Consider the following 41694-nt stretch of genomic DNA (forward strand, 5'->3'; position numbering starts at 1 on the left):
TGTCCCCGCCCTTCAGGTAGCCGATGTGGAAGCCGCGCTGGTCGTGCGGTTGCTCGATCGTGCCGATGAACGAGAAGCCGTAGTTCCGGTCGTAGTACGCGCTGGTGGCCTCGCGGTCCTCGATCGTCACCGCGACATGGTCGAACCGCGGCCGTGCCGGTACGCCGAGCGCCCGCTCGCGCGCGACGCCGTCCGCGTCGAGGATCTCGGCGTACTGCAGGTCACCCTGGATCATCTCCAGCAGCGTGCCGTCCGGGTCGTAGAAGAAGCAGATCCGGACGTTGCCCTCGGCATCGAGCGGGTCGAGCTTGAACTCGACGCCGGCGTCCTTGAGTACGGCGGCCCGCTCGTCGATCCGGTCGACCTTGAACCCGATGTGCCGGAAACCCTTCTGCAGATCATCCGGCGACCAGGTGCTCTGCTCCCGGCCGTTGCCCACGGCCCGTAATTCGACCGTCGCGGTGACCGCGTCCAGCACGGCGTGCTCCGTCGTCACCTCGCCGACCACGGACACCTCGAGGAACCTGGTGTAGAACTCGACCGAGCGGGCGACATCGGTGCAGTTGACCACGACGTTCTTGATCGGCATACGACCTCTTTCGAAGGAGTCAGTTCTTGACCGCGCCGAGCATCATCCCGGCGACGAACTGCCGCTGCATCCGGACGTAGACGATCACGACCGGTACGACGGACAGCGTGAGGCCGGCGGTGAGGGCCGGCCAGTTCGTGGAGTACTGGCCCATCAGCGTGAACAACACCGGCTGCAGGGGGAGGGCGTCGGTGTTCCGCAGCACCGTGTTCGCGATCAGGAACTCGTTCCAGGTGGAGAGGAACTGGAAGATCACCACGGTCGCGATCCCGGGCCGGGTCAGCGGCAGGATCACCCGCCGGAAGATGGTCAGCTCGCTGCCGCCGTCCACCCGGGCCGCCTCGATCAGCTCGTCCGGCAGCGTCTGGAAGAACGCCCGCATCAGGAACATCGCGAACGGCGCCGACCCGGAGATGTACAGCACCAGCAACCCGGCCTGGCTGTCCAGCAGACCGAGCGATTTGAGCTCGAGGTAGAGCGGGATGATCAGCGCCGTCGACGGCATCATCAGCGTGGTCAGCAGCAGGACGAAGAGCGTGTTCCGGAACGGGAAGTCCAGCTTCGCGAAGGCGTAACCGCTGAGCGTGGCGAAGATCAGCACCCCGATCACGGTGACCGACGTGATCCAGACGCTGTTCCAGAAATGCAGCGGGAAGTCGATCGACGTCCACGCATTCTTGTAGGCGACGCCGGTGAACTTCCGCGGGATGATCGGCCCGTTGAAGATCGTGTTCTGCTCGCGCAACGACGTCAGCAGCATCCACACGAACGGGAACGCCATCAACAGGCAGAACGGCAGCAGGACGAACGTCGCGAACGACTTCCCGATCCACTTGTTCCTCATCGGTCCGCCCTCCGCGTCAGCCAGAGCTGAGCGATGACCGCGAGCGTGCAGAGCACCATCGTCACCACGCTGAACGCGCTCGCGTACCCGAGCTGCGGGATCGAGCCGGACGTCGACCCGAACGCCAGCGAATACAGATACGTGCCGAGTACTTCGCTGCCGTGGTTGGGCCCGCCGCCCGTCATCACGAAGATCACGTCGAACGCCTTGAACCCGTTGAGCAGACCGAGGCTGACGATCAGCCCGGTCACGATCCGCAGGCTCGGCACCGTGATGTGGCGGAACTGCTGCACGGTGTTCGCGCCGTCCATCGCGGCGGCCTCGTACAGGTTCGGGTCGATACTCTGCAGACCCGCGAAATAGATCAGCATGGTGAACCCGAGCCCGCCCCAGACCGTTACCACGACGATCGCCGGCAGCACGGTCTTGTGGTCGGCCAGCCACGGATGCTGCAGGCTGTCCAGACCGATTGCCCCGAGCAACCGGTTGAGCGTGCCGATGTTCGGGTCGTAGATCAGCTTCCACAGCACCGCCGACACGACGAACGACACGATGCCCGGGATGAACAGGATGGTCCGGACGACGACGCCGACCTTCGACCAGATCAGGTTCACCAGCACCGCGGTGACGAGGCCGAGGAACGTCAGGAGCGCGGTCGTCACCCCGGTCAGCACCAGCGTGACGATCAGCGCCCGGCGCGCCACCGGGTCGTGCAGCATCCGGCTGTAGTTGTCGAAGTGCACGAACCGCGGCGACCCGAACCCGCCCCACGAGGTCAGGCTCAGGTACGCCGTGTAGAGGATCGGCCAGAGGACGAAGGCCAGGAACAACGCGAACGTCGGCCCGATGAACACGTAGCCGGCGATCCGCTGCGACCGTCGCAACGGCGATCCGAACCGGTACGACGTTCGCCCGGCGGAGCGTCGTACGACGTCGTGCCGGGAGAGCGTTGTCGCCATCCGATCAGCCGCCCTTGGCGTTCTGGACCGCCTGCTGCATCGCCTTCGCGACCGCGGCCGGCTCGCCGGTGCCGTCGAAGATCTTCGCGAGCGGATCGCCCGCCGCGACCGAACCGGGCCCGAACGGGATGTGCGGGCACCCGTCGCCGTCGAGCAGCCAGGACGTCATCTGCTTCATGATCGGCAGCTCGATCCGGGCCGCGGCGCTCTTGGTGGCCGGCATCGAGTTCGAGTCGTTCATCGTGGGGGAGTACTGCTCCGCGGAGTACATGAACTTCAGGAACTCCAGCGCGGCGTCCTTGTTCTTGCTGTTCGCCGCGACCGCCCAGCCGGCACCGGCCTGGTTCGCGGTCCAGTGTCGTTTGCCCGGCGCGATCGCCGGGGTCTTCATCACCTTGTAGAGCTTGTTGAACGCGGGTGTTGCGTCCTTAGTCAGGCCCTGCGGGGTCCAGCTGCCGTTGAACAGCATCGCGGACTTGCCGGTGTAGAAGATCTGCGGCGCCTGATCGCCGCTGGTGCCCGTCGTACCGGGCTGGAAGACGCCGCCCTTGACGATCTTCTGCTGCAGCTCGATCGCCTGGATCACCTTCGGATCCTCGTACGTCGCGCCGTCCTTGAGCTGGTCGAGCTTCAGGTAGAACGTCGGGTCGTCGGCGACCTGCGTGATCAGCGGCAGGAAGAAGTCGAGCGAGCTCGTCGTCGGGTTGCAGCTCAGCGCCACCGGGAACTTGCCGGTCGCCTTGATCTTCTGCGACGCCGCGATCAGGTCGTCCCAGGTCTCGATGCCGTCCTCTTCGACACCGGCCTTCTTGAGCATGTCCGGGTTGTAGAAGATGCCGAACGTCTGCGCCATCCAGCCGACCGCGTACTGCTTGCCGTCCAGGGTGTACTCCTGGTTGGCCGAATCGAAGAAGTCCTTCAGGAAGTCGTCGCCGAGCTCCTGCTTGAGGTCCGCCGAGATCCCGCCGGTGCCGTAGGTCAGCGCCCGCGTGTGCGGCGCGAAGATCTCCGGTACGTCGCCGCCCGCGACCGCGGCCTGCAGGGCCGGCAGGTACTGGTCCGGGGTGCCGAAGATCCGGTTCTCGATCTTGATGTTGCTGTGCGCGGCCTCGAACGCGCTGATCAGCTTCGGGAACTGGTCCTCCTGGTCGTTGTACCACGACCACATCCGGACCACGGCCTTCCCGCCGCTGGTGGTGCCGCCACCGCTGTCACTGCCACCGCAGGCGGCCAGTGTGGATCCGAGCGCGGACCCGAGGCCGAGCGCACCCACCGCCCCTTTGAGAACTGTCCGCCGCCGCACGTGCTGTTCGCCCATCGGAGACTCCTCGTCGTTCGCCTACCAACTTCCTAACTGAAAGTAAGAAAGCGGTCAAGATCACAGCCACCTCGACTTTGTGCACGGGCCAACCGTTTCGGCGGACGGCCGATGGTTGGTGGGTGCTCAAAGTCGGGTGGGTGGGGCGCACATAGGGTTGGGCGCATGGTGATCCGGTTGAGCGAGCGGTGGCCGGAGGTGAGCTCCGACCGGCTGCTGTCGGAGTGCGTGCCGCCGCCGAGATTCGCCGACGTCCGCTTCGCCACCTACCGCCCCGACCCGGACGAGCCCTCGCAGGCCGAGGCATTGGTCGCGCTGACGGATCGCGCCGCCAAACTGTCCTCGCCTCGACAAAACCCGTCGGTCTGGGCAAGACTCCGCCGCAAGGCGCGCGTGGAGGGCAAACAAGGCATCTACCTGGACGGCGGATTCGGCGTCGGCAAGACCCACCTCCTGGCGTCGCTATGGCACGAGTCCGCCGGCCCGAAGATGTACTGCACCTTCGTGGAGCTCACCAACCTCGTCGGCGCCCTCGGTCTACGCACGGCGGTCGACAAACTCTCGTCGTACCGGCTGATCTGCATCGACGAGTTCGAGCTCGACGACCCCGGTGACACGATGCTGATCTCCCGCCTGATCGGTCAGCTGGTCGACGCCGGGGTCGAATTCGCCGCCACGTCCAACACGCTGCCCGACAAACTCGGCGAGGGCCGGTTCCAGGCAGTCGACTTCCTCCGCGAGATCCAGGCCCTGGCCGCTCACTTCGACGTACGCCGGATCGAGGGCCCTGACTATCGCCATCGCGGCCTGCCCGGCGCGCCCGATCCCTGGCCCGACGAGAAGGTGGAGCAGGAAGCCGAGCAACGTCCCAACGCCTCCTGCGACCATTTCGTCGACCTCCATCGCCACCTCGCCGAGTTGCACCCGAGCAAGTACGGCGCCCTCCTCGACGGCGTCGAGACGGTCGCGATCACCGACCTACGCCCGCTGACCGACGAGAACGTCGCCCTCCGTCTGGTCGTCCTCGCGGACCGGATGTACGACCGCAACCTCCCGCTGCTGGCCGGCGGCGTACCCCTGGACCAACTCTTCTCCCCGGAGATGCTCAAGGGCGGGTACCGCAAGAAGTACCTCCGCGCGCTCTCGCGACTCATCGCGCTGGCTCGCGCGGCGGAAAACCGCTGAACTCCGGGGCGGATGAGGCAGGATGTGGAGATGGCGAAGCAGAAGAAGGACGGCAAGGCTGCTGCTCGGGGACTGCGGGAACAGTTGCGGGCGCCGGCCGGACCGGTCGACCTGACGACGTACGACACGCGTGCGACGACGGGCTTCGACGGCTCCAAGGACGACGGCAAGGTGGCGCTGGAGGGGCTCGGCGCCGAGGCGTCGGAGTGGCAGGAGCGGCTGTTCGCCGAAGGGCACAAGGGCGGCAATCGCAGCGTGCTGCTGGTGCTGCAGGGCATGGACACTTCCGGCAAGGGTGGGGTGATCCGGCACGGCGCGGGGCTGATGGATCCGCAGGGGCTGAAGATCACGTCGTTCAAGGCGCCGACGCCGGCCGAGAAGCGGCGCGGGTTCCTGTGGCGGATCAAGCAGGCACTGCCCGGCGAGGGGATGATCGGGATCTTCGACCGGTCGCACTACGAGGACGTCCTGATCGCCCGGGTGCGCAACCTGGTCCCGCCGAACGTCTGGGAGCGGCGCTACGACCAGATCAACGACTTCGAGGCCGAGCTGGCCGCGAACGGTACGACGATCCTGAAGTGCTACCTGCACATCTCGCGGGAGCAACAGCGCGAGCGGCTCGAGGCACGGCTCGACGATCCGACCAAGCACTGGAAGTACAACCCCGGCGACGTCGACGAGCGCAAGCTCTGGCCTGACTACATGGACGCGTACCACGCGGCGATCGAGCGCTGCAACACGCCCGAAGCGCCGTGGTACGTCATCCCGAGCGACCGGAAGTGGTACCGCAACTGGGCCGTCACCACGATCCTCCTGGAGACGCTGCGGGAGCTGAACCCGCAGTGGCCGGTCGCGGACTTCGACATCGAGACGGAGAAGAAGCGCCTGGCAGCGACCTGACAGCCAGCTGTCCGTCAGCTATCCGTCAGCTGTCCGGGTCGATGTCGTGGCGACGGAGGAGGTCGCGGAGCTTGGCGACCTGCTCGTGCAGGCGCTCGTTCTCGTCGAGCAGCGCGTTGAGCTCGTGGATCAGGTGATGGCGTCGTCCGTACGTCGTCCACGAGGTGCCTTCGGCAAGCATGCCGGTGACGAGCGACTCGGAGCGCTCGCGCCAGTTCATCCGCTCCTCGAGCTTGCGGCGTACCTGATCGAGGTCGGCGGCAAGCTTCGTGATGATCTGGCCGCCGACGCCATCGCGATCATTCAGTACGCCGAGCAGCAGGTGCTCCGGCCGGACCTGCTCCGCTCCGCGCGCCTTCGACTCGCCCCACGCGTACTCGAACGTGCTCTTCGCGCGCGGGGTGAACGGGATCGACGTCTGACTCGCACCGCCGTTCCCGCGGCCGATGATCTCCACCACCAGCTCCTTCACGGCCGGCACGGTGATCCCGGCAGAGCTCAGCACCCGCGCTGCGATGCTCTGCCCCTCGGTGATCAGCCCGAGCAGCAGGTGCTCCGTGCCGACATACGCGTGGTCGAAACCGCGCGCCTCTTCCTGCGCGAGGACGATGACCCTCTTGGACGCGTCACTGAAATGCTCATACATCCGAACTCCCCTCCACCATTCCTGCTCGACATCGAACGTCAGCGTCTCCTCGCTGAGCAGCAGCTCGAGCCGCAGGTCGTCTTGCAGGTCCTCAGGCTTCACCGGCTGGTGTTCGAGCCGGCTCCGGATGAAGGCCCCCGTCTCGCGATAGCTCGCCTCACCGGCCGCGATCCGATCGAGCAGCTCGTCGACGTCGGCGACCGGCTCCAGCTGCAACTCGGCCCGGTTCAGCGAGACGAACTGCAGCACCACGGCGACGGCGACCACCCGGTTGCCCGCGTCGAAGGGCCGCGCCCGGACCAGGCCGGCGAGCATCACGCCCGCCGATTCGGCCAACCCGCTGGTCAGCCGGACGCTGTCGAGCACTCGCTCGACCGCGTTCAGATCAGTCCGCAGTACGGCGTCTGCCGAGCTGCAGCGCAGCACCCGGGCCGCGACCGCGAGCACGTCGTACGGGCCGAGGTAACGCATCAGTCGTCGCTCCGGAGCCGGCGCAGCGACTCCTCGTGCCGGCTGAGGTTCTCCTCGAGCAGGCGACTGAACTGGGTGTCCTGCCGGCGCTGATCGACCAGCGCCGCGATCGCCTCCCGCGCGACATCGGACACCGACCGTCCCTCCACCGAGGCCACGGTCTGCAGCCGCTCAGCCAGGTCGGGGTCGAGCCGCAGCAGGATGTTCTTGGTCGTGTCTTTCGCCATAGATATCAAGATATCACGCTATCGTCTATGGGCTGTGAAAGAGTTGGAGCCGTGCGAACCGATGTCGTGGTGGTGGGGCTGGGGGCGTTCGGGTCGGCGGCTTTGTGGCGGCTGGCGGCGCGTGGGGTGAATGTCGTCGGGATCGAGCGGCAGGCGATCGGGCATCCGTTCGGCTCGTCGCACGGGACGACGCGGTTGTTCCGGGTGGCGTGTATGGAGCACCCGGGGCTGTCAGAGATCGCGCGGAAGTCGCTGGCGCTGTGGACCGAGCTGGGGGAGCGGACCGGGGAGACCTATGTGCGGCAGACGGGGTCGCTCAATGTGGGTGGGCCGACGAGCCGGCCGGTGAAGGGGGCACAGGCGGCTGGGGCGGCGACGACCGATCTGACCCACGAGCAGGTGCGGGCGAAGTACCCGCAGTACAACCTGGAGCCGGGGGACGTCGCCGTGTGGGATCCGGGAGCGGGGATCTGTTACGCCGAGCGGACCGTGAAGGCGCAGGTCGCCGAGGCCGAGCGGCTGGGAGCGACGGCCTACCCGCACACGATGGTGACCTCGATCGAAGGCACGACCGTGCGCACGCCGACCATCGACATCGAGGCCGACCAGGTCGTGGTGTGCGGCGGTGCGTGGCTGCGGAACCTCGTGCCGGGGTTGCCGTTGACGCCACGGCGGACGCCGATGTTCTGGTTCCAGGCGATGGATCCGGACTCGGAGGCGTTCCAGCTGGCCAACTTCCCGTCGTTCATCTGGGAATTCGCGGACGGGCGCGGGCTGTGGGGACACGGGTCCGACGAAGGCTTCGGGGTCAAGATCGGGTTGGACGGCGGCCGGCACGTGAGCGGGTTCGACGCGGACGACCTGGACCGGTACATCCACCCGCTGGACGACATCGCCGAGCTCGCGGCCGCGGTCAGCCGGGCGTTCCCGGGGCTCGACCCGTCACCGGTCAAGGCGATCCCGTGCATGGTCACCGACTCGCCGGACGGACAGTTCCTCGCCGGGCGGTACGACGACCGGCTGCTGATCGCCGGCGGCGACAGCGGCCACGGCTTCAAGCACTGCGCGGGAATCGGCGAACTGTTGGCCCAGGCAACGACACGGGAGGCGCCCTACACGGACGCCTCCTTCGTCGACCCTCAGCGCTTCTAGGCGGTGCGAACGAGCTCCGGGCGAGCGATCACCGGGCGGGGAGCCGGCTCGAGCGTGAGCAGGTCGAGACCCGCAACGCCGTACCGGAGCAGGACCAGGCGGGCCACCTCGGCGCTCACGCCGAGCGGGGCCGATACCGCGACCGCGCCGGCCCGGCGAGCCGTGGATTCGGCGCGATCCGGGAGTACGCCGGGAGCGAGGAACAGCGACCCGACCGCGACGTGCCGACGGCCCTCGAGACGCCACTTGAGCACGGCCTCGGCGGGCGACGGCGACGCAGCGCAGACGAACGCGGCCGTCACCGGGAGCTTGTGCCGCTGGCCCCACAGGCGCGCGAGTCGCGTGACGCTCGCGTTCGCGTGCGAGTCGCTCGAACCGGCGCATGCCAGCACCAGCGCGTCCAGCTCGCGGACGCGCCCGTCCTTCAGCTCGGCCCGCATCCGGCGATCGAGGACGTCGAGCAACGAGTCGTCGTACCCGAGGACATCCGAGGCGATGATCCGCAGACTCGGGAATCGCGAACGCGCCTCGTCGACGACGGCCGGTACGTCGATCTTCGCGTGGTACGCCGATGACAGCAGCAGCGGCAGGACGACGATCTCCTCCACACCCTCGGCGGCGAGCTTGCCGATCACCTGGTACGGCGTGGGCGGGCAGTGGTCGAGGAAGGAGGCTTCGATCCGCAGGTCGTCACGCGTCTCGCGCAGGCACTTCACGAGCGAGTGGACGGTGGCGGCCGAGCGCGGGTCGCGGCTGCCGTGGGCGAGGATCACGAGCGCTGGAGCAGTCACAGCAGTTCCCCTTCTTCGTCGTCGATCATGCCGGCCGCGAGCGTCCACCCGTCGTGGGCGTCGATCAGCAGGAACGATCCGGTGATGGTGTTGCGGGAGTACGGGTCGGCGGCCAGCGGTGCGGCGATCTTCAGTTGCACCTTGCCGATGTCGTTCAGTGCGAGCTCGGTGGCGTCGATGACTCCGAGCGTGTCGAGGTCCAGCGCGCCGGTGATCTTGGTGACGATCGCCTGCGCGGTGGTGGTGGTGTGCTTGATCAGCACCCGGGCTCCGACCGTCAGCGGCCGGTCGGACAACCAGCTGACGGTGGCGGCCAGTTCCCGGCGGGTGCCGGGGGAGGCCTCGGCAGCCACGATCACCGAGCCGCGGGCGACATCGAGGTCGTCGGCCAGCCGGACCGTGACGGCCTCGCCGGCCACCGCGGACGGCCGCTCGACGACGGCCGTGCTGGTCGTCGTGACGACGGCGCGGTCGATACCGGCGACCGACGTACGCCGGCCGGCGGGCAGCACGATCACCTGGTCGCCGACCGAAACGGTGCCGGAGGCAACGGTTCCGGTGTAGCCGCGGTAGTCGCGGTACTCGTCGTCGGTCTGCGGCCGGATCACGTACTGCACCGGGAACCGCAGCGGTTGCTGGGAATTGTCGATCCGTCCGTCGGCGTTCTCCAGATACTCGAGCAGCGTCGGGCCGTCGTACCAGTCCGTCGCGCCGGACTTGTCGACCACGTTGTCACCGACGAGCGCGGAGACTGGGATCGCCTGGATGTCCGCGATGCCGAGCTGGTCGGCAACCTCGTTCACGTCCTTGGCGATCTTGGTGAACACGGCCTCGTCGTAGCCGACCAGGTCGATCTTGTTCACCGCGAGGACGACGTGCGGCACCCGGAGCAGACCGGCCACGGCCAGATGCCGCCGGGTCTGCTCGAGTACGCCGTGCCGCGCGTCCACGAGGATGATCACCACATCGGCGGTCGACGCTCCGGTCACGGTGTTCCGCGTGTACTGCACGTGCCCGGGGCAGTCGGCGAGGATGAAGGAGCGCTTGTCGGTCGCGAAGTACCGGTAGGCGACGTCGATCGTGATGCCCTGCTCGCGCTCGGCCCGCAGGCCGTCGGTGAGCAGCGCGAAGTCGAAGTCGCCGCCGCGTGCCTCGGAGACGGTCTTCACATGCGCGATCTGGTCGGCCAGGATCGCCTTGCAGTCGTGCAGCAGCCGCCCGACCAGCGTGGACTTGCCGTCGTCCACCGATCCGGCTGTTGCCAGCCGCAACAGGGTGCTCATCAGAAGTACCCCTCTCGCTTGCGGTCTTCCATCGCGGCCTCGCTGGCCCGGTCGTCGGCGCGGGTGGCGCCACGCTCGGTGATCTCGCTGGCCGCGACCTCGACCACGACCTCGGCCGCGCTCACGGCGGTGGAAGCCACCGCGCCGGTGCAGGACATGTCGCCGACGGTCCGGTACCGAACGGTGCGCCTGGCAACGGTCTCGCCGTCGCGTGGCTTCGAGTAGGGGCCGACGGCAAGCAGCATGCCGTCGCGCTCGAAGACGTCGCGCTCGTGCGCGTAGTAGATGCTCGGCAGCGGGATCTGCTCGCGCTCGATGTAGTTCCAGATGTCGAGCTCGGTCCAGTTCGACAGCGGGAACACCCGGACGTGCTCGCCCGGCCGGTGCTTGCCGTTGTACAGCGACCACAGCTCGGGCCGCTGGTTCCGCGGGTCCCACTGGCCGAACTCGTCGCGCAGGCTGTAGATCCGCTCCTTGGCCCGGGCCCGCTCCTCGTCCCGCCGGCCGCCGCCGAAGACGGCGTCGAACCGGTGCCTGTTGATTGCGTCGAGCAACGGAATCGTCTGGAGCTGGTTCCGGGTCCCGTCGGTGCGCTCGCGCAGCCGGCCGTCGGCGATGTACTCCTCGACGCTGGCCACCTCGAGCCGCAGGCCGAGCCGCTCGACGGTGGCGTCGCGGTAGGCGAGCACCTCCGGGAAGTTGTGCCCGGTGTCGACGTGCAGCAACGTGAACGGCACCCCGGCCGGCGAGAACGCCTTCCGGGCCAGGTGCAGCATCACGATCGAGTCCTTGCCGCCGGAGAACAGGATCACCGGCCGCTCGAACTCCGCCGCCACCTCGCGGAACACGAAGATCGACTCGCTCTCGAGAGCGTCCAACTCGGTAACAGTTGTGCTCATGTGTGCAACCCGCATTCCACCTTGCCGGTGCCCGCCCAGCGGCCGCTGCGCGGGTCCTCGCCCGGCGCGACGCGTTGCGTGCACGGCTCGCAGCCGATCGACGGGTAGCCGTCGTACTGCAGGAGATTCACGAGTACGCCGTTGTCCTGGATGTAGGCGTCCAGGTCGTCCTGCGTCCACGGCGCGATCGGGTTGAGCTTGACCATGTCGCGCTTGGCGTCGTACTCGACGACCGGGGTGTTCGCGCGGGTCGGCGCCTCCTCGCGGCGGATGCCGGTGACCCACGCCTTGTAGCCGGACAGGTAGCGGTTCAGCGGCTCGACCTTGCGCAACGCGCAGCACTTGTTCGGGTCGCGATCGTGCAGCTTCTCGCCGTACTCCGCGTCCTGCTCGGCCACGGTCTGCTTCGGGGTGGCGTTGATCAGGTTGATCGGCAACGTCGCCGCCACCGCGTCCCGGGTCCCGATCGTCTCGACGAAGTGGTAGCCGGTGTCGAGGAACAGTACGTCGACACCCGGCGCGGCCTGTGCCGCCAGGTGGGGGAGCGCGCCGTCGGCCATCGAGGCGGTCACGACGAGCTCGTCGCCGAACGTCTCGCGTGCCCACGCGAGCACCTCGACCGCCGACGCGTCTGCGAGCCGTTCGTTCGCCTCCTCGGCGATCGTCTTCAAGTCACTCATTCCACCGTCACCCGCAACCCGATCATCTTCAGCTGGAACACCCGTGCGCACGGCCGGCACTCCCACGCGCCATGGCCTTCTTCGGAGGGCCTGAGGTCCTCGTCCCCGCAGTACGGGCAGTAAAGAGGTGCCGCACGCTCGCTCATTGCAAAGCCTCCTCATCCGCACGGGTGACCCACTGGGCGAACCGCTCGCCCTCGTTGCGCTCCTTGAGGTAGTTCTGGGTAACACGCTCCACGTAGTCCGTGAGGCCGTCGGCGGTGACCTTGTGGCCGCGGAGCTTGCGGCCGAAGCCGGCGTCCAGCCCGAGACCGCCGCCGAGGTGCACCTGATACCCCGGCACCTGCTTGCCGTCGGCATCCATCACCAGCTGGCCCTTCAGCCCGATGTCGGCGACCTGGATGCGAGCACAGGAGTTCGGGCAGCCGTTCACGTTCACGGTGATCGGTACGTCGAGGTCCGGGATCCGCTCCTCGAGCTCGTCGATCAGCTGAGCCGCCTTCGCCTTGGTCTCGACGATCGCCAGCTTGCAGAACTCGATGCCGGTGCAGGCCATCGTGTTCCGCCGCCAGGCCGACGGCCTCGCCTTGAACCCGAGCGCGTCCAGGTCCGCGACCAGCGAGTCGACCTGCGACTCCTCGACGTCGAGCACGATCAGCTTCTGCTGCGCGGTGGTCCGGATCCGGTTCGACCCGTGTGCGGCGACCACATCGGCCACCTGCGCGAGCTTGGCGCCCGACACCCGGCCGACGACCGGCGCGACACCGACGAAGAACTTGCCGTCCTTCTGCTTGTGCACGCCGACGTGATCACCCTGTACGGCGGGGATCTCCGGCGCCGGTCCGTCGATCAGCTTCCGGTTCAGGTACTTCGTCTCGAGAACCTCACGGAACTTCTCGACGCCCCAGTCCGCGAGCAGGAACTTCAGCCGCGCCCGGGTCCGCAGCCGGCGGTAGCCGTAGTCGCGGAAGATGCTGGTGACGCCCCACCAGGCCTCGGCGACCTCCTCGCGGGGGATCCAGGCGCCGAGCCGCTGCGCGAGCATCGGGTTCGTCGACAGGCCGCCGCCGACCCACAGGTCGAAGCCCGGGCCGTGCTCCGGGTGCACGACACCGACGAAAGCGATGTCGTTCACCTCCGGCACGACGTCGTGCGACGGGTGACCGGTCAGCGCGGTCTTGAACTTCCGCGGCAGGTTCGAGAACTCGTCCGACCCGATGTACTTCGAGACGATCTCGTCGATGGCGGGCGTCGGGTCGATGATCTCGTCGGCGGCGATCCCGGCGACAGGGCTGGCGATCACGACGCGCGGTACGTCACCGCAGGCCTCGGTGGTGTAGAGCCCGACGGCCTCGAGCCGCTCCCAGATCGCCGGCACGTCCTCGATGCGGATCCAGTGCAGCTGGATGTTCTGCCGGTCGGTGATGTCGGCGGTGTCGCGCGCGTACGTCGTAGAGATCTCCGCGATCACCCGCAGCTGCTCGGCGGTCAGCTGCCCGCCCTCGATCCGGACCCGCATCATGAAGTAGCGGTCGTCCAGCTCTTCGGGCTCCAGCGTCGCGGTCTTGCCGCCGTCGATACCGGGCTTGCGCTGGGTGTACAGCCCCCACCAGCGGAACCGGCCGCGCAGGTCGGCGGGGTCGATCGAGTCGAAGCCGCGGTGCGCGTAGACGTTCTCGATCCGGGCCCGGACGTTCAGGCCGTCGTCGTTCTTCTTGTTCTCCTCGTTCTTGTTCAGCGGCTCGCGGTAGCCGAGAGCCCACTGGCCTTCGCCCTTGCCCTTGCGCGGGCGGGCGGGTTTGCGGGCAGCCGGAGAGGTGACGCCAGCAGTCATCGGGGGCGTGTCCTTGTCCTAGTGACAGGTGCTCACCGAGGTGCGGCAGGATCGAAGCGTCGTCGGTTCGATGCGTTCCGCGCGGTGCGCACCCAGCGGTGATCGGGAGGGATCAGGGGCCGTCGTTGGCCCGGGCATGGGTCGCTGTCAGAACATCGAAGGACAACAGATGGCGCTGCGCATCCGCCCGAGGTCGACATGAATGCGACCTACGAGGTGGGTGGATCGGGCAGCGAGCATGTCCACAAGCGTCAGCGCCAGCGCCCGACTTTGCAACTGTCAATCCTGCATCCTGAGACCCGATCTCACGATATGGCTATGTCTACCAGCCTGCTGGAGATTGCTTCAGGCACGGATCATCTTCCGCAAGAACTCTTGTGCAAGATGTCTTGTGGAAGCTACGGTACGGCGCATGGCACCCGCGAACCGGCGCTCGGCGACCTCGTCGATGATCGCCGCGATCCATCACCCGCTGCGCCGCCGGCTGATCGACCTGCTCGGCGTCGAAGGTCCGGCCACCGCCTCGCAACTGGCCGCGCGGACCGGCGAGCTGGTCGGCAACATCAGTCATCACCTGAAGGTGCTGGCGGCGGCCGAGGTGATCGAGGAAGCACCCGAGCTGGCGAAGAACCGGCGTGAGCGCTGGTGGCGCAGCGCCCACCAGTCGTACAGCTGGTCGGTCGCCGACGCCGGCGGAGAGCCTGCCGGCGAGCTCATCGCAACCGTGTCCGAGGAGAGGAACGTCACACACCACCTCGACAAGGTCCGACAGTGGTTCGACCACCGCCCGGAGTACGGCGAGGAGTGGGACCGGGCCGCCTTCGCAACCGACAGCTGGCTGCGGCTCACCCCGGAGCGGCTGGCCGAGCTCGGCGAGCGGATCGGCGACCTGATCCAGGAGTACTACGAGAATCCGTCGCCCGAGCCGTCCGCGACGCCGATCTACGTCTTCGCGCACGGTGTGCCGGCCCGCCCATGAGCGCGTCGACCGCGGTCCTGCCACCGTTGCGGCGGGACCGTCGTGTGCAGGCCTGGATGCTGTCCGGCGCTGTCTCCGAGGCCGGAGATGTCGCGTGGTACGTCGGCCTCGCGTGGAGCGCAGCACAGGTCGCTTCACCTGCCGCGGCCGGTCTGGTGATGGGGATCGGTGCTCTGCCACGGGCGCTCTTCCTGCTGTTCGGCGGCGCGCTCGCGGATCGCCTCGACGGCCGGCGCACGATGATCGTCGCGAATCTCGGGCGCATCGCCGTACTGGTCGTCGCCGCGTTCGTCGTCGCCGCCGGTCAGGTCACGCTCCCGTTGCTGCTGACCGTCGCGGTCGTCTTCGGTGCGGTCGATGCGCTCTACAACCCGGCGGCGGGAACGCTTCCGCGTCGGATGGTGCAGTCCGACGACCTGGTCCCGCTGGCGGCCGGACGGCAGTTGGCGAATCGGCTGGCGGTGTTCGTCGGCGCCCCGCTGGGTGGTCTGCTGGTCGCGCACGGCGGGCTGCTGACGGTGATGGTCGTGGACGCGGCGTCGTTCGCAGTCATCGCACTGGTCCTGGCGTTCGTGGTCCGGCCCCGGTTCCCGCAGCCGCCGCCGAGTGGGCACTCGATCCGGCGGGACCTCTCGGCGGGTTTCGGTTACCTCCGCCGGGACGAGGCGGCGCGCACCCTGGTGATCGCGTTCTTCGGGCTGAACCTGTGCGTCGGTCCGGTGCTGTCCGTCGGCCTGGTGCAGCGGGTCCACCTGGACGGATGGGGTCCGGCGGCGCTCGGCTGGTTCCAGGCGTGCTCGGGCGTCTGCGCCGCGGCCGGAGCGATCGTGGCGATGCGCTGGAAGCCGCGCCGACCCGCACGGGACGGGCTGCTCCTGCTGATCGTCCAAGCCGTCGGCTGCGTGATGATCGGCTCGGTTCCGCGGTTGGCGGTGTTCGTCGCGATGGGCATGATCGGCGCCACGGCCGGTCTCGCGTCGGCCCTGCTCTCCGGCGCGTTCCAGCAGACGATCGATCCCTCCTTCCTCGGCCGGACCTCGAGCATCGTCAGCCTCTCCGACGAAGCACTCATGCCGGTCGCCATGACCGGCTTCGGCGCGCTGATCTCGCTGACCAGCGTCCCGGCCGCCTGTGCGTTACTCGGTGCGGCCTTCGCGGCGCTGATGGGGTGGTCGGCGTCGCGATTGCGCACCTGAAACCTGTACTCCGGCGTTGGCGTGCGCTACCGTCCCGATCAGCAATAGGAAACCTTCCTAACGATTGGCCGGAGGGAGACAATCGTGAGGTCCTGGCGTCGGTTCATCGCCGCGGTGGCGGCAGCGGGGTTGGTGGTGGGGCCGGTGACTGCTGCGGATGCCGCGGCCGGTGGCGCGGTGCGGGTCAATCAGCTCGGGTACGGCGCCTTCGACAGCAAGGCGGCGTACGTTCTGAGTCGTGGGACCGCGACTCGTTTTGCCGTCGTGGATCGGTACGGGCGGCGGGTGTTGAGCGGCGCGGTCGGCAAGGATGTGGGGGAGTGGAACGCGACGTACCCGCATGTCTATCAGCTGGATCTGTCGGCACTGAAGGTCCCGGGGCACTACCGGATCGAGGTGCCCGGGGTCGCGTCCGCCGGGTTCGACGTGCGGGCTTCGTCGGGCCGCCTCAAGGCGAGCGCCAAGGACAAGGTCGTGCAGTTCTTCACGGCTCAGCGGGACAACGCCCATCGCAATGATGCGAAGGCGCTCGTCTACCAGATCCCCGAGTTCGTCGATCCGGACAGCGACCAGACGGTCGGTGAGCTCAAGCGCATCGGCGGTCCGGTCGACGTCACCGGCGGGTGGTACGACGCCGGCGACTACCTGAAGTTCACCCACATCGCGGCGTACTCAGAATCGTTGCTATGGGCATCGGTTCGGGACCGGCCGGACGGCAAGGTGCTGGCGGAGGCGCGGCACGGGCTGGACTGGCTGGACAAGATGTGGGACCAGCGGACGCGCACGCTGTACATCCAGGTCGGCGTGGGCGCAGGCAACGACACCGAGACCTACATCGGCGACCACGACATCTGGCGGTTGCCTGGCGTCGACGACCATCTGACCGATCCGTCCGAGCGCTTCCTGCGCAACCGGCCGGTGTTCCGGGCCGCCCCGCCGGGCAAGCCGATCAGCCCCAACCTGGCCGGACGTACGGCGGCCGCGTTCGCGCTGGCCGCACAGGTCGAGCCGAACCGTGCGGACGCGCGCAGGCATCTCGAGACGGCCGCGCAGATCTTCGCGCAGGCCAAGACGACGAACGTCGGCCAGCTGGTGACGTCGTTGCCGTTCGCGTTCTATCCGGAGACGGCCTGGCGTGACGACCTCGAGTTGGGCGCGACCGAGTTGGCCTTGGCGGCCAAGCGATTGGGCGATCCGCGCGCTGGGGCTTGGCTGAAGCAGGCGGCGTACTGGGCTTCGCAGTACCTCGCGCACGAGGCCGGCGGCGACACGTTGAACCTGTACGACGTGAGTGCGTTGGCGCATGAGGATCTGATCCGGGCCGCGCGGACCGATCGGCCGCTGGTCCGCGAGTTGGCCGGTGATCTGCGGGCGCAGTTGGAGATCGGGGCCTCGCGTTCGGCGGCGGATCCGTTCCGCGCCGGTGCGCAGTACGCCGAGTTCGACGCCGTACCGCACACCTTCGGGTTGGCTACTACCGCGCGGCTCTACCGGAAGGCGACGGGTGACCGACGGTATGACGCCTTCGGTCAACAGCAACTCGACTGGGCCTTCGGCGCGAACGCCTGGGGCGTGTCGTTCGTCATCGGCGTAGGACAGACCTTCGAGCGCTGCCCGCACCACCAGATCGCGAACATCACCGGCCGCCAGCTGACCGGGGCGGTCGTCAACGGTCCCAACTCGGCCGATCTCTTCACCGACGGCTTGGACGACTATCTCGACGGGATGACGCATTGCCCGGCTGATGCGTCCGACCCGTATGCGCAGTACACCGGTCACGGCTCGCGGTACGTGGACGACGTACGGTCCTGGCAGACGGCCGAACCGGCGGACGACTTCGCGGCGATCGCGGTCTACGCGCTGACGTAAACTCACGCGGGTGGCTGGCTGGGAAGACGTCCGGGAATTCACCCTAGGCAACATCTCCCGCCCGGCCACCCGCACCCACAACCAGATCGAGTTCGGCCCCAACGCCATCCGCGCCGTCCAGGGCTCGAACGACGACCGCGTCCTCGAGCCCTACGCGTACGTCGGCGCCAATCGCTCGCTTTACCTCGACGCAGACCTGACCCAACTCCTGTGCCGCGTCGAGGCGAGTGGTGAGCACTCGTGGGCGGTTCATGCGGACACCGTCATCGGTACTATCACCCGCCTGCCCTCAACGCGACCCGTCCTCCGCCCCAACTGGCGGATCGACCAGCCCGGCCACCCCACCATCACCGGCCGCACCGAATGGCTGACCGGCAGTCCCGGCCGCCTCGCCGCCAAGGCCGTTACCCGACTGATAGCCGGCGTACTGGACGGCCTCACCGGTGTAGGTGACGAGGGCGGCGACCAGCCCACCAAGTCCCGCACTCTCGAATGGCGCACCTCCGATGAGCTGGTGATGATCTCGAACTCCTCGATCCGCATCACCGCGGATTGGCTGGATCGCCGCCTCGCCTTCGCCTATGCCCTCGTCGCCGAATGACCGGGGACCGCCGTTCGGCGCGTGCGATTGCGGCTGACGTCAGGTCCGGCGCTGTGACTGCGGTCGAGGGTGTCGAGAACGCGATTGCCGCGGCTGAGCGGCTCGATCCGGTGCTGCATTTCTTGGACGAACTGGATGCTGCGGCCGCGCGGGCTGTGGCGGAGCGGTTGGATCCGACGGGCCTGCTGGCCGGCGTACCGTTCCTGATCAAGTCGCGGACGCCGCCGGACGCGCCGATCATCGCCCGGCTCGTTGCCGCCGGCGCGATCCCGATCGGCTGGTCGACCCGCGCCCGGCCCGGCGCGATCTCGCAGACCTTCGGCTGGAACGGCCACGACTACACCCGGAACCCGTGGGACGTCTCCCGCTCACCAGGCGGTTCGACCGCAGGTGGTGCGGCGGCTGTCGCGGCGGGCGTCGTACCCCTGGCAACGGGCGGAGACAGCGGTGGCTCGCTGAGGATCCCCGCGTCGTTCTCCGGCATCATCGGCTTCAAAGGCACCCACGGCCGCATCCCGCGCCCAGGCGGGCGCCCACTCGGAGGCCTCACCACCGCCGGCGTGATCGGCGCCGACCTCGACGACGTCATCCTGGCGACAAGCATCGCCTCCGGCCCCCACCGCCTAGACCCGACAGCGCTCCCACCTTGGCCGACCCCCGTCCTTGAGCACCAGCCAACCATCGCCGACGGCGATTCGTGGTTGGTGGGTGCTCAAGGACGGCGTTGGCGGGTTGGTTATCGCTCGACGCTGGGGGCGTGCGCTGCTGACGCGGAGGTTGATCGGGTTGTGCGGGAGCGGTTGGCAGCGGCTGACGTCGAACTCGTCGACATACCGCTGGAACTGGCGCCGACGGACGAAGCGTGGGGAGTATTGTCCGACTTGGACAACGGGCGTGGGGTGGAGGCGGCAGCGGCGCGGCGGGCTCGGGAGGTGCGGGACTTCAACAACACGGCGCTTGCTGATCTGTTCGGTGAGGTGGATGCGCTCGTCACGCCGACCACACTGACTGTTGCCCACGGCTACGATCAGCACGAGGAGAGCATCGTGACCGGCGATCCGTGCTCGGTGTTCAACGTGACTGGCCATCCCGCGGTGAGCGTCCCGGTCGGAAGGTCGCAGGGACTGCCGGTGGGCGCGCAGGTTGTTGCGCCGCATGGGGCGGACGAGGTTGCGCTGGCGGTGGCTCGCCTGCTTCTGGTCGACCTTCCCCTCCCGCCCGTCCACTGACCGGCGGACGTGCCCTCGCCGAGCCGTCGGCGACCGGCGGCGGAAGAGCCTTTGACACGATGTCGATCGCCGACGCTTGCTTGCGGTCGGGTGTGGTTTCGCCGCGGGCGGTGGGGGAGCGGAGTGGCTCGGGCTTTGCGAAGTCGGAGATAGCGGCGACGACCGGGGATGTGTAGGGGGCCTTGCGTACGGCGCTGGCCTGTGTGGTGGAGGGTGTTGGTCGGCGGATGGCTTCCTTCAGTTCGGTGCGGAAGAACTTGACGAGTTCCTTTGCGCGGAGGACTCGGCTGCGGTGGAGGACGTGCTGCTCGCCGGACAGCGACGCCTTCTCGCGCCAGCTGACGTCGAACATGATCCGGCCGAGCCGGAAGCCGGCGTTCGTCTCGCCGCCGGGGTAGCCCCGTGCACCTCCGTCGGTGAAGAACTGGCTGTAGAAGGCGCCCTCGTCCTCGAACTTCAGCACGTTCCAGGCCCGGAACTGATCGGTCGGCAGCTCGCCCCGCACCCACGCTTCATCCATCAACGCGTGCGACTCGGCGTTCAGCGGCCGATGCCCGACATACCGGTACTGCGGACGCTCGCCCCGCCGACGCCGTTCGTACTCCGTGATGATCTGCGGCCACTCGTCCGCGGAGATCGCGCGGGCCAGCCGCGACGCGAACGAAGTACGCGCCCGCAGCTCGGCCCGCGAGGTGACCGGGTGATCGGTACGCCCGGTCATCGTCTCGAGCTTGTCCATCACGAAGGTCTCGCCGTTCGGCCCGACCCGCTCCCATTGGGTCACCTTCAGGGAAGGGCGATTCGGCCCACTGGTCAGCGTGTTGAGCGCACGGAGTGCGGCGATTCCCAAACGGTAGAGCGGCACGCGCCGGCGCATAATGCTCGTCTCCCAGCGAGTCCGCTCGTCGCTGTCCAGCCACGCAGCACCGACGAGGTCGCTCATCCCGGGTGGTCCGCGCGCCAGTTCTTGATCAGCTGCTCCATGTCGGAGTGGATGAAGGCGAAGAAGTCCGCGGCCTCCGTCAGTCGGCGCGCGACGGGGGAGTCCGCCGGGAAGAGACCGGCGCCGGAGCGGCTGGTCGCCTCCCACTCGCTCAGCGCGAGGTTGCGGCGCTCGAGGATCGCGGCGAAGACGTCCTCGCGGATCCGGTAATGATCCTTGCGTGAACCGGGCAGTCGCTCGCGCGAGATGAACGACACCTGCAACAACTGCCGGACGGCGCCGGACACTGCGGGCTGGCTGATCTTCAACGACTCGGCCAGCTCGGCGGCCGTCATCGTCCCGGTCGGACTGACCAGCATCGCGCCCATCACCCGAGCCGACATCGTCGGTACGCCGCTGTTCGCCAGCACGCCCGCGAACCGCTCGACGAACTGGCTCACGGCTTCCCGGCTCGGTTCCTCCGCCATGGTTGAAGCTTACAGTAATTGGATTTATCGCAACTATCATAAAGTTCTGATAATTTGAATCCATGACCTCGACCACTGAGGCGCCCACGCTCACCGGCGCCCGCCGCTTCGGCGTACTCATCGCACTCTGTCTCGCCGTGCTCGTGCTCGGCCTCGACACGACCGTGCTCAATGTCGCGCTGCCGACGCTCGCCAAGGACCTGGATGCGTCGACCAGCCAGCTGCAATGGATGGCGAACAGCTACAACCTCGTCCTCGCCGCGCTGCTGCTGCCGGCCGGTCTGCTCGGCGACCGGTACGGGCGGCGCAAGATCATCGCGATCGCGCTCACCCTGTTCGGCCTCGCATCGCTGGCCTGTGCGCTGTCCGACTCGGCCGGCGAGCTGATCGCGGCCCGCGCGTTCCTCGGGATCGGGGCCGCGATGATCGTCCCCGTCGCGCTGTCGCTGATCACGGTGCTGTTCCGCACCGAGGAGGACCGGAAGAAGGCGATCGGCTTCTTCGTCGTTGCCAACAGCATCGGTATGCCGCTCGGCCCGATCGTCGGCGGTCTGCTCCTCGATCACGCCGGCTGGCAGTGGATCTTCCTGATGAACGTGCCGATCGCGTTCATCGCGGCCCTCGCCGTCACGTTGCTCGTCCCCGAGACGCGCAGCTCGAACCGGCCGGCGATCGACTGGCTCGGCATCGTGTTGTCGAGCACCGGCCTTGCAGCCCTGGTGTACGGCGTGACGAAAGCCGGCGAATCGTCGTGGACCAACGATGTCACGATCGTGTTCCTCGCACTGGCCGTCGTGCTGATCGCCGGGTTCCTCGTCTGGCAACGGCGCAACCGTGAGCCGCTGATCGAGCTCAGGCTGTTCAGCGAGCGGGTGTTCACAGGCGGCGCCGTCCTGCTGACGGTCTCGGTGTTCGCGATCTTCGGGCTGCTGTTCACGATGCCGCAGTACTTCCAGGGCATCAACGGATCGGATGCGTTGCACACCGGGCTGAAATTGCTGCCGTTCATCGGCGGGATGACGGCCGGCGCGAAGCTTGCCGAGCCAGTGGAGGCCCGGATCGGCACGCGCCTGGTGGTGATGATCGGGTTCGTGGTGATGGCGGTCGGGTTCGCGCTCGGCGGCTTCACCGATCTCGGCACCGGGTACGGGTACACGGCGATCTGGTTCGTGGTGGTCGGATTCGGCCTCGGCTGCTCGATGCCCCAGGCAATGAACGCGGCGCTCGGCGTCCTCGATCCGGAGCGGGCCGGGACCGGATCCGGTCTGCTGCAGGCCTTCCGGCAGGTCGGCGGCACGGTCGGCGTCGCCGTACTCGGGACCGTCCTCAACTCGGTCTACCGCCACGACCTCGACACGACCGGACTGCCCGCACAGGTCGCCGACGCGGTCGAGAAGAGCCTGGGCGGCGGCCTGGCGGTCGCCGCCCAGGCGGGCTCGCCGGAGCTGCTCGCCAACGTCCGCGACGCCTTCATGAGCAGCCTGAACACCACGATGTGGGTGTCGGCAGCCATCGCCGCCGCCGGCGCGATCCTCGCCGCGATCCTGATGCCGAAGCGAGCCGCGAAGGCTTCGCAGGACGCGCTGATCGGCGTCCAGCAGGACGCCTGACCGCAAACGAAAGCGCCCGCTCCGGAGAAGGAGCGGGCGCTGTTCTCCGTCAGTTGAGCACGAGGCCCGGGTACAGCGGGTGCTTGTCGAGGATCTCGGCCGAGGCGGCGCGGGTCTTGTCGGCGACACCGTCGGCGAGGACGTACTTCGCCTTGGACGGCGCGCCCGCGGACGTGGTCGTCGGGGTGGTCGAGGACAGCACGTCCACGATCAGCTCGGCGACCCGGTCGAACTCGTCGGCGCCGAACCCGCGCGTGGTGAGCGCCGGCGTACCGATCCGGATGCCCGAGGTGTACCAGGCGCCGTTCGGATCGCGCGGTACGGCGTTGCGGTTGGTGACGATGCCCGCGTCGAGCAGCGCAGACTCCGCCTGCCGGCCGGTGATGCCGTACGACGACACGTCGAGCAGCACCAGGTGGTTCTCGGTGCCGTCGGTCACGAGCTTCACGCCACGCTTCATCAGGCCCTCGGCCAGTACGACGGCGTTGTCCGCGACGGCCTGCGCGTACTCCCGGAACGACGGCTGCCGCGCCTCGGCCAGCGCGACCGCCTTCGCGGCCATCGTCTGGCTCAGCGGACCACCCAGCACCATCGGGCAGCCGCGGTCGACGGACTCGGCGTACTCCGGCTGGCAGAGCACCATGCCGCCGCGCGGACCACGCAGCGACTTGTGCGTCGTGGTCGTGGTGACGTGTGCGTGCGGGATCGGGTCGAAGTCCCCGGTGAAGACCTTGCCCGCGACCAGACCGGCGAAGTGCGCCATGTCGACCATCAGCGTCGCTCCGACCTCGTCGGCGATCTCGCGCATCTTGGCGAAGTTGACCTTGCGCGGGTACGCCGAGTAGCCGGCGATCAGGATCAGCGGCTTGAACTCGCGGGCCTTGCGGGCGACCTCGTCGTAATCGAGCAGGCCCGTCTCCGGGTCGGTGCCGTAGGAGTGCTGGTTGAACATCTTGCCGGAGATGTTCGGCCGGAAACCGTGGGTCAGGTGACCGCCGGCGTCCAGCGACATCCCGAGCATCTTCTGGTCGCCGAGCGCCTTGCGGAGCTTGGTCCAGTCGTCCTCGGACAGGTCGTTGACGTGCTTCGCGCCCGCCTCGGCCAGCGCCGGGGACTCGATCCGCTGCGCCAGGATCGCCCAGAACGCGACCAGGTTCGCGTCGATTCCCGAGTGCGGCTGGACGTACGCGTGCGGGGCGTCGAACAGCGCCCGCGCGTGGTCGGCGGCGGTCTGCTCGACGGTGTCGACGTTCTGGCAGCCGGCGTAGAAGCGGTGACCGATCGTGCCCTCGGCGTACTTGTCGGACAGCCAGTTGCCCATCGTCAGCAGGGTGGCGGGGGAGGCGTAGTTCTCGCTCGCGATCAGTTTCAGCGAGGACCGCTGGTCGGCCAGCTCGGCCTTGATCGCGCCGGCGATCGTCGGTTCGACCGCGGCGATCACCTGCAGCGCGTTGTTGTACGCGGCCGACGCGGCGGCGGCATCGAAGGTTTGAGTCATCGTTGTCTCTCCTGCGGTTGCAGTGGGTCGAAGGCACCCAGGCGCACGGTGCCGACGGGTTTCGCTCCCCGGTGGTTCTCCACCTTCAGCGCGCCAGTCGCGACGCCGCTCACCCTACCGCGCGCTCGAGGATCAGTGGGAACGGTGTGGTCCTCGGCAGGGTCCCGAAAACACCGCCCCAGTCGTTCGCCAACCGGGACGCCACGAACGCGTCCGCGACCGCCGGTGTCGAGTACCTGATCAGCAACGAACCCTGCAGGCACAGGGCCATCAGCGCGGCCAGCCTCCGGGCGCCTGCCTCGGCGTTCTCGATGTCAGCAAGCGCTTGCAGTACGTCGTTGACCGCTGCATCGAGCCTGGCGTCGGCGCCTTGTACGGCGGCCATCTCGGTCAGCCAGGCGTCGAGCGACTCGGGCCTTCTCAGGGCTCGCAGTACGTCGAGCGCGTTGACGTTCCCCGACCCTTCCCAGATCGAGTTCAACGGCGACTCCCGGTAGAGCAACGGCAGCCCGGACTCCTCGACGTACCCGTTCCCGCCCAGACACTCCAACGCCTCCGCCACCATGAACGGCGTCCGCTTACAAACCCAGAACTTGGCCAACGGCAGAGCAATCCGCCGAAACGCCGCCTCCTGCTCCGCGCTCCGCCCCGACCCGCCCGGCACCTCCCCGTTCCCCGCGCCGCCGGCCCCTCTGGGGCCGGCGGCGCGGGATGCATCTACTGCTGCCGCGAGGCGCATGGCTAGGGCTGTGGCCGCTTCGCTCTCGATGGCCAAGTCGGCGAGGACGTTCTGCATTGCCGGCTTGTCGGCGAGCAACCCGCCGAAGGCATTCCGGTGCCTGGTGTGCCAGATGGCCTCGACGAGCGCTCGCCGTTGGAGTGCTGCCGAGCCCAGCACGCAGTCCAATCGGGTCGCCGCCACCATCTCGATGATCGTGCGTACCCCGGCGCCTTCCTCGCCCAGCCGGTATCCGATCGTGCCGTGGAACTCGACCTCGGACGACGCGTTCGACCGGTTGCCGAGCTTGTCCTTCAGCCGCTGCAGCGCGAACGGGTTGCGGTTGCCATCAGCAAGCACCCGCGGTACGACGAAGCAGCTCAGCCCGTCCGGCGCCTGCGCCAGCACCAGGAAGACGTCGACCTGCGGCGCCGAGCAGAACCACTTGTGCCCGTTCAGCTGGTACTCACCGTCGCCCACGGGCGTCGCGGTGGTGAGGTTCGCCCGTACGTCGGACCCGCCCTGCTTCTCGGTCATCCCCATCCCGGCGAGCACACCGCTCTTCTGGGCGACCGGCAGCCGGCGTACGTCGTACTCCGTCGACGCCAGCTGCGGGACCCACTCCTTCGCGAGGCGTTCGTCCGCGCGCAGCGCCGGCACCGCGGCGTACGTCATCGAGATCGGGCACCCGTGCCCCGGCTCGACCTGGGACCACAGGTAGAACCCAGCCGCCCGGGTCAGGTGCGGCGATGGCCGATCGCTGGTCCAGGGCGCCGCCTGCAGCCCGAAGCCGACGGCCTGCTCCATCAGCCAGTGCCATGACGGGTGGAACTCGACCTCGTCGATGCGGTTCCCGTAGCGGTCGTGCGTGCGCAGTACGGGCGGGTTCTGGTTCGCCGGGAGGGCGTGGGCGCGGGCCTCCTCCGAGCCCGCCAGCTCCCCGATCCGTCGGAGACCTGGGTCGTCCGCCAGCTCGGCGTACGGACGCAGAGCGTCACCGAGCGCCGCATCCTGGGTGAAGAAGTTCACGCCCCGCAGTGGGGGAGCCTGATTCGTTACCGCGAATGGGTCCGCCATGTCAGTACGGTAAGCGGTATGGCACGCATCGGGGCAGGACCCACTGGTGGGAGCTCCCTCTCATTGGCTTGGGTTCGCCGAATCCCCTCGACGACCTGGAGTCTGCTCACGCAGACCGTCGGGGTGTGTCTGCGCTACCGCGTTACCGGTCTGGCCGCCGAGGGGGCGTTCTTCGCGATCCTCTCGCTGCCGCCGCTGATCTTCGGACTCGCCGGGTCGCTCGGTTACATCGCGAGCAAATGGTTCGAGGTCGAGACGATCAACGACGTCAAGCAGCAGATCGTCGAGCTGGCCGCCCGCGCGCTGACCGACGACTCGATCAAGAGCGTGATCTCGCCGACTCTCGACCAAGTGCTGAACGGCGGCCGTCCGGACGTCATCTCGATCGGTTTCGTGCTGTCGCTGTGGTCCGGCAGCCGTGCGCTCAACGTGTTCGTCGACACGATCACGATCATGTACGGGATGGGCGGCAAGCGCGGCATCGTCCGGACCCGCGCGTTGTCGTTCAGCCTGTACTGCGCGGCGCTGGTCATCGGCGTAATCGTCCTGCCGCTGGTGCTGGCCGGCCCGGATGCGGTCGACGCGCTGCTGCCGCACCGGCTCGATTTCCTGAACCAGCTGTACTGGCCGGTCGTCACGATCCTGTCCGCGGGCTTCCTGAACACGCTGTACCACCTGTCCGTGCCGGTCCGGACGCCGTGGGTCTCCGACCTGCCCGGTTCGTTCCTGGCGCTGTCGATCTGGATCCTGGGCAGCTTCGTACTGCGCTGGATCCTGCAGAGCACGGTCGGCGGCACATCGATCTACGGTCCGCTGGCCGCGCCGATCGCAGTACTGATGTGGCTGTATATGACTGCCATCGCGGTGCTGATAGGTGCGGCGCTGAACGCTGTCGTGGACCGGCTGTGGCCGCACAAGCAGCATGTCGCCGAGGTGAAGTCGCAGGTGGCCGAGGACGACGAGGTCGAGCCGGTGATGAAGGCGGAGGCCGAGCCGCACCATGAGCACGCGCTGACGCCGGTGGAGTCCGAGCGCCCGGAGGTTGAGGCGGCGCGCAAGGTCGAGGGGTTCGCCGCACGACCGCCGAAGCCTGCTCCCGCGCCGGAGAAGTCCGAGGGGCCTGAGGAGCCTGAGAAGCTTGCGGGCCCAGCACCTGAGAGGCCTGTGTCCGAGAAGCCTGCTGCTGAGGCTGTGCGGAAGCCCGCGTCGGTCGGAAAATCCGGTGCGCAGGGTGACACCGACGACCTAGTCTGACCACATCAGACGGTCCCTGGCTCGGGACCGACCGGACCGGAGGGAGGCAGCCGCCATGAGCTACTACCAGGCCCCACGGCCTGCTGTCTCCGACACTGTCCGTCCGCTGAGCTGAGCTCGCGGCCGGACCCTCTGAAAGGTTCGCCGCATGTCAGCCACACTCCAGGCCCTGGGACTCGACAGTTCCACGGCCGACTTCCTGCAATCCGTCCCGGAAGAGCTGGTCCCGGGACGCGTCGCCCGGGTCGACAAGGGCCTGGCGACGGTCTTCACCACGGAGGGCCCGGTCCGCGCGAGCTGGTCGGGCGCACTGCTCACCGCGATCGCCTCCGACGCGCAAGCCGGCCCATGTACAGGGGATTGGGTCGTACTGCGCTTCTGGCCGGACGACCGCATCACCGTCGAGTCGGTGCTACCACGCCGTACGGCGATCGTCCGGGCGGAGGTCGGCGGGTCGTCCCGCGGGCAGATGCTCGCGTCGAACGTCGATGTGATCGCCATCGTCGTCGGACTGGTCCCCGAGCCGAACATCGTGCGTATCGAGCGCTTCATGGCGCTGGCGTGGGAGAGCGGCGCGCGGCCGGTCGTCGTACTCACCAAATCTGACCTGGTCGGTGACGCCGACTCAGTGGCTGAGGACGTGGCGCTGGCTGCGCCAGGTGCCGACGTACTCGTGTGCAGCGCGACCACTGGCGCGGGGCTGGACGACGTACGCGCACTGCTGGATGGAGATGCCACTCTGGCGCTGCTGGGGTCCAGTGGCGCGGGCAAGTCGTCACTGGTGAACGCACTGGCCGGCGTGGAGCTGCTGGACGTGCAGGACATCCGCGAGGACGGCAAGGGGCGTCACACGTCGGTGCGGCGTGAGCTGATCGTGCTCCCGAGCGGCGGGGTCGTCATCGACACGCCTGGGCTGCGGGGGATCGGTCTGCAGGAGTCAGGGGAGGGTTTGGCGGCGGCGTTCCCAGACATCACGGGGTTGGCCGCGCAGTGCAAGTTCAAGGATTGCTCGCACGTGATGGAGCCAGACTGCGCAGTGCGCGCTGCTCTGGACGACGGGTCGTTGCCGTACCGCCGGTACGACAGTTGGGTGAAGCTGCAGCGCGAGGCGGCGTACATGGCACGTCGTGCGGACATCCGGCTCCGCAACGAGGCGAAGAAGGAGTGGGTGCGGGCCAGTAAGTCGTACCGCCGCGATCACAAGCCCCGGGCCTAAGACCCCTTCCACCTGTTGCTGGCGGAGCGATGAAAAGATCGTCTGTATGAACCGATCAGTGCTGGTGACAGGAGCATCCCGGGGGATCGGAGCAGCAACAGCCCGCGCCTTCGCTGCCGCGGGCGATCGAGTAGCAGTCCACTACAGCGCCTCAGCGGACGCCGCGGCGCAGCTCCTGAAGGAGCTACCAGGCAGCGGGCACGTCATGGTGCAGGCAGACCTGGCAGATCCAGCCGCGATCGAATCGATGGTCGACGACGCGGCACACGCCCTGGGCACCATCGACGTACTCGTCAACAACGCCGGGCTCTACGTGCCGCACCGCATCCGCGAGACGACGTACGCCGAGTGGCAGCGGGCCTGGACCGACACGCTCGCGGTGAACCTCGTCGGACCGTCCAACGTCACCTGGTGCGCGGTCCGCCACATGTCCCGCGGCGGCCGCATCATCAACGTCTCCTCCCGAGGCGCCTTCCGAGGCGAACCCAACCAGCCAGCCTACGGCGCCTCGAAGGCCGCCATCGTCTCCTTCACCCAGTCCCTGGCCCGAGCCCTGGGCCCCGAAGGCATAGCCGTAACCGCCATAGCCCCCGGCTGGACCGTCACCGACATGGCCGCGGTGAACCTAGCCGGCGAAGGCTACACCCGCCGCAGCCAGGAAAGCCCCCTAGAACGAGTCGCCGACCCCTCAGAGGTAGCAGCCGCAATCATCTACCTGGCTTCCCCCGAAGCCGAATTCGCCACCGGCACAGTCCTAGACTTCAACGGCGCCTCCCACCTCAGGATGTAACCCCATCCCGCTGGCGACCGAACCGCCGAACCCAACCCAGTCGGTACGCGAACCACCTGCCGAACCCACGCCGGCGACCGAACTACCCAACCCAACCCGAGCTGGTACGCGAACCACCTGCCGAACCCACGGCGGTGACCGAACCGCCGAACCCAGCCCAAGCGGGTGAGTTAACTGCACACCCAGCCACAGCCGCCGAGCGAAGCGAAGGCGCCAGGGGGTGCGGGTGGCGGAGCCCCCGCTTGCGGCAAGCGGAGCGCAGCCGCACAAAACGACGAAGGCGACGAGGTCTGCGCTCTCCGCAGACACACGTCGCCCATCGCCTTCGTGGACGATACTGGGATCGAACCAGTGACCTCTTCCGTGTCAGGGAAGCGCGCTACCGCTGCGCCAATCGTCCGGGAACTCAAGAATACTGAGGTTCGAGGTGGAGACGGGATTCGAACCCGTGTAAACGGCTTTGCAGGCCGCTGCCTCGCCTCTCGGCCACTCCACCACTGAGAAAGCTGGGCCGAACCCTCTCCGAGCGGACGACCGGGTTCGAACCGGCGACCTCAACCTTGGCAAGGTTGCGCTCTACCAACTGAGCTACGTCCGCATCACCCCGAGCAGTTTCCCTCGGTGCGAGAGCAGAACAGTAGCGCACTTTCCGCCCGGACAAAAACCGGATTCCACCCTGGATTTCATGCTGTCGTCATCCGGGTACGACGAGCGTGAATCGCACCCCATCCGTCACACGAGTCACACCGAACCTGTCCACTCGCCACGCCGTCCGATCACGCCTTCAACGACACGAGATCGACCGTTCGCAGATAGTCGGCATCGCCCCGGAGATCGATCGTCGCGACACGCCCGTCGACCACCGTGAAAGAGAACACAACGACCGGTTCGCCGCGCTGCATCCACACCAGCCCGGGCATTCCGTCGACGAGCATGAGTTTCGCGGCCTGCGCCCGTCCGGAGAACGCGGCCGCGACCCGGTCGTGCCCGGTGATGCTCGCAGCGATCCCGCGTTCGGAGGCGCCGGCGTCTGCGCGCACGACGATCTCGGGGTCGAGCACCTCGAGCAACGCCGAGAAGTCCGCGTTGCGTGCGGCGGCGAGGAACGCGCTGACGACTTCCTGCTGCCGGAGCACGTCCACGCTCGATGGTTCCGGCGTACCGCGGACTCGGCGCCGGGCGCGGCTCGCGATCTGCCGCGCGGCGGCCGGGGACTTGCCGATGATCGGGGCGATGTCTTCGAACGGCACTGCGAACAGATCGTGCAGTACGAACGCCAACCGCTCCGCAGGCGACAGCGTCTCGAGTACGACGAGCAGCGCGAGCCCGACCGAGTCCGCCTGGACCGCTTCGAGCTCGGGATCGGGTATGACGTCGTCGGCAAGCACGGGGGAGTGGTCGCTGACCGGCAGCTCGGGCCGGCCGCGGCGGGTGCGGAGCATGTCGAGGCAGATCCGCCCGACGACCGTGGTCAGCCAGCCGCCCAGGTTGTCGATCGTGGCGGTGTCGCTGCGGCTGAGCCGGATCCACGTCTCCTGGACGGCGTCCTCCGCCTCGGGCTCAGAGCCTAGGATCCGGTACGCGACGGCCCGCAGGCGATCCCGGTTCTGCTCGAACCGCGTCGCCAGCCAGTCGTCCCCGTCCATATCCATCACCATTCCAGCTGTCACACCACCCGGCCCAGCGCCGTCATCCCGATGACGTAGCACTGGGACCACATGTGACATCAGAACGAACAGGAGCACGCCATGACGGAACCACCCCGCCCGCTGCCGGTACGCAAGCAGGACATGCTGCGCCGCTTCGAGCAGGACGTCGACGCCTGGGTAGCCACGGCGTCGCTCGACGGTACGCCGTACCTGATGCCCCTGTCGTTCCTGTGGAGCAACGACACCCTGCTGCTGTCCACAACCGTCACCAATCCGACCGCTCGCAACCTGCAGACCAACCCGAAGGTGCAGCTGACGATCGGCCAGGTCCGCGACGTCATCCACGTCACCGGCACCGCCGCGATCTCAGATGTCACCGACACCGAAGGTGAGTCCTTCGCCACGAAGGCCGGCTTCGACCCCCGCCCGCTACCGAACTACCCCTTCTTCCGCGTCACTCCCACCAAGATCCAAGCCTGGCGCGAGGTCAACGAGCTGAAGGACCGCACCCTGATGGACGAAGGCACCTGGCTCGTCTGACTCACCAGAGGAACGTCAACTCCGCCACGGTCACATGCGGTCGGTCTGCCAACCACGTATCGAGGCAGCCCCGCAGTTCGCCCTCTGACCCGGCCAAGCCGAGCACTACGGCATCTCCCGCCGCAGGTGCGTGGTGGTGTGCTTCCGGCGACCCGTGGGAGCACTCCGAGCACATCAACCGAATTCCAGACCACTCGTCGACCCCAAGCCCCGCTGGGCCGGCCAGGTCGGCCAGAGCTTCCTTGTCGTTGGCATCGGCCCCCACCACCTGCGCCTGCCAGGTCGGCAGACCGGACTCCTCCAGTCGTGCGAGCTCGTCGAACACCGGTACGTCGTTCCGCTGCCCCTTCGGCTCGCCGTCGTGCAGTACTACGTCCCTGAACCGGTGACCGCTCTCCGGCAACGGCACGCTCGAGATCACCGCGTGCGCCGGGCTACGCTGCCAGCACCACACGACCTCGGTGTCGCCGTACGCCGGAACAACCTGATGCGTCAGACTCGGCCGGTCCGGATTCAACCGGATCGGCGTCAGCCCGAAGTGTTGGTCGATCGGTTCGTCGCCGGGCTCGATCGTGCTGATGCCGTACTCCGCCCACGCCCAGCGTGCGGTCGCCCAATCGCCGAGCGCGGTCGCGGCGATCCCAAGATTCCAGGCGGCCGGGTTGGCACCCCCGAACTCGCGCCGCTCCTCATCAGAGATCAGCTCCGCCGCCCGCCGATTCCGCGCCGCCGAATCGGCCCACTGCTGTCGCGCCTTCGAGTACATCCCAGCCTCGAACCAGGCACCGAACGAGTCAGGCAGCACCTCGGTCAGCTCCTGGGCCAGCCGACCGGCCTTCTCGGCGTCCCCGGGTTGGACGGCTTCGGCGAACTCCTGCGCTACCTGATGAGGCTCACGTCCGACGCCGCGCCTGAAGATCTTCATCGCGACATTGTGCCGTGCGGCTTGACTTTGAGTGCGCTCCAGGAAGGAAGGTGGAGGGCATGTTGTCTCGGACTCTTGGGAATGGACGGAATGTCAGTGCGCTCTGCCTGGGCGCGATGAACTTTGGTACGTCGACGCCGACCGACACTGCTGTCGCGATTCTGGACCGGTTTGTTGAGGCGGGTGGGACGTTCATCGACACGTCGAACAACTACAACCAGTGGCACGGGCACGGTGGTGACAGTGAGGAGCTGCTGGGGCGCTGGATGCGGGAGCGTGGTAATCGGAACGAGTTGTTCATCGCCACGAAGTGCGGTGCGCGGACCACCGTGCCCGGCGATCCCGATGACGCGCACTGGGAAGGGCTCAGCTCATCGGCAATAGATGCGGCGGTGAAGGGCAGTCTCAGTCGGCTGGGTGTCGAGCAAATCGATTTGTACTACGCGCACATCGACAACCGCAGTACGCCGCTGGACGAGACGGTTGCCGCATTCGGGCGACTGGCAGCGGACGGAGTGGTTGACTCGATCGGCTGCAGCAACACGGCCGCATGGCGGCTCGACCGAGCGCGGCAAACCGCAGCTGCGCAGGGCGTTGCGCAGTACTCCGTTATCCAGCAGCACTCGAGCTACCTCTGGCCGAACCCGCCTACTCTGCAGGGCCAGCGTCGTCACGGCACTCCGCACTACCAGCACGCAGGTGTAGAGCACTTCGACTACCTGTCGGAGCACCCGGACATGACGTTGGTGGCGTACCAGCCTCTCCTCACTGGTTCGTACACGCGTCCGGACCGGCCGTTCGAGCGGCGCTACGCCCACCCGACGGCGTACGTGCGCTTTGAGGTGCTCCGCGGGGTTGCGCGCGACCTCGGCGTGACGCCGAACCAGGTAGTACTGGCGTGGTTGCTGCACCACGACGTCATCCCGCTGTTCGGTGCGTCCTCGCTCGAGCAGTTGGAGGAGGCGCTGGCTGCGGTCGAGCTCCACCTCGACGCCGACCTGGTCGATCAGCTGGACAACGCCTGATCGCGGGCGCGGTAGCGGTACCGCAGTGGTGACTCGCCGACCTCGCGTTTGAATGCGGTGCTGAACGCGCTCTCCGACGCGTACCCGAGCTCGGCCGCCAGTGACCCCACGCTGACATCGGCGTCGCGGAGTGCGCGTTGGGCGAGCATCATCCGCCAGCGGTTGAGGTACGCGCGCGGAGGCATGCCGGCCACGTCGCGGAACCGCTCCGCGAACGACGTACGCGACATGGCTGCTGCCTGCGCGAGCTCGTTCAGCCCCCAGAGCTTGTCGGGCTGCGCGTGCATCAGCGTGAGCGCAGGGCGGAGGCGTTCGTCGGTCAGCACGCGCAGCCATCCCGGCGGCAGTTCGGCTTGTTCGACGTACGCCCGGAGTACTTCGAGGAGCATCAACTGCGCGTGCTGCCGGATCGCGAACGCCGAGCCGATGCGGTTGCCGGCCACCTCGTCGACCAGCCTATGGATGCTGCCGCGCAGGTTGGCGCCGGTGGTGGGGGAGGCGCGGACGTGCGCAACCGGTGGCAGCGCCTCGAGGAGCAGCGTGCGGCCGGCCTCGTTGAGGTCGATCCGGCCGCCGAGGATGACGTCGTTCCCGGTGCTCGCGAGCGACAGGCCAGTCTCGACCGGAACGACCTCGCGAACCGGCCCGTCGCCGGTGCCGCCGGAGAGCTCCATTCGGGACCGATTGTTGAGGATCGCGACGTCGCCGGGGAGGAGTTCGATCGGCACGTCGATCCCGTCCGTGCTCAGTCGGGCCCGTCCGCTGACCATCGCGATGAACTTGAACGACTCGACCAGGTCGGCTCGCGACACCCACCGTCCGCTCACGGTGAACCCGCCCGACACCAGCCCGCGGACCTCGACGAGCTCGAACACTTCGGACAGCTGATCGTCAACCATGCCCCGGACTCTCGCGAAGAAAATATGGACTGATACTTATTCAGAGTACGCCGGGCGCGCAGCAGAGTGGAGGTATGACTCCCTTTGACGTGTTGGCAGAGAAGCAGCACCCGATCGGCACCGGATTCACCGCGGCGGCGACGGCTGACGACGTACTGACAGGCATCGACCTGACCGGCAAGAACGCGATCGTCACGGGCGGGCACCGCGGCCTGGGCCTCGAAACCACCCGGGCACTCAGCAAGGCCGGTGCCACGGTGACAGTTGCCGTACGCAACCCCGCGAGCGCGGCTAAGGCTCTGGAGGGGATCGAGCGGGTCGAGACCAGCGAGCTCGATCTGCTCGATCCGAAGTCAGTCGACGCGTTCGTCGAGCGCTACCTCGCCACCGGGCGCCCGCTCCACATCCTCATCAACAACGCCGGCATCATGGCCGGCCCGCTCGTTCGTGACGCCCGTGGTTACGAATCGCAGTTCGCCACCAACCACCTCGGCCACTTCCAGCTGACCCTCGGCCTGCTCCCCGCCCTTCAGGCGGCCCATGGCGCTCGCATCGTCAACGTCACGTCCGGCGGTCACCGTCTCTCCGACATCCGTTGGGACGACCCACATTTCGCCCACGACTACGACCCGCTCGTCGCCTACGGCCAGTCCAAGACCGCCAACGTCCTGTTCGCGGTGGAGCTCGAGCGCCGGTGGTCGCAGTACGGCATCCACGCGTACGCCGTACATCCCGGCATCGTGGTCACCACGAACCTCGGCCCGCATCTGCCCGAAGGCGAAACCCGTACTCCCTGGCTGACCACCGCTGACCTACAGGCCATGGACCTGGTAGATGCCGCCGGCAATCAAATCGTCGACCCCGCGCGCGAACGCAAAACCCCGTCACAGGGTGCGAGTACAACCGTCTTCGCCGCGACCAGCCCCCAGCTGGAGTCACACGGCGGCACCTACCTGAAGGACAACGAGATCTCCCGGCTCGACCAGCCCACTCCCATCGACTTCACCGACCACGACGTTCCCTCGGACGTCGTCCCGCATGCGCTGGACCCGCAGTCCGCCGATCGCCTCTGGACGCTCAGCGAGGAGCTGATCAAGCACTGACGACTAGGCGACGGCCTGTGGGGCTGCGGCTGGACTCCCGTTCCCGTTCCGATCCACGGCACGGATGCCCATCTGCACGTTGTCCTTGGAGATGTCGAGCGTCACCGTGGTGACGTTCCCGACGGGAATCGCGCTGGTCCAATCGGCCTCCGTGGTCTCGCGCAACACCACCTCGTACCCGGTCAGGTTCGTTTCGGGGTTGGGATCCCACGACAGCGTGGTGAGGTTGGTGCCGGAGAGGGTGCCGGGGGGCGTCGTGTGGATCTGCGCGTTCTTCGGCGTACCGGGGGAGGTCGCAAGCGCCCACAGCGCCGCGGCGTTCACCCTCGTCACGCGGGCGATGTAGTCGAAGTCCACGAACTCGATGAGGTCGCCGAACTGCACGCCGTCGACCACCTGGACGTTCTGGTGCTCGTGATTGAAGTTCTCCCGGGGCTCGGTGAATCTGGCGGCAGGGGAGCCCAGGCTCTGGAACGAGACGTGGTCGCTGGCGCGAAGGAACCGGTCGCGCCGCCAGACCAGCCGGATGTTCATGCCGGTCAGGCTCTGCGGCGCGACCGAGTGCACGAAGCGGCCGAGCTGGCGGGCCTTCCCGTCGTTCTCCCCGCCGGCCGACTGCAGCAGCGAGATCTGTGCAGCGGTCACGTTGCTCGGGATCCCCTCGAGGAACATGCGCACGGTGAACGGGTCAGGTTTGTGGCCGTCGAACGACCGGCTGGCGCCGATGATGTCGTTGCTGAACATGCCCTGTACGTCGTTGCCGGCCGCGGCCATCTGCGCCGCCATGAAGGCGGAGCCGTAGAGGCCTTGTTCCTCGCCGGCGACGGTGGCGAACACGATGGTGCCGGGGAACTGGTGTGCCGCGAAAACCCGAGCGAGTTCGAGCACACACGCAACACCGGACCCGTCGTCGTCGGCACCCGGCGCGTCACTGGTGAAGTCCATAACGTCGGTCACCCGTGAGTCCAGGTGGCCCGTGACGACGTAGAACCGCTCGGGTGACGCGGTCCCCTTCAGCGTGGCGATGACGTTGGTGATCCTCGTCGGCACGGGGACCCGGCTCGAAACCGGCTGGATGAACGACTGCCGCTGCACCGTCATCCGGCCGCCCGACGTCGCAGCAATAGCCTCCATCTGCCCCACGACCCAGTCCGTCGCCGCGCCAATCCCACGCATCGGATCGTCCTGCGATGACAACGTGTGCCGAGTCCCGAACTCCGTCAGCCGCTGAATAGTCGCGCCGATCCGCTTCGGATCAACGTCCTGCAACAACTTCCGCAAGTCCGGATCAAACTTGGTCGCCCCAAGCCCACTCGATACCACGGTGGGCTCAGCCTGCGCTTCACCCGCGGCCCCGACCAGCACCGCGGCAACAGCGCCAGAACCAGCCAAAAACACCCGCCGACTCGACCCCACTGTGGAAGCCGAGTCCGATGCAGAAGCTGAAGTCGAAGACGAAGACCGAGACGAACGGGAGCCAGACATGGCGCCTCCAGAGTGAGCGGACAAATACGCCTCGCCCCTCACTCTGACACCCCCCACCCGAGCCGTCAGCCACTCAACAAAGAGGTTTTCCCTACCCTTTCCACCCCACCACCAACCCGATTCCCACTCACCCAGCCCTGCAGCCAACTGCCCACCACCCACCACCCACCACCGCAAGGCAGCCCCGACCCCACCGGTGAGCTCAACTGCACAACCAAGCCACGGCGCCGAGCGACCTACCCAACCCAACCCAAGCAGGTGACCGAACCACCCAACCCAAGCTGGCGGGCTGAAAGCGTGGATAAAGAAGAACTTCGACCATGTGCAGGATGGAACGATCAACGCGCTCGCGAACTTTGCGATCATTTCACGCTCAGAGAACCGCGAAATCAAAGACAAAGCGCCGTCAAAGTGCAAGGTGGAGATGCCTGAGAAGGAACTCAAGGACATGCGATCGCGCTCTTCTGCCAGATTCTCTCTGGTCTGCGTGATCGAGCTCAGCAACTGGCGGACCTGGCCGAAGGCCTGACTGTCTGATGTTTATGACCACTGACTGAGAGCGGCGCGAAGGAAAGCGTCGCGCCTTTCGGTGACGGCAGCGGCGCCCAGGAGGCTACCGTCGTCGGCGAATCCCGCCCAACCGTCCATCACTGTCGGCGTGTTCAGCGCGGCCACGGCATCCCAGTAGGGCACGCCGACTGCCTCCCGGCCCGCCTGCCGCTCCCAGCCCTCCAACACATGGGACGCCGCGTCCTGGCCGTACTGAAGGGTCATCTGCATCCGCAGGCTGCCGAGATCGACGCCCGGATCACCAGCCCCGGCTGTATTCCAGTCGATCAGCGCAACGCAACGGTCACCCTCCCACAGCATGTTGCCGCCCCAGGCGTCACCATGCACGAACACAGACGGGACTGCCGGCATCCCGTGCGACCTGACCCGCTCGTCGGCCTGCTGCAGCAAAGGTGTGGTCGGCATCAGGCCCCGCAAGCGTTCATCGGCGCGGTCGTCGACGGCGCACGGCCGCGGCCGGTATGGCAGGTGGGCCTGCGGAACCAGCCTGAAGGCGTGGACCCTGGCAAGGGCCGCTCCCGCTTCGCGGAGCCGGGCGACCGAGACCGTCGGCGAGAGACCGGCGCTGCCGGGCAGGAAGGTCTCCAGGGTGGCGACGGTTCCGCTCGCCTTCCCGTCGAGATCCGCAGCGATCAGCCGCGGCGCGGCCAGGCCATGAGTCTCGGCCAGCTGAAGCGCGCGTGCGTTCGTAATCACCCACGCGGCAGCGATCCATCCCTGGACAGGGACCTTCAAGATCACGTCCCTGGTCCGGGCCGCCGGTCCTTCGATTCCCAGGCGGAACGTGCCCGAAGGGCGGTGCTCGCCGCGGGTCAGGCCCTCGGACGAAACGACGCTCGTCCCGCCAACCGCCTCAGCCGCCCAGCGCAGAACCTGGTCATTCGGCAACTTGCCTGTGTGTGCTCTTGCCATTTCGGTACTTTACCGGCTCTACACCCTCATCTCTGATGAGCCTGACCCCGTATGTGGATCCAGAATCGTAATCCCCGTGTATCGCAGGACAGCGAGCGACGCGAGCCAAGCGGGATGGCCAGCTAGGTGATGTTTTGCGAAGGGACAGGGACAGTCGGTGTGTGCAATCCCAGAGCCGCACAAAGAGTTGTGAGGGGGCAAGTGTGCGCGTTGCCATTCGCCCATGCATTTAGCGCGTTGAATGTCATCGGCACGGCGGCGGCGACGGCGTCGGCCGGTGGGGTGCGCTTCGGCTGGTCTGGGGTGCGGTTGCCGGTGATAACCGGGGTGTCGGCCAGGTCCTGGTCTGCGAGCCAGGGGAGGGCCGCTTCGGTGGGGATGACGTAGGGGTCCCAGCCGTTGGCTCGGGCGACCTTGACACCGTCCGCGGTGCGGGAGGCGAGGGGCGCACCGCAGACGACGGTGTACAGGGTTCGGTCGGTCACGCGAGGCCCGAAGTCGCGAGCTGGCCGCCGTGTGGTGCCCCTCCCGACGATGGCGGGGCATCTCCTGGAGGAGTACCGGGACGGGGCAGGCGGGGGAGGTGTTCATCAATGAGGCGGGTACTCCGCTGCGACAAATGCTCTTCCGGGCGCGGATCCGGCGGCCGTCGCTTGTCCGAGCTCGATCACTCGGCTGGGTCGGTCAGGAGGGTGAGAAGTTCCGGGGCACCTGACCGTCCCCGGCCGGGGACGAGACCGAGCTGTTCAAGGCCAAGGCGCAGGCCGTGAAGGCGGTGTCACGCCACGCCGACGGTGGGCTGCGATTCCACGACCTGAGGCACTCGTACGCGTCATGGCTGATCACCTCGGGTGTGCCGGTTCCCGACGTACAGCGGGTGATGGGGCATGAGCAGCCGACGACGACGCTGATGATCTACACGCACGTCCAGGGAGGCTCTCAGGAGCGGGCTCTAGGGGCTCTTGCTGCTCTTTCGCTGCCTGACGAGGGCTGAAAACGAGAAGAGCGGAGACCCGGCTGGTGCTGGGTTCCCGCTCTGACCTGCGTGTACTTCGGGTGGGCGATACTGGGTTCGAACCAGTGACCTCTTCGGTGTGAACGAAGCGCGCTACCACTGCGCCAATCGCCCGGATGGTGGTGCTGGTGTTTCTTGTGAGGTGGTGCGGTGAAACCTTAGCGCATCAATGCAGCGACGATCTAATCGGGCCGGGCTACTCTTGCTGCAGGACGGAGATCCCGTCGCGTTGGAGACGTGATTGTGACTTTCTCGCACGACACCGAGCAGGCGCTCGGGACGCTGGTCCGGCTCGTCAACACCATGCCCGGACCGAACAGCCAGGTCGACTCGTTGGAGACGCTCGAGGAACTGGAGAAGTTCGTCCAGGAGCGGGAGTTCAGCGCGGTCGACACGTTGACGGAGACGGACCTGGCCGAGGTCCGCGATCTGCGGCCGCTGTTCGCGCCCGTCTTCACCACGGACTCCGATGCGTCGGCGGCGACGATGATCAACGCGATCATCGCGCGCGGTACGTCGACTCCGCGGCTGACCAACCACGACGGGCATCCGTGGCACATCCACTACTCCCGCGCGGGCGCGTCGCTGGCCTGCCGGATCACGGTGGAGTGCGGGATCGCGCTTGCCCAGGTGATCTCGGCCGGCGAACGCGAACGCCTCCGCCGCTGCGAGGCGCCGGATTGCGACGACGCCCTCATCGACCTGTCACGGAACCGTTCCAAGCGGTACTGCGACGCCCGCACCTGCGGCAACCGCTTGCACGTAGCCGCCTACCGCGAGCGCCGCAAAGCCTCCGGCGAGTAGCCGCCACACCGAATGTGGGAGGACCCTCGGCCCATTTCCGGGCCGGGGGTCCTCTCAGGCTTCGTCAGGGGTTGGGGTTCTCGGCCGAACGCTCGGCGAAGATCTTCGCGACCTGGGCTGTGATCGTGCCCGGGGCGGGGAGTTCGCGGTCGTCGACTCGGTGGATGCCTTGGACGTCGCGTGTCGTGGATGTGAGGAAGATCTCCTCGGCCTGGAACAGCTGCTCCAGCGGTACGTCGCGTTCGACGCCGCCGAACCATTCGAGGACCAGGCCGCGAGTCACACCCGCCAGCGCGCCCGAGTCCAGCGTCGGCGTGACCAGCTCACCGTTGTACACGCAGAAGATGTTCGAGCCGGTGCCCTCGGCAAGGTTGCCGATGGTGTTGGCGAAGATCGCTTCGCTGCCGCCGCGCTCCTTCGCATAGGCGAGCGCGCGGACGTTCTCGGCGTACGACGTGGTCTTCAGGCCAGCGACGGCGCTGCGTTCATTGCGGACCCACGGGACGGTGACGATCGCGGAGGTCGCGGACGGCCGCTCGATCTCCTGCGTCGCGATGAGGATCGTCGGCCCGGACGTACCGCGATCGGATGACAACGGTGAGACACCACCCGTGTAGGTGATCCGCAGCCGCGCGAACTGCATCCCCGGTTCGACCACGGCCTCGATGCCGGTCTCGATCGCCGCGACGTCGGGTGTCGGCAGGCCGAGTCCGACCGCGGAGCGGACGAGCCGCTCGAGATGCCGTCGTACTGCGAACGGGCGGCCGTTCTCGACCTTGATCGTCTCGAAGACGCCGTCGCCGGTGGTCAGCCCGTGGTCGAGCGGCGAGACCGTTGCCTCGTCGTCCAGCAAGGCGCCGTTGAGCCAGATACGCATGTGGTGCTCCTTCCGCGCAACACCTTAGTGCGCAGGGGATCCGGTACTGCGAGGTGACCAGCTGATGACGGTACGTCGACCTGCCGGCGGACCCCGATTTTTGAAGTCGGCCCGGGATGGGCTAATGTTCTTTTCGCGCCGGGGGACACTGGAACCCGGTCGCACTGCGGACGTAGCTCAGTTGGTAGAGCGCAACCTTGCCAAGGTTGAGGTCGCCGGTTCGAACCCGGTCGTCCGCTCGGAGAGGGTTCGGCGGGCCTACTTCTCAGTGCCAGCTTTCTCAATGCCAGCTTACTCAGTGGTGGAGTGGCCGAGAGGCGAGGCAACGGCCTGCAAAGCCGTGTACACGGGTTCGAATCCCGTCTCCACCTCGAGAACCTCAGGTCAAACTGAGTGTTACTTGGACGATTGGCGCAGCGGTAGCGCGCTTCCCTGACACGGAAGAGGTCACTGGTTCGATCCCAGTATCGTCCACGAAGGCGATAGGCGACTCGTGTCCGCGGAGAGCGCGGACCGGGTCGCCTTCGTCGTGTTGTGCGGCTGCGCTTCGCTTGCCGCAGGCGGGGGCTCCGCCACCCGCACCCCCTTGCGCCTTCGCTTCGCTCGGCGGCTGTGGCTGGGTTTGCAGTTAACTCACCCGCTTGGGTTTAGTTCGGCGGTTCGGT

The 41694-nt window shown here is 67.6% G+C and carries 38 protein-coding genes, 7 tRNA genes and 1 riboswitch (1 of these 46 running past the window's edge); of the genes, 21 read left to right on the forward strand and 24 right to left on the reverse strand.

Translation table 11 applies throughout. The annotated features are described in order from the left end of the window. The 4 genes in view from AB0J62_RS23635 to AB0J62_RS23650 are tightly spaced (at most 19 nt apart) and all read right to left on the reverse strand, a layout consistent with a single transcriptional unit that may run on beyond the window. Nucleotides 1-589 carry the 5' portion of a VOC family protein gene (locus AB0J62_RS23635; RefSeq protein ID WP_363874891.1) on the reverse strand. It extends 188 nt beyond the left edge of the window, so only the first 589 of its 777 coding nucleotides appear in the window; its start codon is at nucleotides 587-589; the stop codon falls past the left edge of the window. 19 nt (nucleotides 590-608) lie between these two features. Continuing rightward, nucleotides 609-1433: a carbohydrate ABC transporter permease gene (locus tag AB0J62_RS23640; RefSeq protein WP_363874894.1), complete on the reverse strand. Its 825-nt coding sequence runs from the start codon at nucleotides 1431-1433 to the stop codon at nucleotides 609-611. Then, the gene (locus AB0J62_RS23645) at nucleotides 1430-2392 is read right to left on the reverse strand and encodes a sugar ABC transporter permease (RefSeq protein ID WP_363874897.1); all 963 of its coding nucleotides are present in this window, start codon (nucleotides 2390-2392) and stop codon (nucleotides 1430-1432) included. Before AB0J62_RS23645 ends, AB0J62_RS23640 begins: the two co-directional genes overlap by 4 nt. A 4-nt stretch (nucleotides 2393-2396) precedes the next feature. After that, nucleotides 2397-3710, reverse strand: a complete 1314-nt coding sequence (locus AB0J62_RS23650) for a sugar ABC transporter substrate-binding protein (protein ID WP_363874900.1) — start codon at nucleotides 3708-3710, stop codon at nucleotides 2397-2399. Between the two features lie 165 nt (nucleotides 3711-3875). On the opposite strand from AB0J62_RS23650, the gene zapE reads away from it, so the two are divergent. Continuing rightward, the gene (gene zapE / locus AB0J62_RS23655) at nucleotides 3876-4895 is read left to right on the forward strand and encodes a cell division protein ZapE (RefSeq protein WP_363874903.1); all 1020 of its coding nucleotides are present in this window, start codon (nucleotides 3876-3878) and stop codon (nucleotides 4893-4895) included. Between the two features lie 30 nt (nucleotides 4896-4925). Beyond that, on the forward strand, nucleotides 4926-5795 hold the full coding sequence (locus tag AB0J62_RS23660; RefSeq protein WP_363874906.1) for a polyphosphate kinase 2 family protein: 870 nt from the start codon (nucleotides 4926-4928) through the stop codon (nucleotides 5793-5795). Between the two features lie 25 nt (nucleotides 5796-5820). On the opposite strand, the gene AB0J62_RS23665 is transcribed toward AB0J62_RS23660, so the two are convergent. Both AB0J62_RS23665 and AB0J62_RS23670 read right to left on the reverse strand, forming a co-directional pair. Continuing rightward, a complete protein-coding gene (locus AB0J62_RS23665; RefSeq protein ID WP_363874909.1) occupies nucleotides 5821-6912 on the reverse strand; it encodes a Clp protease N-terminal domain-containing protein in 1092 nt (363 codons plus the stop codon). Beyond that, nucleotides 6912-7139, reverse strand: coding sequence for a ribbon-helix-helix protein, CopG family (locus AB0J62_RS23670; protein WP_363874912.1), 228 nt, complete (start codon nucleotides 7137-7139; stop codon nucleotides 6912-6914). Before AB0J62_RS23670 ends, AB0J62_RS23665 begins: the two co-directional genes overlap by 1 nt. Before the next feature lie 51 nt (nucleotides 7140-7190). Between AB0J62_RS23670 and solA the strand changes: the two genes are divergently transcribed. Continuing rightward, the gene (solA, locus tag AB0J62_RS23675; protein ID WP_363874915.1) at nucleotides 7191-8291 is read left to right on the forward strand and encodes an N-methyl-L-tryptophan oxidase; all 1101 of its coding nucleotides are present in this window, start codon (nucleotides 7191-7193) and stop codon (nucleotides 8289-8291) included. Here the strand turns inward: solA and AB0J62_RS23680 are convergent. The 5 genes from AB0J62_RS23680 to AB0J62_RS23700 all read right to left on the reverse strand — a co-directional run bounded on the left by AB0J62_RS23680 (nucleotide 8288) and on the right by AB0J62_RS23700 (nucleotide 13778). Beyond that, nucleotides 8288-9082: a sirohydrochlorin chelatase gene (locus AB0J62_RS23680; RefSeq protein ID WP_363874919.1), complete on the reverse strand. Its 795-nt coding sequence runs from the start codon at nucleotides 9080-9082 to the stop codon at nucleotides 8288-8290. The genes solA and AB0J62_RS23680 overlap by 4 nt on opposite strands. Next, nucleotides 9079-10365 (reverse strand): GTP-binding protein, encoded by a 1287-nt coding sequence (locus AB0J62_RS23685; protein WP_363874922.1) that lies wholly within the window; start codon nucleotides 10363-10365, stop codon nucleotides 9079-9081. The genes AB0J62_RS23680 and AB0J62_RS23685 overlap by 4 nt, the downstream gene beginning before the upstream one ends. Beyond that, the gene (cysD, locus tag AB0J62_RS23690) at nucleotides 10365-11264 is read right to left on the reverse strand and encodes a sulfate adenylyltransferase subunit CysD (RefSeq protein ID WP_363874925.1); all 900 of its coding nucleotides are present in this window, start codon (nucleotides 11262-11264) and stop codon (nucleotides 10365-10367) included. The genes AB0J62_RS23685 and cysD overlap by 1 nt, the downstream gene beginning before the upstream one ends. Further along, complete coding sequence (locus AB0J62_RS23695; RefSeq protein WP_363874928.1) at nucleotides 11261-11944, reverse strand: phosphoadenylyl-sulfate reductase; 684 nt, start codon at nucleotides 11942-11944, stop codon at nucleotides 11261-11263. Before AB0J62_RS23695 ends, cysD begins: the two co-directional genes overlap by 4 nt. Before the next feature lie 142 nt (nucleotides 11945-12086). Continuing rightward, the gene (locus AB0J62_RS23700; protein WP_363874931.1) at nucleotides 12087-13778 is read right to left on the reverse strand and encodes a nitrite/sulfite reductase; all 1692 of its coding nucleotides are present in this window, start codon (nucleotides 13776-13778) and stop codon (nucleotides 12087-12089) included. Between the two features lie 412 nt (nucleotides 13779-14190). Here AB0J62_RS23700 and AB0J62_RS23705 point away from each other — a divergent pair, with 412 nt between their 5' ends. The 5 genes from AB0J62_RS23705 (at nucleotide 14191) to AB0J62_RS23725 (ending at nucleotide 19652) form a co-directional block, all read left to right on the forward strand. Next, complete coding sequence (locus AB0J62_RS23705; protein ID WP_363874934.1) at nucleotides 14191-14757, forward strand: helix-turn-helix domain-containing protein; 567 nt, start codon at nucleotides 14191-14193, stop codon at nucleotides 14755-14757. Next, a complete protein-coding gene (locus tag AB0J62_RS23710; RefSeq protein ID WP_363874937.1) occupies nucleotides 14754-15953 on the forward strand; it encodes an MFS transporter in 1200 nt (399 codons plus the stop codon). The genes AB0J62_RS23705 and AB0J62_RS23710 overlap by 4 nt, the downstream gene beginning before the upstream one ends. Nucleotides 15954-16037: 84 nt before the next feature. Then, the gene (locus AB0J62_RS23715; protein ID WP_363874940.1) at nucleotides 16038-17822 is read left to right on the forward strand and encodes a glycoside hydrolase family 9 protein; all 1785 of its coding nucleotides are present in this window, start codon (nucleotides 16038-16040) and stop codon (nucleotides 17820-17822) included. Nucleotides 17823-17832: 10 nt separating this feature from the next. After that, the gene (locus AB0J62_RS23720) at nucleotides 17833-18423 is read left to right on the forward strand and encodes a hypothetical protein (RefSeq protein ID WP_363874943.1); all 591 of its coding nucleotides are present in this window, start codon (nucleotides 17833-17835) and stop codon (nucleotides 18421-18423) included. Between the two features lie 53 nt (nucleotides 18424-18476). Further along, nucleotides 18477-19652 carry an amidase gene (locus tag AB0J62_RS23725; RefSeq protein WP_363874946.1) on the forward strand — a complete coding sequence of 392 codons (1176 nt, stop codon included), beginning with the start codon at nucleotides 18477-18479 and terminating at the stop codon, nucleotides 19650-19652. 939 nt (nucleotides 19653-20591) lie between these two features. On the opposite strand, the gene AB0J62_RS23730 is transcribed toward AB0J62_RS23725, so the two are convergent. Continuing rightward, a complete protein-coding gene (locus AB0J62_RS23730; protein ID WP_363874949.1) occupies nucleotides 20592-21062 on the reverse strand; it encodes a MarR family transcriptional regulator in 471 nt (156 codons plus the stop codon). A gap of 62 nt (nucleotides 21063-21124) precedes the next feature. Between AB0J62_RS23730 and AB0J62_RS23735 the strand changes: the two genes are divergently transcribed. Beyond that, the gene (locus AB0J62_RS23735; RefSeq protein WP_363874952.1) at nucleotides 21125-22672 is read left to right on the forward strand and encodes a DHA2 family efflux MFS transporter permease subunit; all 1548 of its coding nucleotides are present in this window, start codon (nucleotides 21125-21127) and stop codon (nucleotides 22670-22672) included. Between the two features lie 49 nt (nucleotides 22673-22721). On the opposite strand, the gene AB0J62_RS23740 is transcribed toward AB0J62_RS23735, so the two are convergent. Together AB0J62_RS23740 and AB0J62_RS23745 are read right to left on the reverse strand one after the other, a co-directional pair. After that, nucleotides 22722-24170, reverse strand: a complete 1449-nt coding sequence (locus tag AB0J62_RS23740; RefSeq protein WP_363874955.1) for a glycine hydroxymethyltransferase — start codon at nucleotides 24168-24170, stop codon at nucleotides 22722-22724. Nucleotides 24171-24198: 28 nt separating this feature from the next. After that, a riboswitch (ZMP/ZTP riboswitch) is annotated at nucleotides 24199-24281 on the reverse strand. After that, nucleotides 24280-25965, reverse strand: a complete 1686-nt coding sequence (locus tag AB0J62_RS23745) for an acyl-CoA dehydrogenase family protein (RefSeq protein WP_363874958.1) — start codon at nucleotides 25963-25965, stop codon at nucleotides 24280-24282. Its footprint overlaps the riboswitch before it by 2 nt. Nucleotides 25966-25983: 18 nt before the next feature. Here AB0J62_RS23745 and AB0J62_RS23750 point away from each other — a divergent pair, with 18 nt between their 5' ends. The 3 genes from AB0J62_RS23750 to AB0J62_RS23760 all read left to right on the forward strand — a co-directional run bounded on the left by AB0J62_RS23750 (nucleotide 25984) and on the right by AB0J62_RS23760 (nucleotide 29225). Further along, nucleotides 25984-27219, forward strand: coding sequence for a YihY/virulence factor BrkB family protein (locus tag AB0J62_RS23750; protein ID WP_363874961.1), 1236 nt, complete (start codon nucleotides 25984-25986; stop codon nucleotides 27217-27219). 148 nt (nucleotides 27220-27367) lie between these two features. Further along, entirely contained in the window at nucleotides 27368-28435 is a 1068-nt protein-coding gene (gene rsgA / locus AB0J62_RS23755) for a ribosome small subunit-dependent GTPase A (RefSeq protein WP_363874964.1), read from the forward strand. Between the two features lie 46 nt (nucleotides 28436-28481). After that, the gene (locus AB0J62_RS23760; RefSeq protein ID WP_363874967.1) at nucleotides 28482-29225 is read left to right on the forward strand and encodes an SDR family oxidoreductase; all 744 of its coding nucleotides are present in this window, start codon (nucleotides 28482-28484) and stop codon (nucleotides 29223-29225) included. A 328-nt stretch (nucleotides 29226-29553) separates the two neighbouring features. Here AB0J62_RS23760 and AB0J62_RS23765 read toward each other — a convergent pair. From AB0J62_RS23765 to AB0J62_RS23780, 4 genes are all read right to left on the reverse strand, one after another. Next, nucleotides 29554-29625, reverse strand: a tRNA-Val gene (locus AB0J62_RS23765). Nucleotides 29626-29650: 25 nt separating this feature from the next. Then, nucleotides 29651-29721, reverse strand: a tRNA-Cys gene (locus tag AB0J62_RS23770). A gap of 29 nt (nucleotides 29722-29750) precedes the next feature. Continuing rightward, nucleotides 29751-29823: transfer RNA gene (locus tag AB0J62_RS23775), tRNA-Gly, on the reverse strand. A 178-nt stretch (nucleotides 29824-30001) separates the two neighbouring features. Then, nucleotides 30002-30871 carry a sigma-70 family RNA polymerase sigma factor gene (locus AB0J62_RS23780; protein WP_363874970.1) on the reverse strand — a complete coding sequence of 290 codons (870 nt, stop codon included), beginning with the start codon at nucleotides 30869-30871 and terminating at the stop codon, nucleotides 30002-30004. Between the two features lie 102 nt (nucleotides 30872-30973). On the opposite strand from AB0J62_RS23780, the gene AB0J62_RS23785 reads away from it, so the two are divergent. Next, entirely contained in the window at nucleotides 30974-31414 is a 441-nt protein-coding gene (locus tag AB0J62_RS23785) for a pyridoxamine 5'-phosphate oxidase family protein (protein WP_363874973.1), read from the forward strand. Nucleotide 31415: 1 nt separating this feature from the next. Here the strand turns inward: AB0J62_RS23785 and AB0J62_RS23790 are convergent, their stop codons facing one another. Next, the gene (locus AB0J62_RS23790; protein ID WP_363874976.1) at nucleotides 31416-32339 is read right to left on the reverse strand and encodes a hypothetical protein; all 924 of its coding nucleotides are present in this window, start codon (nucleotides 32337-32339) and stop codon (nucleotides 31416-31418) included. Between the two features lie 116 nt (nucleotides 32340-32455). Between AB0J62_RS23790 and AB0J62_RS23795 the strand changes: the two genes are divergently transcribed. Further along, nucleotides 32456-33364, forward strand: coding sequence for an aldo/keto reductase (locus AB0J62_RS23795; RefSeq protein ID WP_363874979.1), 909 nt, complete (start codon nucleotides 32456-32458; stop codon nucleotides 33362-33364). Here the strand turns inward: AB0J62_RS23795 and AB0J62_RS23800 are convergent. Then, complete coding sequence (locus AB0J62_RS23800; protein ID WP_363874982.1) at nucleotides 33346-34263, reverse strand: AraC family transcriptional regulator; 918 nt, start codon at nucleotides 34261-34263, stop codon at nucleotides 33346-33348. The two genes, AB0J62_RS23795 and AB0J62_RS23800, sit on opposite strands and share 19 nt — an antisense overlap. A gap of 74 nt (nucleotides 34264-34337) precedes the next feature. Here AB0J62_RS23800 and AB0J62_RS23805 point away from each other — a divergent pair, with 74 nt between their 5' ends. Beyond that, nucleotides 34338-35366: an SDR family NAD(P)-dependent oxidoreductase gene (locus AB0J62_RS23805; RefSeq protein WP_363874985.1), complete on the forward strand. Its 1029-nt coding sequence runs from the start codon at nucleotides 34338-34340 to the stop codon at nucleotides 35364-35366. A 3-nt stretch (nucleotides 35367-35369) separates the two neighbouring features. Here AB0J62_RS23805 and AB0J62_RS23810 read toward each other — a convergent pair whose 3' ends face one another. Beyond that, a complete protein-coding gene (locus tag AB0J62_RS23810) occupies nucleotides 35370-36542 on the reverse strand; it encodes a M28 family metallopeptidase (protein ID WP_363874988.1) in 1173 nt (390 codons plus the stop codon). 631 nt (nucleotides 36543-37173) lie between these two features. Here AB0J62_RS23810 and AB0J62_RS23815 point away from each other — a divergent pair. After that, complete coding sequence (locus AB0J62_RS23815) at nucleotides 37174-37380, forward strand: hypothetical protein (RefSeq protein ID WP_363874991.1); 207 nt, start codon at nucleotides 37174-37176, stop codon at nucleotides 37378-37380. Between the two features lie 11 nt (nucleotides 37381-37391). On the opposite strand, the gene AB0J62_RS23820 is transcribed toward AB0J62_RS23815, so the two are convergent. Continuing rightward, on the reverse strand, nucleotides 37392-38333 hold the full coding sequence (locus AB0J62_RS23820) for an aminoglycoside phosphotransferase family protein (protein ID WP_363874994.1): 942 nt from the start codon (nucleotides 38331-38333) through the stop codon (nucleotides 37392-37394). Nucleotides 38334-39099: 766 nt separating this feature from the next. Between AB0J62_RS23820 and AB0J62_RS23825 the strand changes: the two genes are divergently transcribed. Then, nucleotides 39100-39327, forward strand: a complete 228-nt coding sequence (locus tag AB0J62_RS23825) for a tyrosine-type recombinase/integrase (RefSeq protein WP_363874997.1) — start codon at nucleotides 39100-39102, stop codon at nucleotides 39325-39327. A 63-nt stretch (nucleotides 39328-39390) separates the two neighbouring features. Here AB0J62_RS23825 and AB0J62_RS23830 read toward each other — a convergent pair. Beyond that, nucleotides 39391-39462: transfer RNA gene (locus AB0J62_RS23830), tRNA-Val, on the reverse strand. A gap of 129 nt (nucleotides 39463-39591) precedes the next feature. Here AB0J62_RS23830 and AB0J62_RS23835 point away from each other — a divergent pair. Further along, the gene (locus AB0J62_RS23835; protein WP_134099384.1) at nucleotides 39592-40152 is read left to right on the forward strand and encodes a CGNR zinc finger domain-containing protein; all 561 of its coding nucleotides are present in this window, start codon (nucleotides 39592-39594) and stop codon (nucleotides 40150-40152) included. Nucleotides 40153-40216: 64 nt separating this feature from the next. Here the strand turns inward: AB0J62_RS23835 and AB0J62_RS23840 are convergent, their stop codons facing one another. Then, the gene (locus AB0J62_RS23840) at nucleotides 40217-41029 is read right to left on the reverse strand and encodes an aminotransferase class IV (RefSeq protein ID WP_363875002.1); all 813 of its coding nucleotides are present in this window, start codon (nucleotides 41027-41029) and stop codon (nucleotides 40217-40219) included. 166 nt (nucleotides 41030-41195) lie between these two features. On the opposite strand from AB0J62_RS23840, the gene AB0J62_RS23845 reads away from it, so the two are divergent. The 3 genes from AB0J62_RS23845 to AB0J62_RS23855 all read left to right on the forward strand — a co-directional run bounded on the left by AB0J62_RS23845 (nucleotide 41196) and on the right by AB0J62_RS23855 (nucleotide 41503). After that, nucleotides 41196-41268: transfer RNA gene (locus AB0J62_RS23845), tRNA-Gly, on the forward strand. Between the two features lie 61 nt (nucleotides 41269-41329). Beyond that, nucleotides 41330-41400, forward strand: a tRNA-Cys gene (locus AB0J62_RS23850). A gap of 31 nt (nucleotides 41401-41431) precedes the next feature. Next, nucleotides 41432-41503: transfer RNA gene (locus tag AB0J62_RS23855), tRNA-Val, on the forward strand. Nucleotides 41504-41694 lie beyond the last annotated feature (191 nt).

Origin of the sequence: Kribbella sp. NPDC049584, assembly GCF_040675555.1 — a bacterium.
GTDB lineage: Bacteria > Actinomycetota > Actinomycetes > Propionibacteriales > Kribbellaceae > Kribbella.

Coding starts and splice junctions, on each gene's coding strand:
- AB0J62_RS23760 (WP_363874967.1), top strand. CDS start 28,482: ATGAACCGATCAGTGCTGGTGACAGGAGCATCCCGGGGGATCGGAGCA.
- AB0J62_RS23820 (WP_363874994.1), bottom strand. CDS start 38,333: ATGGCAAGAGCACACACAGGCAAGTTGCCGAATGACCAGGTTCTGCGC.
- AB0J62_RS23710 (WP_363874937.1), top strand. CDS start 14,754: ATGAGCGCGTCGACCGCGGTCCTGCCACCGTTGCGGCGGGACCGTCGT.
- AB0J62_RS23660 (WP_363874906.1), top strand. CDS start 4,926: ATGGCGAAGCAGAAGAAGGACGGCAAGGCTGCTGCTCGGGGACTGCGG.
- AB0J62_RS23670 (WP_363874912.1), bottom strand. CDS start 7,139: ATGGCGAAAGACACGACCAAGAACATCCTGCTGCGGCTCGACCCCGAC.
- AB0J62_RS23730 (WP_363874949.1), bottom strand. CDS start 21,062: ATGGCGGAGGAACCGAGCCGGGAAGCCGTGAGCCAGTTCGTCGAGCGG.
- AB0J62_RS23740 (WP_363874955.1), bottom strand. CDS start 24,170: ATGACTCAAACCTTCGATGCCGCCGCCGCGTCGGCCGCGTACAACAAC.
- rsgA (WP_363874964.1), top strand. CDS start 27,368: ATGTCAGCCACACTCCAGGCCCTGGGACTCGACAGTTCCACGGCCGAC.
- AB0J62_RS23750 (WP_363874961.1), top strand. CDS start 25,984: ATGGCACGCATCGGGGCAGGACCCACTGGTGGGAGCTCCCTCTCATTG.
- AB0J62_RS23650 (WP_363874900.1), bottom strand. CDS start 3,710: ATGGGCGAACAGCACGTGCGGCGGCGGACAGTTCTCAAAGGGGCGGTG.
- AB0J62_RS23745 (WP_363874958.1), bottom strand. CDS start 25,965: ATGGCGGACCCATTCGCGGTAACGAATCAGGCTCCCCCACTGCGGGGC.
- AB0J62_RS23840 (WP_363875002.1), bottom strand. CDS start 41,029: ATGCGTATCTGGCTCAACGGCGCCTTGCTGGACGACGAGGCAACGGTC.
- AB0J62_RS23665 (WP_363874909.1), bottom strand. CDS start 6,912: ATGCGTTACCTCGGCCCGTACGACGTGCTCGCGGTCGCGGCCCGGGTG.
- AB0J62_RS23645 (WP_363874897.1), bottom strand. CDS start 2,392: ATGGCGACAACGCTCTCCCGGCACGACGTCGTACGACGCTCCGCCGGG.
- AB0J62_RS23695 (WP_363874928.1), bottom strand. CDS start 11,944: ATGAGTGACTTGAAGACGATCGCCGAGGAGGCGAACGAACGGCTCGCA.
- AB0J62_RS23640 (WP_363874894.1), bottom strand. CDS start 1,433: ATGAGGAACAAGTGGATCGGGAAGTCGTTCGCGACGTTCGTCCTGCTG.
- AB0J62_RS23700 (WP_363874931.1), bottom strand. CDS start 13,778: ATGACTGCTGGCGTCACCTCTCCGGCTGCCCGCAAACCCGCCCGCCCG.
- AB0J62_RS23800 (WP_363874982.1), bottom strand. CDS start 34,263: ATGGTTGACGATCAGCTGTCCGAAGTGTTCGAGCTCGTCGAGGTCCGC.
- cysD (WP_363874925.1), bottom strand. CDS start 11,264: ATGAGCACAACTGTTACCGAGTTGGACGCTCTCGAGAGCGAGTCGATC.
- AB0J62_RS23705 (WP_363874934.1), top strand. CDS start 14,191: ATGGCACCCGCGAACCGGCGCTCGGCGACCTCGTCGATGATCGCCGCG.
- AB0J62_RS23805 (WP_363874985.1), top strand. CDS start 34,338: ATGACTCCCTTTGACGTGTTGGCAGAGAAGCAGCACCCGATCGGCACC.
- AB0J62_RS23735 (WP_363874952.1), top strand. CDS start 21,125: ATGACCTCGACCACTGAGGCGCCCACGCTCACCGGCGCCCGCCGCTTC.
- AB0J62_RS23790 (WP_363874976.1), bottom strand. CDS start 32,339: ATGAAGATCTTCAGGCGCGGCGTCGGACGTGAGCCTCATCAGGTAGCG.
- AB0J62_RS23785 (WP_363874973.1), top strand. CDS start 30,974: ATGACGGAACCACCCCGCCCGCTGCCGGTACGCAAGCAGGACATGCTG.
- AB0J62_RS23780 (WP_363874970.1), bottom strand. CDS start 30,871: ATGGACGGGGACGACTGGCTGGCGACGCGGTTCGAGCAGAACCGGGAT.
- AB0J62_RS23795 (WP_363874979.1), top strand. CDS start 32,456: ATGAACTTTGGTACGTCGACGCCGACCGACACTGCTGTCGCGATTCTG.
- zapE (WP_363874903.1), top strand. CDS start 3,876: ATGGTGATCCGGTTGAGCGAGCGGTGGCCGGAGGTGAGCTCCGACCGG.
- AB0J62_RS23810 (WP_363874988.1), bottom strand. CDS start 36,542: ATGCGTGGGATTGGCGCGGCGACGGACTGGGTCGTGGGGCAGATGGAG.
- AB0J62_RS23685 (WP_363874922.1), bottom strand. CDS start 10,365: ATGAGCACCCTGTTGCGGCTGGCAACAGCCGGATCGGTGGACGACGGC.